This is a genomic window from Pseudoalteromonas sp. TAP-3C, from assembly GCF_059888565.1.
This window is the reverse complement of the sequence record NZ_CM187618.1, coordinates 2,996,353-3,054,023: the sequence shown is the minus strand read 5'-3', so window position 1 is coordinate 3,054,023 and position 57,671 is coordinate 2,996,353. Positions and strand designations below refer to the sequence as shown.

Below are 57,671 nucleotides of genomic sequence, written 5' to 3'. Positions count from 1 at the left end.
TATTACCCCAAAGTGAGATAGTGTTTAAGCCAACTGAATCAAGTGATATGCGGCCCGAAAGCTCAACTCCAGTTGCACTGGCATCCCCTATATTTTGTGGCGAGGCAATAAAGCGTCCGTCGATATTTTCAGTGATAAACTCTATTTTATCGGTAAATTCACGTCTGAATAGGTTTAGTGAAACGTAGCCTTGCTTGTCAAAAAAATAGTAATCAGCACCGATGTCCAGACCCCAAATAGACTCTGGTTGTTGGTTTGGGTTGCCTTGTATATCAGGTTCAACCGCGCTACCGTCTTGCTCGTCAATAGCAGGAGAAAGTGATCGCAGATCAGGTCTACGTAAGGTTCGAGCAACGCCCAAGCGAATTTGGGTATCAGGTGTGACAGTAAAAACGGCGTTCAATGAAGGCAATAAAAATGTGGCATCTTGAGATGACGTGATACCAAAAAAGTCAGTAGTGTTGGTATCTGAATTTTCTATACGCAAACCTGTTGTTACATCAAGACGTTCACTGAGCTGCCAAATATCTTCGGCGAAGGCAAACAGAATATCTTCGTTTATGGCAAAAATGCGATCTTCGCGTGGCGGTCGTAACTTACTATTACGAATTTCTGAATTCGTTTCGTTGTGTTCTCGCAACTCAGCACCTGCACCCATGTTAATGTCATGGGCACCAGTTGATATATTTAGAGCAATTTCAGGGCGGATCAATGCCATATCGATTAGCTCTGTGCGTTGTCTTTCGCGATTAATGCTGCCGTCAGCGTTAAAACGCGTTTCATCTCGTTTAGTATCGGTTTTGCCCTGTTGCCAATCAACACCTACACGCAGTTTTACAGCTGCGTCCAATTTTCGCTGCCAATCGGCGCGAAAGCCATAGCTTTCACGAATTCTCTCTCGCCACTCGTCACTAACTCGGTCAATAGTTATTTGATTATCTTCTAAACGGGTTTCAATATCGTCTCGAAATTCCTTAGTGCGTAAGTAGAAAGGGTCTAATTCAAAGCGGTTTGCAGTGTTAGTTTGCAAAGCAAACCGCGGTACAAGGTTAACTTGGTCAAAACGGCGTTCATTGATCTCAAGTACACCACCATTTGGGATATTATCAGTAGCAAATTCGAATTCATCTTTACTTTCGCTGCGGCGAAATTGTTGTAGCGAGCCGGCCAGCATCGTCTCCAAAGGGCCTATTTGTGTGCCATGTGAAAATGATACTTCGCCCTGTTTACCACTATTTTCTAGGTACCCAGCACCTATTGCTAAATTTGAGTCTGATAAATAATCAACGCCATTTTTCAGTACTATATTAATAGTGCCTGCGCTTCCTTGCCCATTATAAATAGCTCGCGGTGAGCGAATCACTTCTACGCGTTCAACTAGCCCTGTTGGGATCCGGTCAACTTCGAAATTACGCCGAGACTCGCCATCGATCATCGGTCTACCATTAATTAATATTTGCGTATATTCACCGGGTAAGCCTCGCACTCTAACTTCGCGCGCTCTATTAGCACCGTCAAAGCTCACACCCGGAAGTCTGCGCAATGCGTCACCAAGTGCTTGCTCATTAAATTGTAACAGTTGTTCGGCGTCGATCACTTCCATTGCATTAGGTGCATTTGCTTTAAGCTTGCTCGCCTCTAAAGCCGATGTTTCGATGCTACCCACTACTGTTATCGTCTCCATTATACCGGCTCTTTGTTCGGTTGGTGATTTTATAAGCTTTTGTGCCTGAACTGCACTACTTCCAGTTATAAGCGCTGCCCCAAGTACGCCTATTTTAAAACGCCTATAACAATTTAAATAAAGTTTTTTGTACACGAACACTCGACCTGTATTTTTTAAATGAGATGGATTCGCATTATCGTTACTTTTAATTTTTATTCAAGTAGAAACTATTGGGTATAAGTATAATGATTACGTCTTTCATATACGCTTTAGCATATATTTTTTACTAAAGCGCTTTAAAGCGCACAGCCGTGCCACCACTGGTGGCCAATTTTAATGTTAGTTTATCATTGGCAGTCACAACCTGTTTTTCGATTTTTAAATCGTAAGGGTTGTTTTTCCATTCGGCGTTTTTACCGTCTTGGTATATATGCGCTTCAAACCGTTTACCTTTTTCTAAAAAGTCGAGTTTAACCTCTATGGTGCGGGCGTTTTCATCAGTAACCGCCCCTAAGTACCAATCGTTACCCGTATACTGATCGCGTTTACGTTCTTTACGTGCAAATACAATAAAGTCGCCTACTTCTCCATCTAGCGCAATACTTTGCTGCCAATCGGTCGGTACGTCTTGAATAAATTGAAACGCATCGGGTTTAGCTAAATAGTTTTTTGGTAAATCAGCGGCCATTTGAATTGGGCTGTATAACACCACATAAAGCGCTAATTGCTTGGCAAGTGTTGTTTGCGGGCGGTTTGTATCGCCACCTAAGCCATTAAAGCTCATGTCAAAAATACCGGGGGTAAAGTCCATAGGCCCGGCCAGCATGCGGGTAAATGCAAGCATGGGGATATGCTCTGGCGGATTTGGCGGCGTGCCCCATGCGTTAAATTCTTGGCCGCGGGCGCCTTCACGGGTAATCCAGTTAGGGTAAGTACGGCGAAGGCCGGTGTCTTTTATTGGCTCATGAGTATTAATACTTATTTTATGTTTTGCAGCTAGCTTAATGTTGTATAAGTACTCATTAACCATAAATTGGCCGTCATGCCATTCAAAACGGGCAATGCCGTTTTCATCAATGCGCTTAATATTACCACCATCGGCTACATAACCGGTTTTAATTTGGCTTACATTTGATTGCTCGTAAAGCGCAAAAGCATCTTCCATTTGGTTACGATAATTTGTTACGTTACCTGAGGTTTCATGGTGGCCAATTAACTGTACCCCTTTTTGCTTAGCGTAGCGGGTAAGCTCCTCAATATCAAAGCCATCATATGGTTGGGTAAAACTAAATACATCGCCATTAAAAAACCAGTCGCCATCCCAACCGGTGTTCCACCCTTCAACTAATACGCCATCAAAGCCATATTTTGCGGCAAAGTCCATGTAGTGTTTAGTATTTTTTGTGGTGGCACCGTGTTTTTCGCCACTGCCCCACGTATTCTCATTGATGTGCATGCCCCACCAAATACCTACGTATTTGCCTGGTTTAACCCACGATACATCACCGAGCTTATTTGGCTCATTGAGATTTAAAATAATATCTGAATTAATTAAGTCTACCGCACGCTCACCCATTTGAATGGTGCGCCATGGGGTAGTAAATGCACCGTGTTTTTTGACCGCAATACCATCTGACCATGGCGTTAAATCGGCGCTAAACGTGCCTGGGCGACGTTGGTTAAGTACCATGCCCGCATAATCTATCAGGGCTGCTTCATGAATGCTGACATGTACGCCGTTGTTATTTTTAAAAGTAAAAGGGGTATGAGCAAGTGCGGCATCTTGTAAGGCTGTGGTGTTATAGACATATTCGTAACGATTCCAACCGCGAGCGGGTATCCACCATGCGGTGGCTTTATCGGCACCGGCGATGGCAAACTCGGTTAGTTCTTTAGTAATTTCTGTTTTTTCAAAATTGGCTTGCTTAGGGACTTCATAGCGAAATCCCACCCCGTTATCAAAGGCTTTAAATCGCACTGTGTATGTGCCACCGTGGGGGACGGGTTTATTAAAGGTAACGGCAATTTCATTATGTTTGTCGACAACGGTTTGGCGCTCACCCCAAGGTTGTTGCCACTGGCTATCTGTTTGTGAGCGAGTTACGTCACTAATAACAAAGCCTTCATCAAACGGCGCTTGGCGTTTAAATCTAAAACCTAAATGTGACTGCGCAATAACAGGCTTATCATTAAAACTAATAGAGTAGTAAGGAGATGAAGATTGATCAGAAATGGTGATTTTAATCTTTTGGTCAGGCGATTCCAGCATGGCCTCTTTTGCAAAAGCGCTGCTTGAAAGTAAAGCAACTAGCAGTAAAGGTAATCTCATTGTGTGTCCTTTATGTCAAATTGTAGACTATGAGCATAAAGTGAAGGTGGGGTTATTACGAGATGACTGCAAACGTATTCAATGTAATTAAACATATAAAAAAGGGCTCTAGCGAGCCCGGTTTTGTATTTATTATTTTTTATTAAAAGCGCGTTGCATGTAGTTAGGTGTTGCGAGTGCACCGTGATGAATGCCGCCATTGTAGTATTCGCTGTGCTCTGCAATTTGTGTTGCAGCGTCTTCTCTAAAGCCGTTGAAAGCCTCTGATTTACGGGCTAGCGTCACTGACCATAATCCACTTGGGTAAATAGGTTGTGGGAATGGGAGTGTTTGTAAATCGTTAAAACCAACACTTAACATAGCTTCGCGCATTTCAACCAATAATGGCATATGCATTAATGGCGATTCGCTTTGTTGTACTAAAATACCGCCAGGGCGCAATGCGTTTAAACAACTGGTGTAAAATGCATGGTTAAATAAACCCTCACCTGGGCCTACTGGATCAGTCCCATCAACAATTACTACATCAATAGACTCGCTAGCGGCTTGATGCATGTATTTAATGCCATCGTCAAACATCACAGTGGCACGGGCATCGTTATTTGATTCACATAATTCTGGAAAATACTTTAATGACATTTGGGTCACTACTTCGTCAATATCGATTTGTGTAACCGTTTCTACACTTGGGTGCTTGAGCACTTCACGTAATGTACCGCAATCGCCGCCACCAATAATGACCACATTTTTTGGGTTTGGATGCGCTAATAATGCGGGATGGCTGATCATTTCATGATAAAAAAAGTTTTCACGGCTACTGACCATAGTACAACCATCAATGATCATTAAATTACCAAAGTCGGTGGTTTCAAACATTTCTACCTTTTGAAAAGGAGACTGTTTTTCATCTAGCTTTTTGTTAATACGTAATGAAAATGCGCTGCCATCGCGGTCGCTAATTTCAGTAAACCACTTGCTTTGATCTAAATTTGCCATCGTTGTTGTTACACTTTTGGTTGAGTATGAAAAAAGGAAGCAATTCTGCCAGTGCTTGGGCTATTGCTCAATCAAATTTTACCCCCTTGAGTGAATAAAGTTAGTTATAAATAGGGGAAAGTTCAATTTTTGTTAGCTTAGCAGATAGTGACGTATTAAAATGCCCCTTTATACCTAATTTAATAAAGAAGAATTGCCATGACTTGGGGTTTAGAAACAGCACGTGCTACCTATAACGTTGCTCATTGGAGCGATGGTTATTTTGATATTAACGCACAAGGTGAGTTGATAGCCTATCCGGATGGCGATCAAACAAAACCTGCTATTTCTTTAGCGCAACTCACTGAGCAATTTAAACAGCAGGGATTAACGTTGCCTGTATTAGTGCGTTTTACCGATATTTTAAAAAATCGTGTAGATACCCTCACTAATGCATTTACTTTAGCGCGTTCAAACCGTGAATATAACGGAAAATATACCTGTGTTTACCCGATTAAAGTAAATCAGCAGCGCTCTGTGGTAAGTAAGCTATTGGCGCACCCTAGTGGCTTAGTTGGGCTTGAAGCGGGTTCAAAACCTGAGTTAATGGCTATTTTAGGGATAGCAAAAGAGCCTATTACTATTGTATGTAACGGCTACAAAGACAGCGAATTTTTACGTTTAGCCTGTATTGGTCAAGCAATGGGGCATAGTGTAAAAATTGTGGTAGAAAAACTCTCAGAGCTCACCACCTTACTAGAAGAAATTGATAATTTAGGTATAGAGCCCGCCATAGGAATTCGTATTCGCTTGAATTCAGTAGGTAAAGGTAAGTGGCAAAATACCGGTGGTGAAAAAGGCAAGTTTGGTTTAACCGCAGGACAAGTACTCAGTGCAGTGGAAGTGCTTAAGCAACATAACAAGTTGCATTTAATGCAAATGGTGCATTTTCATATTGGTTCTCAAATTGCCAATATTCGCGATATTCATCGGGCGTTACGCGAGTGCGCTCGTCACTTTGCAGAATTAACCCAATATGGTGTGCCACTTAATACCGTTGATGTAGGCGGTGGACTCGGCGTTGATTATGAAGGCTCTGGCTCGCGCAGTGCCTGCTCAATGAATTACACGGTAGAGGAATATGCACGTAATGTAGTGAATGCCTTTGCCGAAGTGTGCGATCAACATAACTTAGCTCACCCTGCAATTATTACTGAATCTGGCCGTGCTCTTACTGCACATCATGCGGTGCTTATTACCGATGTGATTGATGTAGAAAAAGCACCCAATCATTTAAACCCAGAGCCACCGGTTAAAAATAGTGCCTTGGTACTGGATGAAATGTGGCAATGTTTACAGCGTTTAAATCCGCGGATGGCACTAGAGATATATCATGATGCGATGCACTTATTTAGTGAAGCACACGATCAGTACGTACATGGTTTAGTGAGCATGCTAGAGTGGGCAAAAATAGAGCAGCTTTACTTCACTATTTTACATAGGGTACGCGCATCACTCAGCGCGAATGCTCGCGCACATCGAGAAGTGCTGGATGATTTAAATGAAAAGCTGGCTGATAAACTGTTTGTTAATTTCTCATTATTTCAGTCATTACCTGATGTATGGGGCATTCAGCAGTTATTTCCGGTTATGCCCATCGAAAATTTAACGCAGCCGCTTTCTCAGCGCGCTATTATTCAAGATATTACCTGTGACTCCGACGGCCAAATACGCGAGTATGTTGAGGGTGCAGGCATCGAAACAAGCTTGCCTATTCCAGAATATACCCAAGGTCAGCAGTATCATATTGCTATGTTTATGGTGGGAGCTTATCAAGAGATTTTGGGTGATTTACATAATTTATTTGGTGATACTGATTCAGTGCATGTTGAGCTTAATGAGCAAGGGTATGTATTAACCAATGCCATTAAAGGAGACAGTGTTAAGGATGTATTAAAATTCGTTGACTATGATAGTGAGCTATTAGCTGAAAACTTCGCTAACCAAATTAACAAACTTAATGTATCAGCGCACTGTAAAGAAGGATACCTCACCGAACTAAATGCAGGGCTTGAAGGCTACACGTATTTTGAAGATTAATTTAGTTACCAGTTAAGCGCGGTCATTTATGGCTGCGCAATGTATAAAGGAATAGAAGTAATGTCAGTTATTCGCAGTGTATTTAGTATTTTCTTTTACACAATTAACACCCTTTTTTGGTTTGTGCCTATTTTTATTTGTGGCCTTGTTAAGCTTATCCCGATTAAACCGCTACAAAAATTAATGAGTTGGACGGCTAAGCGATGTGCCTCTATTTGGGTGACTTTTAATACTCTAAACCAAAGTGTGTTCACTCCTACACAACTCAATGTGACCGGCCTTGAAAGTCTTAAATTAAAGGATTGGTACTTGGTTATTGCAAACCACCAAAGTTGGGTAGACATTTTAGTATTGCAGCGGGTGTTTAATCGTAAGATACCCTTTTTAAACTTTTTTTTAAAAAAAGAGTTAATTTATGTGCCCGTCTTGGGCTTATGCTGGTGGGCGCTTGATTTCCCATTTATGACTCGCACCAGTAAAAGCCAATTAAAAAAGAACCCTAAATTACGCGGTAAAGATTTAGAAACAACTCGTAAAGCGTGTGAAAAATTTAAAGAAATGCCAGTCAGTGTGGTTAATTTTGTTGAAGGTACGCGTTTTACGCCGCAAAAGCACGCGCGTCAAAATAGCCCTTTTCCTTATTTACTGAAACCTAAAGCGGGTGGTGTGGCTTTTGTAATGCAAGCCATGGGTGAACAAATTTCTAAGGTGGTAAATGTCACTATTCATTATCCCGATGGTATCCCTACCTTTATGGATTTTGCTGCAGGTAAAGTAAAAAATATCAATGTATGCATTGAAGTAAACCAAGTGAGTGAACATTTAATTGGAGATTACACTAATGATGCTGATTTTAGAGTCCGTTTTCAAAGTGAGTTAAACCGTCTCTGGGAAGACAAAAACCAGACGCTGGCCAATCTTGAACAAAAATAATCAAGCAGGTGCTGAATTCACCCTGCAAGGAAATTAAAATACCATGACCAAAACTCATCTACAGCAGCTGATAGCACCTTGGTTTGAAAAAGTCCCTGATGCTTTTTTTCTCAGTGCCATCACCGCTTCATTTATTGGCATTATTTCGCTTTTGCTGGTGTATTTATTTACTCGTCGGCTGATGTTACCAGGCATTCAAAAAATAGTGACTAAGCTTTCTCCTGAGCGCATAGGGGTTTTATCGCCTGTGCTCACGAAACTCAATAAACGAGTTGCTAGCCTGTTATGTTGTGTGCTGTTTTTAGCCACATTCGACAGCATTTATCCAGTTAATGCACTTGCCCAAGAAATTTTAAAAACAATTGGCCAAGCGCTGCTTATCATTTATGCAGGCTTTATAATAAGCAGCTTAGTGAGTATTGCGGGTGCTATTTATAACCAATTAGATTTTGCCCGAGAAGTGCCAATTCAGGGCTTAATTCAAGTGGTTAAGCTAATCACTTTTATTGTGTGTTCAATATTAATAGTCAGTATCGTATTAGAAAAATCACCCACGTATATTTTATCAGGCTTTGGTGCAATTGCAGCGGTCACGTTATTGGTATTTAAAGACACTATTTTAGGTTTTGTGGCCAGTATTCAAATTGCGGCTAATCGTTTAGTTACGTATGGTGATTGGATCCAAGTTGATAATTATGGCGCCGACGGCGAAGTCATTGATTTAGGGCTCAATACTGTAAAAGTGCGTAACTGGGATAATACGATAACCACTATTCCTACTTATATGCTGGTGGCAGGCTCATTTAAAAATTGGCGCGGTATGCAAGAGTCTGGCGGGCGGCGTATTAAAAGAGCATTAAATATTGATATGAATAGCATTTTTTTAGTTGATGATAACTACAAAGCACAAATAGAAGCGGCTATCCCATTGCAAGAATACATTCGAGTAGGGGCGCTGCCTGATCCAGTTTCTAACTTAGGGCTATTTCGTCGCTATGCTGAGGGGTATTTAAAGCAGCACAGTAAAGTTAACACCTCGCTCACACTCATGGTGCGTGAGCTACAACCGCTTAACCATGGTTTACCGATTGAATTTTACTGTTTTAGTAAAGATAAACGTTGGGTATCGTATGAGCATCTACAGGCCGAAATTATGGATCATTTATTGGCTGTTTTGCCAGTATTTGGACTGCGAGCTTACCAAAGTGTCAGTGGGCAATTAAGCCCAGCCGACAGTAATAAAATGTCAGATAAACCTATTATTAAAGTGCCCAATAATATTGCCCAAGGCCAGCGCCAATAAAAAGTAGTAATAGCCACCAAATAGGTGGCTTTTTCATACGTAGCCATATAAACGCCGCAATCACCAACGCAATTTGCCACAGATCGTTTATAGCTGAGCTCCAAATGGGTGAATATAAGGCGGCTGCTAAAAAGCCAACCACAGCTGCATTAAGCGCGGCAATTGAGCTGGCAAAACGCGGCTTGTTTGCTAAATTAATCCAGCTTTTTTGAAAGGCGAGCATCAGTAAAAAACCAGGGGTAAATATCAATAATGTGGCTATGATTGCGCCCATTATTGGTTGCTCGGTGTTTAACTGCGCGCCTAAGTAGGTCGCTATTGTAAACATGGGCCCAGGTATAGCCTGAGCACTGGCGTAAGCCGTTAAAAACTGATCATCGCTTAATGTTGGTACGCCCGCTTGAAGTACTGGCAACACTACATGCCCGCCACCAAACACCATTGCACCGGCTTGGTAAAAGGGGGCAAATAACGCAAACTCTTGCCCTAGTGGAATAAAGCTAATGGCAAGGAGTAGTGCAAATAAGCCAAGAGCAATCCAATTGATGTTATTTTCCCCCCTGCTGACATCTTCTGTAGATTGAGCTAAGTTGAGTAAAGGCCATAAAGCACCGATAATGGCAGCGGTTATTAAAATGGCGATTTGAGTGCCTAACATAGGAAAAAAAACCAGTGCTAGCGTGCTAATAACCGCGATGAATTTAAGTATTAAGTTGCTGCAAAAGCTTTTGGCCATACTAATGGTCGCATCGGCCACAATCACCACAGCAAATAGTTTTAAGCCAGTAATAACGGCAAAATAAACGGCGTCAAATTGATGAGCACTAATCGCAAGCAGCGTCATAATTAAAAACGAAGGCAGAGTAAAGCCAATAAACGCAGCAATACCACCAAGTACACCTGCGCGCTCAACACCAATAGCAAAACTAACTTGGCTCGACCCTGGGCCCGGCAAGGCTTGGCTTAGGCTAATTAGCTGTGCATATCTATTTGTGCTCAACCAGCGAAGCGAATCGACAAAGTGGTGCTTAAAATAACCCAGATGAGCCGCAGGGCCGCCAAAGCTCATGCAGCCAAGTAAAAAAAACTGTCTAAAAATCGCAATTAGCATAGTGGCAATAACCTTTTATTAATGGTGAAATAATCGTAAATAAGTATGCCACTTTTATTATTTATTAGCATTAATTAGTAATTATTAAGCAGCGCGAGCTATTTTGAGGTAGTCTTCACCATCTGTTCATGCATGTATTTGCATACTTCATTAAAAATTCTAGAAGAATAGGAAATTCCCATGACGTTAACTAAATCACTTTTAAGTGTCACTGTTGTTGCTGTATTACTTTCTGGCTGTGAAATGAATAACACAGGTAAAGGCGCCGCTATCGGTGCTGCAGCGGGTGGTATTTTAGGTAAAGCGACAGGTAACCATAAAGATAAGCGTATTTTTATTGGTGCGGCTATTGGTGCACTAGCCGGTGCTGCCGTGGGTGATTACATGGATAAACAAGAAGCGGCTTTTCGCGATGAGCTAGCAGGTTCGGGAGTGGAGGTAGTTCGTGAAGGCGATAACTTACGTTTGGTGATGCCAGCTAATATTACCTTTGCGAGCGATCAATCTTACATTTCATCGGGCTTTCATGACACGCTAAATGCCATTGCAAGCGTGATGAATAAATACGAAAAAACCTATTTAAGTGTTGAAGGCCACACTGATAGTACGGGTAAAGACAGCTATAACATGACTCTTTCAGAGCAGCGTGCACAAAGTGTGAAAAATTACCTAGTAAACCAACAAATTATGGCTGCACGAGTAAGTACGAGCGGCTTTGGTGAATCACGCCCAATTGCTACTAACGATACCGCGAATGGTCGTGCGCAAAACCGCCGCGTAGAAATTCAGATTGTGCCAAATACACAAGGCTAATCTAGATTAAACTGTAATTCACATAGCTTTTTATACAGCGGGTTACTCGCCATTAATTGCTGATGTGTGCCTGTGGCTTTTATTTCGCCATTTTCCATTACCACTATCATATCGGCGTGTTTTACTGTGGCGAGGCGGTGGGCAATAATCAGCGTTGTTCTATTTTGCATTAAGTGCTCAAGCGCGGCCTGAACATGATGCTCACTTTGTGCATCAAGGGCGCTGGTAGCTTCATCGAGTAGCAGTATGTCAGGGTCTTTTAAAATAGCGCGGGCAAGAACAATACGTTGCTTTTGTCCGCCCGAAAGCCTAACACCTTGTTCACCTAAAAAGCTGTTATAGCCTTGTGGTAACTGCTTTATAAATTCATCGGCATGCGCATGTTTGGCGGCTGCATAAACTTGTTCGTCACTGGCGTTTGGGTTGCCATAGCGAATGTTATGCATAACATCAGCACTAAATAAAATCGGGTTTTGTGCCACCATGCCCATTTTGTTGCGCAAGGTGTTTAACGACAACTCTTTAATATTTATAGTATGGAACTTAATTGCTCCGCTGGCTGGATCGTAAAAGCGCTGTAACAATTCAAACAAGGTGGTTTTACCGGCACCGGAAGGGCCAACAATAGCCACGGTTTTACCTGTTTCAATATTTAAGCTGATATTATTTAATGCGCTTACATCTGGACGAGAAGGGTAATTAAAACTAACACCTTCAAGTGAAATGGCACTGTTGCTGGTCGTTGCATGTAAGTACTCATCTTTTGGGATGGCTGGGTTTTGTATTTTACTTTCAACCGCAAGCAGTTCGAGTAGGCGGGCAGCAGCACCTGCGGCGCGTTGTAGTTCGCCATAAACCTCAGCAACGGTGGCAACCGACATAGCCACCATAACCGCATAAAACACAAACGCGCCAAGTTCACCACCTGTCATGGTGCCTGCGAGCACATCGCTACCGCCTACCCAGAGCATGGTACTAATAGCACTAAAGGTCAGAAAGATAACTGCTGCAATTAAAAATGAGCGTTGTTTAATTCGGCTTTTAGCCACGTTAAAGGCTTTTTCGGTTTCAAGTGCAAAAGCGTGTTGTTCACGTTGTTCGTGGCTGTAACTCTGTACCACTTTTATGTTTTGAATGATCTCACCAGCGTAGGTGCTGATATCGGCAATCGCATCTTGGCTGGAGCTTGCCAGTTTGCGCACCTTTTTACCAAACACTATCATAGGCACCAGTACTAAAGGCACACAGGCAACCACCACCAAGGTGAGCTTTAAATTAGTAACCAGCAGCATAATCAAACCACCCATCAGCATAAGCACACTGCGCAGCGCCATCGAAAATGACGAACCTATAATAGATTGTAATAAGGTGGTGTCGGTGGTGAGTCGCGACATCAGCTCGCCACTGCGATTTTCTTCAAAATAACTCGGGTGAAAAGTAACAATACGATTAAATACGGCTTTTCTGATATCGTTACTGACTCGCTCGCCAATCCACGACATTAAATAAAATCGGCTGAATGTACCCACCGCCAATAAACTGATCAAGCCAATTAATACCAAAACAGCTTGTTTTAATTGCGCTTGAGAACCGGCAATAAATCCATGGTCAATCACAAATTTAACGCCTTGGCCCAACGATAAGTTAACCCCTGCGGTGGCAAGTAATGCCACCAGAGCTCCTAAAACCACCCATTTATAAGGTTTAATAAAATTAAATATGGGAAATAAAGCACTAAAAGCAGCTTTATCTGAAGCGGACTTAACTGTTGGCATAGTAGATTCTTATTGATGATTAAGGTATAGATATGGCATCAATAGATAAAAAATCAATAGTATTAAAAATGAAGAGCTTTAAATGACACTTTCAGTATGGTTAAGTCTAGCGGCTATTTGCATGATAGGCGCAATGTCGCCAGGGCCCAGTTTAGCGGTGGTTTTAAAGCACTCACTTAATGGCAGTATGAAAAATGGCATGCTGGCAGCGCTCAGCCATGGTACTGGCGTTGGCTTGTATGCTGGTGCATCGTTATTAGGCTTAGGCGCTTTAATGACGCAGTTTCCAACTGTTTATCAAATACTGGTGCATTTAGGCGCCGCGTATTTAGCGTATTTAGGTTTGAAAATACTATTTTCAAAACCTAACAACAGCGAGCTGCAAGTTCAAAAAAGTGAGGTCAGTGCTGGTAAAGCTTTACAAGATGGCTTTGCGATTGCATTTTTAAACCCTAAGCTGGCAATTTTCTTTCTGGCGTTATTTTCACAATTTATTGACCCAGAGAATCTTACTTTAAGTATTGGCGTTATTATGTGCTTGACGGTTTTTGTGATAGATACCGGCTGGTATTTATTGGTGGCTTTACTTACTGAGGTGTCTAAAAAACGCTTTGGTTTTACTAAACAAAATGTATGGTTAGATAGATTATTAGGTGTGGTGTTTATTACGCTGGCGATCAAAGTGGTTGTGGGATTTTAATGATCTGGGCGGTTAAATTGCGTGCAATTGATAATTGCTGTAATTTAAAGGTCTTTTCGCAAACAATAAAAAACTATGGCTAATATTATTTTAAAAAGTGCGTCGTTTGATCCAAAAGTTAAACAATACTGGATGTGTTTAGCTGCAATATTGAGCTTTTTTCCAGTTGTAACTATTGTGCTTATACCGGTTGTGTTAGTTATTGTTTGGCTGATTGCTGGGCGAGTATTAGCGGCTATGTCGGCCGATTTACTAGCGCGAAAACTAGTGATCAAACGTGGTATTTTGTTTAAAGAAGAAAAATCGATTCCACTTGAAAAAATCACTGATGTTGGATTAAGTCAAGGGCCGCTTATGCGTTTGTTTGGCTTATACCGCTTAAGTTTTGAAACGGCAGGGCAATCTGGTCAAGGAGCTTTGGTTTCGCTATTGGGCGTAATGAATGCAGATGAATTTCGTGAAGCCATCCTAACTCAAAAAGATAACCTCACTGCAGATCAGCCAGCCCAATCTAATAACGATGAACCACAAAGCCAGGTAGAGCTCATCCGCTCGCTTACCTATAGTGTAAAAAATATCGAGCAAATGCTAATTACGTTGATGAATGATAAAAAGTGAGAACAGCTTAACATTATACTGCGTTGCTTAGGTTACTCCTCTTCACCACGCAGCGCTTATAACCTATTTGTTTGTGAATAAATTGCTTAAAAACGTTTGCACAAAGAGAAGGAAATGAGGGGGAAACAACAAATCTATTGAGCTAAATCCATGAGGTACAAAGCCTGATTATTTACCCTGTAGGTCGTCATTTATGGCGAGAATCTATTAGCTATTGGAATTAACGCGCTAAAGCACGACCTACGCCACCCTCGCGCCTAGGATTTCGTTACCTAATCTCTTAACTTAGGTTTTTCCTCTAAAGCGCAGCGCCTCTTAACATCTGTGTGAATAAATCATTTAAAGCTGTTTTATCTGAAAAGGATGCAGTTTCATTAGGGTTCAAAGTGGTTGATTTATAATGGGGTTCTAATTTTGTGGCATATATTTGTGCTACACAAACACAGGGAGAGAAATTAAATGGCTAGCAAAGAGTCAACCGCAGTAATTTGGATGTTGTCAGATTCACTCATTTTAAGTGTGATGTTACTAATCGGTGGTTTTTTAGGTAAAGCTATCAGCCCATTCCAAGTTGTTTTTTTGGTTAATGTAATTGCTGCTTTTGCGGCCATTATATTATTCTCGAAAGGTAAATGGGAAAATATCAAACCCCAAAAAATGAAGCTACATATTTTTAGAGGACTGCTTGGTGTTAGTTCAACAATATGTTTGTTTTATGCTCTGCAATATTTAAGTTTAGCGGAAGTAACCGCGATTAACTTTTTTGTGCCACTTATAACGTCCATTTTGTCGGTGTTTATCTTTAGAGAAAAACCAAAAGCCTATGTCTATATCGCTATTATTTTGAATTTAGCTGGAGTGATGATGTTGCTTTCACCAAAACTAATGGCGAGCCAAGTAGCGCAGCAAAACCTCTATCTAGGATTGGTCTTTGCACTGTCAGCAGTAGCTATTTTAGTCATTTATAATATTAATTTAAAGAAAATAGGCAATGCAGAGAAGGTTGTACCTCAAATGGTTTTTGCTCCCCTCTATTCGGCGATTATCTTGTTACCCGTCGCTATTTATGTGTGGAAACCTTTAGATACAAATAGCACTCTATTAATTGTGCTATATGGTGGACTCCTTATTACTAAACTTGCAGCACGTTTTTTTGCTTTTAATAAAAGTGACTTATCTAAGCTAATGCCGCTTGAATATGCACAAATTCTATTTTCTAGTATTTTGGGCTATATTTTTCTTCAACAAACTCAAACTTTATTGGGTATCGCAGGCATTGTATTGATCGTGCTATCAAGTATCGCTCATGTTTTATTCATGCACTTTGAGAAGAATAGCGATACTAAGAATATGAAAGGAATTACAAATGATTAAACAATATTCATACTGACCCTTTTCAACAACTCGGCGAACAACTGATCGCCGGACTGTTTTAATCTTTTACCTAGAACCTTTTCCCTCGCACCTAGATACTTTATCTAACACCTAGATACTTTACCCTTGTATTACGGGCTGACCTGCTAGCATACGTAATTCTTTACTGCGCTCGGTTTGCATTTCGTATGAAGCGGTTTTAATGCTGCTCACGTAATTCCAGTTAGCGGTGGCTTGCTCTGGGGTAAAGGTCACGGTTAAGTAACCTCTATCGACTAAGTTGTTATAGATAAGATCATTGACTAATAGTGCAATAACTTGCTCCATTTGTGCGGTTGCTTCAGGCCCTTGCATATTCAGTGCTAGGTATTCTTCAAGACCAGGCGAAGACACCGAAGAAGTAGCAAATTCTACACCGGCATTTTGTGACGCGGCGATAGGGTTTGCAGCATCAGTAACTAATTGCCCAGCCCAACCGTTATGAGTATCACCCGCTAAAACCACTAAGTTCTTTTCTGTGGCAATAGCAGTACCAAGCAGCACTTCACGTTCGTAGGCGTAACCATCCCATGCATCTAAATTGTATGGTGCAGTAGAATCAACTCGCGCGCGTTCGGCATCAGTAACACTTGGATCGCCTGCAAGCACGCGGCCTTTGATTTGTGCCAGCTCAGCAAATAATGCCGATGCTTGGGCTAATAATGCATTTATGTCGCCGCCATTTGCTTGACTAATTTGTAAGCTTACTAGTAGTTGCAGTACTTCAAACGGCAGATGCATTTTGGTCATCAGTACTTGTTGGCCAACTACCTGCCATTTTGAGTTTGAGGTGGTCATGCCATCAGTGAGCCATGTTAGCTGCCCATTGCCCAGTAATGCGCGCGTTGGTGAGCTTATTGCGTTTGCAAAATCACTTTTTCCTTGTGCACTGGTTAAGTCAAAATCAGCATAGTTTAGCTGTTCATCACGGGCTAGAACGCGCGTGTCTAGCATGTATAAAGAGACTAAATCGCCAAATTCAAAGCGACGGTAAATACGCTCTTTATCTACCACATTACGAATGGGCATCCATTCAAAATAGGCCTGTAGGGCATGTAGCTTACGTTCGCTAAATTCACCTTCGCCTTCATTATGGTTTTCTGCACCATTTCGCCATGTGTCATTGGTAATTTCGTGGTCATCCCACACAGTAATAAATGCACAGTGACTATGCGCAGCTTGTAAGTTTGCATCAGTACGATAGTGGGCATAGCGGTTGCGGTAATCAGCTAAGCTAATTATTTCGTCGCTGTTATTTTCTGGCAGTAAACGGCCTAAAATACCAGCATCTTCAGTAGCATAGCCATCATTGCCGTATTCATAGATGTAATCACCTAAATGCAATACAGCGTCTATGTCTGTTTGCTTGGCTATTTCACCATACACATGGAAAAAGCCTGCGGGGTAGTTAGCACACGATATAACAGCAAATTTCACTTTATCAATGCTACCCGTTGGTAATGTTTTACCTGCGCCAATAGGCGAGGTTTTGCCATTCGATTCAAAGCGATAATAGTAAGTGGTATTGGCGTTTAAGCCTTGTAAGTCGACTTTTAGGGTGAAGTCTGTGGCTGCACTTATATGTGTTTCACCATTGTGGCTGATATTAGCAAAATCAGGGTCGGTTGCCGCTTGCCATTGTACTTTGATGCTGGTGGTTGCTGGATCTAGAGGGGTTACACGAGTCCATAAAATTAGGCTATCACTGATCGGATCGCCACTTGCTACGCCATGATCAAAGCTAATATCGATACTTTGCTCATCTTCGTCGTCAAACCGACAAGCTGTTAACCCTAATGATAAAACGGCGACACCAAATCCTGCCGCCGAGGCTTTTAAAAAATTTCTTCGTGTAAACGTCATTGCTCAGTACCGTTAATTTAAAAGTAAGAGCTTATCCGACCAGTATGACTTTTATGTGAAGCTGTGATGCCAGTTATATTAAAACGCCTGACAAACAGCTTCTGCTTTACAGGTAATAACTGTGACGTTTTCGTAGCCTACGCGTGTCAGTGCTTCAGCACTTAATGTTGCACGCGCACCGCTGGCACAGTGTAAATAAATAGGACGGGCGGCGTCTTTCTCTATTTCCATTAGCTTCATTTCAAGTAAGCCGCGCGGAATGTTAATTGCGCCGCTTGCTGCTTTGGTGGCATGTTCAGCCGGTTCTCGCACATCAATGAGTAATCCTTTATTTTGCTCAAGCTCTTGTTTAGCTTGTTCGGCATCGATACGGCGTTGATTAGGGGTAATTATTTTTAATAAATCGGGGATAGATGTAAGCATGGTATTTATTCCTTAAAGCCAAGTTTGCGTAATAGGGTGATCATTGGGCACCAGCTAGTAAAGGCTGATTGAATTAAGCTTACAGCGATAAAGGCGGTAAAGTAAATCCACTTAGGATCGTGATAGGTTTGCAAAAGGATTGATACAACAATCATTATGCCAGCGACTAGTCTGAGTGCGTTGTTTAGTTTCATTAGAGTAGGCCAATTATTTTATTGAGTACAGTTACTATATTTAATATAGCTACATTAGTAAAATCTAATATTAGACTTTTCTAATCTAACGCCTTATACTCAATGCTTATTTTAGTATAAGGGCACCGTATGAATATTGACTTTACTGCCATGGCAAAAAATGTAGAACAAGCTGAGCAGCTATTAAAAATTTTAGCCAATAAAAATCGCTTAATGATTTTGTGCTCCTTGCAAGATAGCGAAATGAGTGTGTCGCAGCTTAATGAAGCCGTGCCATTATCGCAGTCAGCGCTATCTCAGCACTTGGCAGCATTGCGTAAAGCAAATGTAGTGGCTACGCGCCGTGAAAGCCAAACCATTTATTATCGGGTGATTGATAAGAACGCTGTTGTTCTGTTAGGTACCTTATATGGGTTATTTTGTAAGGGCTAAGTGTAATGAGCTTAATAGATAACGCGGTAAAAAATAGTTTAAGTGGTCGCATACCGGTTATTATTTTTGTGATGTCCTTACTGCTTGGGGTGTTTGCGCTAAAGCAAACGCCTCGAGAGGAGGAGCCGCAAATTACGGTACCCATGCTCGATATTTATGTATCTGCCCCAAATATTGAGGCGCCTGAAGTAGCTCGATTAGTAACACAACCGCTTGAAAAGTTATTAGCTCAGCTTGTGGGTGTTGAACATATTTATTCAACCACACAAACTAACAGTACTGTGGTTACGCTGCGCTTTGAAGTAGGCCACAACCGCGAACAAGCAATTTTAGATACTTACGCAAAATTAAATAGTTATCAGCATACAATGGCATCGGTGATCAAAGGTTGGCAAGTTCGACCAATAGAAGTCGATGATGTGCCTATTGTAATGTTAGGGCTATACAGTAAAGATCCACAACTTTATGGCGATTATGAACTAACCCGCTTTGCCAACGAAATAGCCAATAGTTTACAACGCATTGAACACACCAGCGAAGTTAAAGTGATTGCTGGGCGAACGCGCACTCTCACCATCAATTTAAATGCCAGCGCACTGGCAGCACATCAAACAACGTTAAACGATGTTTTTTACGCATTAAATGTATCAAACCAGCTAACCCAAGTAGGCAGTATAGTTGACGGCCAGCAGCAAATTGCATTGCAAGCAGGTGATGTTCTACGAAGTAAACCTGCAGTAGAGCAGCTGGTAGTGAATGTTGTTAATGGCAAAAATATTTACTTGATGGATATTGCTACAGTAAGTGATGGTCCAAGCGAAGCTGAGTATTACCAATGGTTAGCGCAATCAACCCATCAGCAGCAGTTGCCTATGGTTACCTTAAGTGTAGCCAAACAAACGGGGACCAATGCGGTTGCGGTGGCTAATGATGTTCATATCATGATGGATGAACTTTCAAATACCCTACTACCCCCAGAAATTAGCTATACAGTATTAAGAGATTATGGCCAAACAGCGAATGAAAAAGTAAATAACCTCACATCAAGTTTGGTATTTGCAGTATTTACTGTGGTGATATTTATAGGGGTGTTTTTAGGTTGGCGCCCTGCGGTTGTGGTGGGGCTGGCTGTGCCTATTTGTTATGGCATTACGCTGACTCTGGATTTTGCATTTGGTTATACCATTAACCGAGTGACGTTGTTTGCGCTTATTTTATCTTTGGGCTTACTGGTAGATGACCCAATCACGGGTATTGATAATATTAGCCGTTTTTTGAATAAAAAAGGCGATAAAAAACAGCAGATTGTTGGCGCAATGAGCGAAATTCGAAGTGCCTTACTTATGTCTACACTCACCATTATGGTGGCGTTTATTCCATTGGCGTTTATTACCGGCATGATGGGGCCGTACATGGCACCTATGGCGTTTAATGTGCCTATTAGTGTAATGGTCTCTACCCTTGTCGCTTTTTTTGTTACGCCTTGGCTGGCAATGAAATTGCTTAAACCAAACACCTTAGAGCAACCCGAACTTGAGCCTAAAGCGGGTTTATACCAAAGATTACTTGCTCCATTACTCGCTTCAAAAGGGCGAGCTAAACTTGTTTTATGGATAACTTTAGGGTTGTTTATTATCAGCGCCATGTTACCTGTCATGCGCTTAGTACCATTAAAATTACTGCCTTTTGATAATAAAAACGAGCTGCAAGTGCTGATAGATATGCCAGAGGGGACTAATTTAGAGCGCACAGCTGCATTTACCAAGCATGTTCAAAACCTCACTTGGCAGCTTAATGAGGTGAGCGAAATAGCGGCCTATGTTGGCCAACCTTCAAGTATGGACTTTAACGGTATGGTGCGGGGTTATTATCGCCGCGAGGCAGCAAATCTTGCAGAGCTAAGGGTATTATTAGTTGATAAATCTGAGCGCGAACATCAATCGCATACGGTGGTTATGCGCCTGCGCGAACAGCTCGCGACTTTAGCAACCGATGGCATTGTAATAAAAGTTGTTGAAGTACCGCCAGGGCCACCGGTATTGAGCACTTTAGTTGCTGAGGTTTACCGAGATGCTTTTGTTGATAAGGCGACTCATATTCAGGCAGCTAAAAATGTTGCTGCACGTTTACGCCAAGAGCCGCATGTTGTTGAAGTTGACACTTCGTTGGTTGCCAAGGCCCCGTTGCAGCGCTTTATTACCGATAAAACCAAAGCGGCACTCAGTGCCATTGCCACTCAAAATATTGCACAAACACTCAGTGTGGCTTCACAAGGACAGCGGGTTGGGGTGTTGTATGTAAACAATGAAACTCAGCCGGTTCCTATACAATTACAACTGTCTTATAGCGAGCGAAATCAGCTTTCACAACTACTTGCACTTCAGGTAAGGGGTGATAGAGATTTAGCTAAAACCAGTAGCGAGTTTGGCTTAAGCAGTGCACCTAGGCCGCTAGTGTCTTTATCAGAGTTAGGTGAATTTAAGCTGTTAGAAGTAGCCGACACTATAGTAAGAAAAGATCAGCGCGATGTGATTTATGTTATGGCTGAGCTTAATGGGCGCACACCCGCTGAGGTGATTGCTGATGTGAACGCGGATTTAAATGCATCACGCGATGAATTTGTTAAAACATCATGGGGAGGTCGTCACTTTTTTAATAACGGCGGCACAGCGCCTTGGCAATTACCGCAAGGCACGCATGTTAGTTTTAGTGGCGAGGGTGAATGGCGTATAACCATTGATGTGTTTAGAGATATGGGGATTGCCTTTGCGTTTGCACTCAGTGCCATATTTATTATTTTACGCGTGCAGACACAGTCGGTGAGTTTATCACTAATTATTATGTCGGCTATTCCGTTAACGGTAATTGGTATTATGCCCGGGTTTTGGTTACTCAATCAGTTTGGTGAGCGCACCATAGCGGGTGCGCCTGAGCCGGTATTATTCACCGCCACAGCGATGATCGGCATGATTGCCTTAGCAGGTATTGTAGTACGTAATTCACTCATTTTAGTCGAATTTATTAATCAAGCTCGCGGCCAAGGTATGGCAATTAAACAAGCACTTATTGCAGCAGGAACGGTGCGGATGCGCCCCGTGCTCCTGACCGCAGGTACCACTTTATTAGGTAATTTAGTGATCACCCTTGATCCGGTATTTAGCGGGCTCGCGATTGCGATTATTTTTGGTATTGTAGCGTCTACCGTGTTTTCGTTATTGGTTGTGCCGCTTGTTTATTATTTAGTGTTTGCAAACTCAGAGGATGAAGCACATGCAGGGTAAGTCAAAAATAGTAGGTGCAATCAGTGCATTGGTTGTGGTTATTGTGGCCGTGTTGTACATGGCCGGTAGCTTTAGTGATAAACAACAAGCAGGGTTAAAAGAGATTCCAGTGACTCAATACCAAGGGGAGGTGGTCACTGTTGAGCTGCAAACTATTTCGCGTACAGAATCTGTGCCGGGAAGTGTAATTGCTAAACAAAACACCCAAATTTCGTCAAATGTAATGGCGCAAGTGGAAAATTTTAATGTGCGTGCTGGTGACAACGTCAATCAAGGTGATTTGCTTATTTCGCTTAAGCAAGACGATTTTAAGGCACTTTTGGCACAAAGTGAGGCGAATATTAATGCAGTGCAAGCCTCGTTAAGCCAAGCCAAAAAGCAACTTACTAGAGCCACTGAGCTACAAGCACAAGGGTTAGTGCCAGTGAGTGAGCTTGATGATGCTAAAGCAAAGTTTGATAATTTAACCGCTAATTTAGCGGTAGCTAAACAACAGCAAGCTCAGGCGCAGGTATCACTTAATTATACGCAAATTAGAGCGCCTATATCGGGCGTGGTTGTTGAACGTTTAGTTGAACCTGGCGATACAGTTACACCAGGTATTCCACTGTTAGCGCTGTATAATCCAAAGCAACTACAGCTTGCTTTTAATGTACGTGAACAACAGGCGGTAAAGCTTAAATTGGCAGATCGTTTAAGAGTAAGCATACCGTCGCTTGCTATAACAACGACTGCAACGGTTAGTGAAATTGTACCGGTGGCAGATCACAGGGCGCGTAGCTTGCTTATTCGTTTAGAAGCCGATGCGCAACTTGGTTTAATGCCCGGCCTTTATGCACAACTACAGTTACCGATAAAAAGTACGCAAGGGATATTAATTGACCCACGCTGGGTGCATGAATTTGGCCAGCTAAATATGGTGTATGTACTTGAAAACGAAATGCTGGTTAAACGTTTCGTGCGTTTAGGCAGTGTTGTAAATAACCAGCAGTATGTTATTGCTGGTCTTAAAGCGGGCGATAAAATAGCGGTTGATCACCGCCCAACCCAAAATCACTAAATAAAACTCGCTATTTCATCAATCGATTTTTTATCTAGGGCATGCAGCGGCACTGTTGCATGTTTATCTGGGTAACCTGCAACAAGCAACATGTAAGGGCGCTCGTTATCTTTATCACGGTCACAAATATCGGTCAAAAAGCTCATTGGTTTTGGGGTATGGGTAAGGGTTGCAAGGCCTGCGCGATGTAATGCTTGAATTAAAAAGCCAGTGGCAAGCCCCACTGACTCATGTACATAATAATTAGTGTTTTTATCGTCCGTATTTACACCTCCCTTTTTTTGACTAAACACCGCGATTAACCAAGGCGCGTGCTCTAAATAGGGTTTGTTAGCATCGGTGCCTAAGGGTTTTAGTGCATCTAACCATTCTTCACCCGCTCGCCCTTCATAAAAAGAGCGTTCTAATTTTTCGGCTGCTTCACGGATTTGCTTTTTAACATCACTACTATTAATGGCCACAAAATGCCAAGGCTGGTGGTTTGCACCGCTAGGGGCTGTACCTGCCGCTTTTATACAGGTTTCAATGATCTCGATCGGCACTGGGCGGTCGCTAAAGCGGCGAATACTATGACGGCGCTGGCTAGTTTGTAAAAACTCTTCTGCGCGCGATAGCATTTCCTCTTGAGAGTATTCTATAAAGTCGGTTAACGGTTGGCTTTGATGCTGTTGCATGGCTTATCGCTTATTATTTTTAGAGAGTGTGGTTTTTATACTCAGAGGCTTATTCTTTGGCAAGTGTTATTAGGCAAATTACGGTTATTTATTGTTACAAAGTTAACCGGTTACTAAATTACGTTCCCGCTTTTAATATGGTATAAAGCAGTTTAAAAATAATATTTATAATTCAAGGAAGTAAAAATGCTCTCAATAACAGGGTTATCAAAAACCTACGACAACGGCGTACATGCACTGCAAGGTGTTGATTTATCAATTGGTAAAGGTATGTTTGGATTACTCGGCCCTAATGGAGCTGGTAAATCTTCACTTATGCGAACCATTGCTACTTTGCAATCTGCAGACACCGGTTTGGTTACTTTTGATGGTATTGATGTATTTAATGACCCACAAGCACTGCGTCAGCGTTTGGGTTACCTGCCACAAGATTTTGGTGTTTATCCGCGTGTAAGTGCCTATGACTTACTGGATCATATGGCTGTTTTAAAAGGTATTCACAACAAAACTGAGCGTAAAGAGTCGGTTGAAGGGTTGCTGGCGCACACTAACTTGTATCAACATCGTTCAAAAGCGGTAAGCGGTTTTTCGGGCGGAATGCGCCAGCGTTTTGGTATTGCACAAGCATTATTGGGCGACCCTGATTTATTAATTGTTGATGAGCCAACGGCAGGTTTAGATCCTGAAGAGCGTAATCGTTTTCACAACTTACTAGTGAGTTTAGGAGAACAAAAAGTAGTTATATTATCAACCCATATTGTTGAAGATGTAGCAGAGCTTTGCCCAAACATGGCCGTTTTAGCTGGCGGTAAAATTTTATTAGAAGGTAATCCAATCGCACTGACCGATAAACTGCAAGGGCAAATTTGGCGCAAGGCCATGAGCCAAGAAGAAGCGCAAGAGCTTGAATCACAGCTGCCTGTTATTTCAAAACGCTTATTTGCTGGGCAAACCATATTACATGTATTAGCAGAGCAAGCACCTGAGGGCTTTGAAGTGAGTAGCGCAAACCTAGAAGATGTGTATTTTTCTACGCTGCTTAATCATCGTAACAGCCAAGTAGCATAAGGGGGCGCTATGTTTTTTAATATGCTCGCGTTTGAGCTGCGCTATTTTGTGCGCCAACCTTCGTTTTATGTGACGTCGTTAATCTTCTTTTTTATGGCGTTTTTTATAAGCTCTAGTAGTAAGCTTCCGCTAGGTGGGGCTAATGTTCATATGAACTCGCCTTATACCATTATGGTTTTAACGGTTACCTTTTGTACGCTTGCTATGTTTTTAGTGGTTAACTTTGTTGCCAGCTCTGCTATTCGCAACAGTGAGAGCAAAATGGATGAGCTGGTGTTTAGTAAGCCCGTTAACCCTCTTGCTTATCAATCTGGGCGTTTTTTTGGTGCTTACTTGGTTGTGCTCGTTGTTTTTTTAACTGTGCCACTGGGTGTGTTTTTAGGATCGCAATTTGGTTTATTGGTTGGCTGGCTCGATAGTGAACTAGTAGGCCCAAACAAGCTAATATACTACGTCGCTCCTTATGTTTATTTGGCAATTCCTAGTTTACTGGTGCTTAGTGCTATTTTTAATAGTGTGGCCGTGTATTTTAAAACCATGATGGCGGTATATATTACAGCTGTAGTGATTTTTATAACCTATCAAATAGCGGGCATCTATTTTGATGATTTAGCATTTAGAAATATTGTTGTATACGCCGACCCATTCGGGTCAGGTTCGTTAATTGACTTAACGCGTTACTGGACTGTAAGTGATAAAAATACCGAAGTGTTAACGCTCTCGGGCGATTTTTTAATTAACCGTATTTTGTGGATAGCAATAAGTTTAGCGATGTTTTTTGGCCTCGGAAAGTTAGGTAATCGCGTCGTGGCTAAAAAACAAAAAAAACAATTTGCTGTATCTACGTTTGTAAAAAATAAACAAGCAGCACTTATTAGCAGCGCTAAAAACCACAAGTCAAAAGGTGTAAATACGCAATCGCAACTAGTAATGCGCAGTTTATTTGAACTTAAGCAAGTTATATTAAGTGCGCCTTTTATGATTTTAACCGGTGTAAGTATTACTATGTTGCTTGTGCCACTCTTTGCGCCTATTGGCGCGTATGGCACAACGGATTGGCCACTTACACAAAACATGGTGAGCATTATTCAAAACACCTCTAGTTTGTTTATGTTTATCATTATTGCTTATTACAGCGCAGAGCTGGTTTGGCGAGAACGCCACAGTGGTATGGGCGACATTGTTGACAGCTTCCCGGTTCATAACAGTGTGTTTTGGGTATCTAAAATTATCGCATTAATTACTGCAGTGTGTGGTCTTTATTTAGTAGGTATGATGTTTACCATTGCGGTGCAATTATTTAAGGGGCAATTTAATCTAGAGCTTGGTCAGTACTTATTTAGGTTAGGTTATCTTACATTACTGCCTTTAATTATGATGGCTATTTTGGCGTTCTTTTTACAAATAATTAGCCCTAATAAATATATAGGTATGGGGTTATTTATTCTGTATTACATTGCCCAAATGGTAATGGGTGCTTACGGATTTGAGCATCATATGTATCACTTTTCGCAAAGTAGTAGCGTACCGTATTCTGATATAAACGGTTACGGACACTTTTTACAAGGCGCGCATTGGTACACCCTATATTGGGGCGCATTAAGTGTATTTTTGACTATTGTTGGATTTGCTTTGTGGCATCGCGGCCCGTCGCAAACATTGCGTACTCGTTTATCTTTAATGCGTTACAACATGTCTTTAAAAGGTCAGATTGCTGCCGCTATCAGTTTATTAGTATTTGTGGGGGCGGGTTATAGCATTTATTACAATACCCGTGTGCTCAACGAATTTGTAACAAGTGATGATAACGAAACTCTACAAGTAAGGTATGAGCAAGAATTTTCACAATACAAAGATTTGCCACTCCCAGTAATAACCGATGTCAATTTACATATTGATATTTACCCTAAAAAGCGTGCATTAACCGCCGTTGCTAAAATTAAGTTTACTAATACCGCTAACGAGCCAATAACTCGTGTGTTAATTAACGAGCCTAACCACGCTAAAAGCTGGGATGTAAAAATGGCCGGCGGGAAAATAGTAGAGCGTTTGTCAGAATTTGACATGGTATGGTTTGAGTTTGAACAACCGCTAATGCCTAATGAAGTACGCGAAGGTGAGCTTTCAGTTTCTCGCGAGCATAACGGTTTTGTTGATAGATATTCAGATACTCAGCTGGTGTATAACGGTACTTTTATAAATAATGGAGAGTTATTACCGAATTTTGGTTATCAAAAGTATTTTCAAATTGCGGATAAGTATGAGCGTCGTAAGCACGATTTACCCGAACTTGAGCGTGCACATAAACTAGAAGATAGCCGCTATTATACGCAAAATGAGTTTGGCCCTGCTAATGGGTTTATAAGCTACAAGGCAACGGTAACCACCGATGAGTCGCAATTTGCTATTACACCTGGTTACTTAAAAAGTGAGAGTGTAAAAGACGGGCGCCGTACTTTTGTTTATGAAATGGATTCCCCTATTTTAAACTTTTATTCTGTGCTTTCGGCTGAGCTTGAAAGCAAAAAGGTTGAGTATAACGGTGTAAACATTGAAGTGTACTACCACAAAGATCATGCATGGAATGTTGACCGCATGATTGAGTCGGTACAAGATTCGATAGATTACTATACGCAAGCATTTGGCCCGTATCAGCATAAACAGCTGCGTATTATTGAGTTTCCTAAATATCGCTCATTTGCACAAAGTTTTGCTAATACAGTGCCTTACTCAGAAAGTATTGGTTTTGTTACAGATTTAAGGGATGAGAGTAAAGTTGACCTACCTTATTATGTAACCGCACATGAAGTGGCGCACCAATGGTGGGGACATCAAGTATCAGGTGCTAATGTAGAGGGCAGTGCCGTTATATCAGAAACGCTCTCTCAATACAGTGCGCTTATGGTGCTAAAAAAACGCTTTGGCGCCGAGAAGCTACGTAAGTTTTTAAAATACGAGCTAGACAAATACTTAATGGGCCGTACAGGGGAGGCGTTTGAAGAAATGCCGCTGTATAAAACGCAGGCTCAGCAGTATCTTCACTATAATAAAGGCTCAGTTGTGATGATGGCGCTATATGATCGCTTAGGTGAAAAACGTTTAAATGCAGCACTTAAAGCATTTTTGAATGAGTTTAAATACCAATCAACGCCATATCCAACCACACTCGATTTATTGAGTTATTTAAAACAAGATGCAACAAAAGCAGAGCAACGCTTTATTGACGATCAGTTTAAATATATAACGCTTTATGAGCTTGAAATGAAACAGGTATCGGTTACAGATAGCACTGATAACCAAGGCTTTTACACGGTAACCCTGAGTGTTGAAGCAACTAAACAGCGGGCCGATGGTCAAGGTGAAGAAACCGAGCAACCACTTGATGAGTTGATTGATATTGCCTTATTTAGTGACAACCCAGAAAACTTACTCGCTAAAGATTTTGTAATTTACTCACAAAAGCATCAAATAGTGTCTGGTACAAATACCATTGAACTCAAAGTAAAAGAAAAACCAATGTACGCAGGAGTAGACCCGTACATTAAGCTTGTAGATAAAGACAATAAAAATAACTTAGCTAAGTTTTAACGTAAGTTATTTATTTAAAGGCCGCCGCATTTAGTGCGGCCTTTTTGTTTTAGCGAATTAGTATAAAAAAGCTTATTTGAAACAGAGAAAATAATACCAATGCGGAAAGATTTAACAGCAACGAGGTAGTTGTTGATCAACCAAGGCGGATAATATAATTGGGCGCTTTAGAAGCTAATCTTAGAGGGAGTTATGAGTATTTAGCCCCCCTAAACGAAAAAGGGCCTTTCGGCCCTTAGTGTTGCAGCAAGTAACACATTCTTTTTATAAGCTAAAGTCTACAGCGTAGGTTACATAAGCTTTAACATCTGAGCCGTCCATGTCGTTATCTGATAAGCCAAAAGTAAAACCATCTTTAGAAACGGATATGCCATAATCAATAATATTGTCATCACCGATGAAATCACCCGAGTAATGACCTATGTGTAGCGTCATTTCAGTGCCATTACTACCAACAGCAAAACTGTAATCGGCGTTTAAATACAGTGAATTACCAAAATCAGTACCGTCGCCACTGGCAGCAGATGTTGCAAGTACGGCTGCACCAAATGTAAAACCGTGCACACTAATGCTGCCGTAAACTTCTGAAAAATCAGCATCGGCACCTGATGCCGCATCTGGGTAAGCGTAATAAATATACCCTACGTCATAACTTACGTTTTCATTAATAGCGCCGCCAAAACCGGCGTATAAGTCTAGTTCGTAGGTCATTTCATCGGCCCAAGACGCATTTGACGCCCACGTACCCGCATAAAAGCCCGATTCATTGGCGTAATCAATACCGCCAGATACTGCGGCATCGCCCCCTGTTTGTTCCTGTCCGCGCCATAAGTAGTTAGAAGTCGCTGCTGCATTTGCTGTTACTTCGGCAAAGGTCGTTGTTGATGTCATTCCTGTTAATGCCAATGCACTGATGAGTATTGTTTTTTGTAGTTTTAGCACTGAGAGATCCCCACGAATTTAGCCTAAATTATCAATTTGTATAGTCAGAAGTGACAACTGGCTATACACATAAATAATGAACTGCCCATCAGGCTCATACCTAGGATCATCAACCACTTCTTTGCCAAGATAAATATAGGACAATACTCGTCGTTTTTTCTCTGTATTCGCTTGTAATGCCGCATCCCCTTGTTGTGCCGACACGGTGTACCCTATGCACCATAAGACAAACAACATTAACGCCGCTATGAGCAATAAATTATCAAACCTTTCTGCGCTTCTTGAATTTGCAAAGGCTAAACTAATGCCAAGTTTTGCATTCTTAGTGTCTCTGAAACTTTCTTCTATTTGCATACGTTGTTTATATAAAGTCACAATCCGTTGAGGCTTATCTGTAAATTGTGTAGGTAAATTAAACACAAGTAGCCAAGGCTCTTTGGCCTTTTGTTGTTGGTATTTAACCGTTGTACATTGAGATTGCCCACCCCGTTTTTTGATTTTTTTACGTCCCTTGTTTTTCCCTCTAAACAAAACACCTTGGCACGCGAAACGAACTGTTTTTCCGTAGTAAATCTGTGTCAGAAGGTGTGGTTTATCTGTTGCTTGCTCAAACCATGATTTACAATTTCGCCATGTCTCAAGGTCGCTAGATAAGGTCACATTGCCTCTGACGCGCCCAAGCCAATACCAGCCTTTATCTTCTATGGCTTTAAACCATGGCGTTCTAAAAATAGCATCAGATAAAATAATAGGCTGACAATCTGCAGGTAAACACTGTGCCAAGCTATCGAGTAAGTGTTGATGAGCCGCTTCGGTATTTAATTCGCTTTCAGGATACACTTTTTCATAGAGCGTTAACGCTCTTCCCCCCATTGGTATGCTTGCCCTGAGCACTTGAAATATTTCGCCGCCATTAATAGGTGACCAGTCAACGATAATAAGTGGGTGTTGTTGCTGGCCTACTAAGCATTCGGTCATATGTTCATAGAAACAAAGACGTTCTTGATGCAGGTTAGCATTACCAATCAAACGGTCTGCGCGTTTAATATCATGTTTTTTATCGGTATTAGAAAATGATTTTAATCCGCGGCCTAGGTAAGTGACAGTAACGCGCTGGTCACGCAAGCCTGAGTTAACAAACGTAAAGACTGTATTTAAACGTGTTTTATGAATTTCAGGGTAGGCAATGGCAATATCTTTGTGTAATATTTCGGTGGCTTTCATGATTATGAGTGAGTTTTTTTATAGTGAAAAAATTTGATCACAAATAATCATGAGAGTCTACCATTAATTTTTATTTTGTGGGGATTCGTCAGGTTTTAGCATGTTTCATTTCCCATTGTATGATTTTGCACGCCAAGGTTTTTATTATAAACGGCTACAACCTTTTGAATGGCGGCGTATTACTGCGTTACTGCAAGGGGAATTGCACTGTATGTGCCAGATTGAATTTATTCGCATATAAATTGTTTTTGTTTTATAAAACAATGCGTTGAAAATAATGTGAGGAAGGTATAAAAAAGTGATTATTTAGAAGGTTCACTTTGCTGGTGCAAAAGGAAGCCCAGCTGCACCATCAAAGCGCTGCTAGGCTAATTGGGTTTGCTTGTTGATTAATCAACCAAAAATGGTGCGCATTAGGGTAATTGTTTCGTTTACGCCGCGGCCCTTTTGTACTTCGCTAATAATAGAGTCACGCTTAGCACGAATATGCTCTGGAATATCATCAGCAGCAAGTGCGCGGTCTACTAATATTTCAGCCGATTCCTTTCCTCTACGCTTTGCTTTACCGGTACTCGACGTGTTACGTGTAGGTTTATTAAGTAATTTAATATAGTTTGAGTTATCAGCAGTATTTGTATCTGCGTAATAAAAAAAGCAAGGTATAAGTGCTTTAATACTTACTAGTTTTTCTTCCAGTTCATTACCAGCACTAGCCATTTTAAACCACGACATAGCGTGAATACTTTGCACTATATCTTGCCAGTAACGCTCAAAGTCGCGGTTATTTAATTTAGTGGTACCTAAAGCAGAACAAAGTGCATCTAAACGACTATTGCTCAGCGGTGTAAATACATCAGGGCGGCGCATTGCAAGTAGTCGAGTTGCAGGCGCCAGTGTTGGTTTTTCATCACTGTCATTAAATGCATCTAAGTAGGCAATTACAAATTGTTGATAATCACTTTGTGCTACATCACCCTCAAGTGGGATATTGCTAAGAGCGTCATCAAATGAACCGGGTAGGTCGGCGAGCATTTGATGAAAGCCTTTGGCACTTTTGGTAGAAGCAAACCATTCCACATCAAAGTTATAGGTACTTGGATTGAGGGATGCCATATGCTTGCCGCTAAAAGCGAGTAAATCTTCAGGGCTCATCTCTTTTAATGGTTGCTCACGTAGGCCTGCAATATAAGCAGTTAAACGTAACTGCTCATCTAGCGCTACAAGTTCTTTATGTTGCTCAACAAACATACTTACTACTGGCCAAGGTGCTACTCGTAATGTTTTTAACTGTAGAAAGCTAATAGCTGAAATGAGCTGATCGTGTAATTTTTTTAATAAGGGAAGTTGTTTCTTTTCAAGTAAATCGTAATTAATGCGATCTTTGCTTGCGCTTAGCAGTTCGTAACACCAACCTAAAAAATCATCTGGGTGGTTTTCTACTTTCACGGCCATTAAGTTTAGGCTTAGCTCTGAAGATTGCTTCAGAATGTTTTGATAAATATGGTTTTCTTGCTCGCCTAATGCCATTTTTGACGGTGAAATTAGCAGTTTTTTCATGCTTTGTAGACTCTCCAATTAGATATATTTTTTAGTCGCTTCATTTTAGCTTATTTAGGCTAAATACAACAGAGGAGCGTATCATACCTAACAATTGAGGGAATGTAATCATGCTCTTCAATTTCAAAAAAGTAGGCTTTTCGTTATTGGGCAATGCTTTTAGTGCTAACTCCCGCTATGATAAGAACATTATTTACCTATTTGAAAGGATGATCATGAAGACCTTATTTAAAGTTATTGGTGTCATATTATTGCTATGTATAGCGTTAATTGTTGCTGCACCATTTCTAATTCCTACCGATACCATTTTTACTAAAGTGTCTGAGCAGGTAGAAAAGACAACCGGGCGGACATTAACGATAAAGGGGGATAAAACCCTCAGTGTATTCCCTGCATTAAAATTAGAGCTAAATGACGTGCATTTTGCCAACATGAAAACGGGCTCTCGCGCTGATATGGCAAGCATGCAGCAACTTGCCGTTCATATTCCTTGGTTGTCATTACTCGGTGGTGAGCTACAGCTAGAAAAGTTTGTTATTAATGAGCCTGATATTCTGCTCGAAACCGATAAAAATGGTAAAGCAAACTGGCAATTATTTGATGCAGTAGCCAAGCAACCTGAGCAACAAACTCAATCGGGCGGGGCGGTCAAATTACCTGAAAACTTTGATATTCAATTAGGTGAGGTTGCCATATATGGCGGGTCATTTACCTATTTAGATGGTCAAACGGGTGCTAAACAGCAAGTTAACGATTTAGAATTAGCTATATTACTGCCTTCATTGCGTAAACGACTCGAAGTCACGGGTGGTATTACTTATATGCAAGAGCGCTTTGAGCTTGATGTAAAACTTGATACACCAGCAAAAATCATTGAAGGTACTGCATTTAATGTAAAGCAAACGCTTGACTCGCGCTTAGTTAATTTAGACTTTGATGGCAGCATAGCCAAACAAGGGCAAGACATTAAAGGATTATTAACGCTTAATGGTGAGTCGGTTAAAAATATCGCTAACTGGCAAGGTATAGAATTAAACGCAAAAGATAATGCGTTTAACGCCTTTAGTATCAATGCCGAAATACACTTGCTCGGTGAAGAGTTTAACCTAACTGAATTAGTTGCAACGCTCGATGCACTCGAGATTAAAGGTAAAAGTAAGTTGAATTTGGGTAATCGTGTAGCGCTCAATGCTGAGATTAACCTAGGGATGCTTGATTTAAACCCTTACTTACCAAAAACCGTAGCAAAAAATGAAGCCCCAGCAAAAGAGGAATCTAAGCCTGCAGAACCCATTGTATGGGATGATACTAACATTGATTTAAGTGGCTTAAATGCATTAGATGCAAATGTGATTGTGCGTTCAAGTGGATTAAAAGTGAACGACATTAAATTAGGCGCTAACCAATTTACCGTGGCACTTAAAAATAGCATAGCTAAAGTAAGCTTAGATAGCTTTGCCGCTTATGAGGGAACAGGTAAAGGAGAAATTACTGTTAATGCCCAAAATAGACCTTATAAAATAGCGACCCGCTTTGACTTAGACAAAATAGATGCACAGCCATTACTTACTGATGCAGCAGGCTTTGATAAATTAATGGGAAAAGGCGCTTTAAACTGGAATTTAACGACAGCAGGGCAAAGCCAAAAAACCTTTATTAATGGTTTAAATGGCAAACTTGGGTTTAACTTTGCTGATGGTGCAGTTAAAGGGGCAAACGTTGCGCAAATGGTACGTAAGGGCAAAGAGCTAATTAAAGGCAACTTAAATGCCGCATCTGAAGGGTTAAATACAGGGTTTGAAGAATCAGAAAAAACCGATTTTTCGGCACTTTCGGGAAGCTTTAATTTTAGCAATGGCGTAGGTAAAAATACCGACTTGTCACTAATCAGCCCGTTGATACGCATATCAGGTGAAGGAGACGTTGATTTACCACAAACGTTAGTTAATTACCGATTAGTAACCGGTGTAGTTGACTCCATTGAAGGCCAAGGCACTACTGATGACAGTACGGGCTTTAAAATTCCTCTACGGATAAAAGGTCCATTCCATGATGTGGGCATAAAATTAGATGTAAGCAGCGCACTTAAAGATGAAGCAAAAGAAAAAGCCAAGGACAAAATTAAGGATAAGTTAAAAGGCTTGTTTGGCTGATTTATATTTTTGATACAAACAAGGCACGGTAAAAAGGCCTTGTTTGTTTTATAAACAGTAGTAACTTAAAGCTAATAGCCCAAATAACCTGATTTTAATTCAGCATCGCTATTTAAATTAATTAAAAAATAACCTACCACTCCCCCCTCAATGCTGATACAATTGCCCGCCCTTAAGAGACATCTAATATGTTTTTTGAGTGGTTTTTAACCTAAATGTCTTGATTTTAAACCAATTTAAGACAGTTGTAATAACTACACCGGAGGTCATTAACATGATCCAAATGCAAACTCAGCTGGAAGTTGCTGATAACAGCGGCGCTCGCAAAGTGCAGTGTATAAAAGTCCTTGGTGGTTCACACCGTCGCTATGCAGCGATTGGCGATATCATTAAAGTTTCTGTAAAAGAAGCGATTCCTCGCGGTAAAGTGAAGAAAGGTGATGTTAAAAACGCGGTAGTTGTGCGTACCAAAAAAGGCGTTCGTCGTCCAGACGGTTCATTAATCCGTTTTGACAGCAATGCGGCTGTTATCTTAAATGATAACTTGCAGCCTATTGGTACTCGTATTTTCGGCCCTGTGACTCGCGAACTTCGTAATGATAAGTTCATGAAAATCGTTTCACTAGCCCCAGAAGTACTGTAAGGAGTCTATCATGGCAGCAAAAATCCGTCGTGATGACGAAGTCATCGTACTAGCAGGTAAAGACAAAGGTAAGCGCGGTAAAGTGCTTTCAGTTGTAACCGAGTCTGGTCGAGTATTTGTCGAAGGCATTAACTTAATCAAGAAACACCAAAAGCCGGTTCCACAAATGAACCAAGCTGGCGGTATTGTTGAGAAAGAAGCGTCTATCGACGTATCAAACGTTGCGATCTACAACTCGGAAACGAGTAAAGCAGATCGTGTAGGTTTCAAGATTGAAGATGGTAAGAAATTACGTATCTTTAAATCTACTGGTAAAACTATCTAATAGTTGGAGTAGAATGATGGCGAAACTGCATGAAGTATATAAAGACAAAGTAGTTGCTGAGCTTCAAGAGAAGTTTGGTTTCAGCTCTGTCATGCAAGTCCCTCAGATCGAAAAGATCACATTGAACATGGGTGTAGGCGAAGCCTTAGCTGATAAGAAAATTTTAGATAACGCTGTTGCGGATCTAGAAGCTATTTCTGGTCAGAAACCTTTAATCACTAAAGCACGCAAATCTGTTGCTGGCTTCAAAGTGCGTGAAGGCTACCCGATTGGTTGTAAAGTAACCCTACGCGGCGAGCGTATGTGGGACTTTTTTGAGCGTTTGGTTTCAATCGCTATCCCACGTATCCGTGACTTCCGTGGTGTAAGTGCTAAGTCTTTTGATGGACGTGGTAACTACAGCATGGGCGTACGTGAACAAATCATCTTCCCAGAAATTGATTATGATAAAGTAGACCGTGTACGCGGTATGGATATCACAATCACTACATCTGCGAAATCAGATGAGGAAGGCCGTGCGTTGTTAGAAGCGTTTAACTTCCCATTCAAGAAATAAGGGTAGGGTTATGGCAAAGAATTCTATGAAAGCGCGCGAAGCAAAGCGCACTAAACTAGTTGCTCAGTACGCTGAAAAGCGTGCAGCACTAAAAGCTATCATCAGTGATGTAAATACATCTGAAGATGATCGTTGGGACGCGGTACTTAAGCTACAAGCTTTACCTCGTGATTCTAGCCCTGCACGTCAACGTAATCGTTGTAACATTACGGGCCGCCCACATGGTTTCCTTCGCAAATTCGGCATGAGCCGTATTAAAGTTCGCGAAGCAGCTATGCGCGGTGAAATTCCTGGCCTTAAAAAGGCTAGCTGGTAATAGAATCATGGGAGTAAGACTATGAGCTTGCAAGATCCTATCGCGGATTTATTTACACGAATCCGTAACGGTCAGTCAGCGAAAAAAGTATCTGTAACGATGCCTAATTCAAAACTGAAAGTAGCAGTAGCTAATGTATTAAAAAATGAAGGTTACATCGCAGACTTTTCAGTAAGTGGTGATGTAAAACCTGAGCTTTCTATCGAGTTGAAGTACTTCGAAGGCAAAGCTGTTATTGAAAATATCCAGCGTGTAAGTCGCCCTGGTCTACGTATCTACAAGAGACGTGACGAATTACCAAAGGTAATGGGTGGTTTAGGTATCGCTATCGTATCAACTTCTAAAGGCCTAATGACAGACCGCGCAGCACGTAGTGCAGGCGTTGGTGGTGAAATCATTGGTTTTGTAGCTTAATCGGAGGGGAACTATGTCTCGCATAGCAAAGGCACCAATAAACGTTCCTGCCGGTGTAGAAGTTACATTAAAAGGCCAGGAAATCACAGTTAAAGGCAAAAACGGTGAACTTACTCGTACCATCAACAACGCAGTTGAAGTACAAGTTAACGACAACGTTATTACAACTTTACCTCGTGAAGGCGTAGCCAATGCATGGGCACAAGCAGGTACTGCTCGCGCTCTAATCAACAATATGATTGTTGGTACGCATGAAGGTTACGAGAAGAAACTTCAGTTAGTAGGTGTTGGTTACCGTGCTGCAGCTAAGGGCAAAGTTTTAGACTTAACTCTTGGTTTCTCGCACCCAGTTAATTTTGCAGTTCCTGAGGGAATTACAATTGAAACTCCAAGCCAAACAGAAGTTCTAGTTAAGGGCGTAGATAAGCAGTTAGTTGGTCAAACAGCTGCTAACATTCGTGCATACCGTAAACCTGAGCCTTATAAAGGTAAAGGTGTTCGTTATTCAGATGAGAATGTACGCCGTAAAGAGGCTAAGAAGAAGTAAGGTAAGACGATGGATAAAAAAACAGCTCGTCTACGTCGTGCTAAACGCACTCGTAGAAATTATATTGAACAAGGCACAACGCGTCTTGTTATCCACCGCACGCCACGTCACATTTACGCTCAAGTTGTAAACGCTGAGGGTAATGTACTGGCTGCTGCTTCTACTGTTGAGAAAGTTATTAGCGAAACAGTTAAAGGCACAGGCAACGTTGCAGCTGCGCAAGCAGTGGGTAAAGCGGTTGCTGAACGTGCGGCTGACAAAGGCATTGAAAAACTTGCTTTTGATCGCAGTGGCTTTAAATATCACGGCCGTGTGAAGGCGCTAGCTGATGCTGCGCGTGAAGCCGGTTTGCAATTCTAGGAGTAGACAATGGCTAACGTAGAAGCAAAGCAACAACAGCCTGATTTAGCTGAAAAGTTAATCGCGGTGAACCGTGTGTCTAAGGTAGTTAAAGGTGGTCGTATCTTTAGCTTTACTGCACTAACTGTAGTTGGTGATGGCGCAGGTAAAGTAGGTTTTGGTTATGGTAAAGCACGTGAAGTTCCAGCTGCTATTCAAAAAGCAATGGAAAAAGCACGTCGTAACATGATCAACGTAGACCTAAATGGCAACACATTACAGCATCCTGTTAAAGGACGTCATGCTGGCTCACAAGTGTTTATGAAACCAGCCTCTGAAGGTACTGGTATCATTGCAGGTGGTGCTATGCGTGCAGTACTTGAAGTGACTGGTGTGCAGAACGTACTTTCTAAATGTTACGGTTCTACTAACCCGATCAACGTTGTACGTGCAACGATCTCAGCTCTTGAGAACATGAATTCTCCTCAGTCGATCGCTGCAAAACGTGGTCTTCGAGTAGATGAGATTTTGGGGTAAACCATGGCTAATAAAACTGTAAAAGTAACACAAGTAAAAAGCTCTATCGGTCGTTTACCGAAGCATAAAGCTACATTACGCGGTCTTGGTTTACGTCGTATCAATCACACTGTTGAGTTAGAAGACACAGCATGTGTGCGTGGTATGATTAACCAGGTTTATTACATGGTTAAGGTAGAGGGGTAATTCGATGCATTTGAATACACTTTCACCTGCTGCAGGTTCAAAAACTGCTCCAAAACGTGTTGGTCGTGGTATCGGTTCTGGTCTTGGTAAGACTGCTGGCCGTGGTCACAAAGGTCAAAAATCACGTTCTGGCGGTAAAGTACGCGTTGGTTTTGAGGGCGGTCAAATGCCTATGCAACGTCGTCTACCTAAGTTTGGTTTCACTTCTCGCAAATCGTTAGTATCTGCAGAAATAAACCTATACGAAATCGCTAAAGTTGAAGGCGATGTGGTAGACCTAAGCGCGTTACAAGCAGCTGGTCTAGTTAAAAAGAACGTTCTGTTCGTTAAAGTTGTTAAATCTGGCGAAGTTTCACGCGCTGTTACCGTTAAAGGCCTTAAGGCTTCTAAAGGTGCACGCGAAGCTATCGAAGCTGCCGGAGGCAAGGTAGAAGACTAAGGAAGTACTAATGGCTAAACCAGGTCAAGATAAACAAAGTGCACAAGGTGGACTTTCGGAATTGAAGCGCCGATTACTCTTCGTATTAGGTGCTATCATAATATACCGTCTAGGTTCATTTGTGCCGATCCCTGGGATTGACGCCGCTGTACTTGCCGATTTCTTCGAGCAACAAAAGGGCACCATTGTTGAGATGTTCAACATGTTTAGCGGTGGTGCGCTTGAGCGAGCTTCAGTGTTAGCACTGGGTATCATGCCGTATATCTCGGCTTCGATTATTACGCAACTATTAACGCATATGTATCCGCCGTTTATAGAGCTTAAGAAAGAAGGTGAGCAAGGGCGTAAAAAGATAAGCCAGTACACACGCTATGGCACGCTTGTGCTTGCTACTATCCAATCAATCGGTATTGCTACTAGCTTACCGGGCATGATGAACGGGTTAGTTGTTAACCCAGGTATGGGTTTCTATTTCACCGCAGTGGTGAGCTTAGTAACGGGTACTATGTTTCTTATGTGGTTGGGCGAACAGATAACAGAACGTGGTATTGGTAACGGTATCTCAGTTCTAATATTTGTTGGTATTGTAGCTAACCTGCCGTCTGCTATTGGTTCGACAGCCGAAATGGCGCGCCAAGGTGATTTGAATGTTTTTGTACTGTTGATGGTTGCGGTTATAGTATTTGCTGTTACTTATCTTGTTGTATTTTTTGAACGTGGTCAACGACGCATCGTTGTTAACTACGCCAAGCGTCAACAAGGTCGTCAGGTCTTTGCTGCTCAAAGCACGCATTTACCTCTGAAAGTAAATATGGCAGGTGTTATTCCACCAATCTTTGCTAGCAGTATAATTCTGTTCCCTGGTACAATTGCAAGCTGGTTCGGCCAGGGTGAAGGTCCGGTTGCTGATGTGCTACAATCAGTTGCTACAGCGTTGACTCCAGGTCAGCCCTTGTATGCGATGGTTTTAGCTGCGGCTATCATCTTCTTCTGCTTTTTCTACACAGCGTTGGTTTTTAACCCACGTGAAACAGCAGACAACCTGAAGAAATCTGGCGCATTTATCCCAGGTATTCGTCCAGGTGAGCAGACATCTAAATACATTGATAAAGTGATGACACGCCTGACATTGGCAGGTGCTTTGTATATAACCTTTATCTGTCTGGTGCCCGAATTCATGACTATGGCATGGCAAACGCCATTCTATTTCGGCGGTACATCAATTTTGATTATCGTTGTTGTAATCATGGACTTTATGGCACAAGTACAGACTCATCTGATGTCTCATCAGTATGATTCTGTGCTGAAAAAAGCGAACCTTAAAGGCTACGGTCGATAAGGTCAGTTTACGGAGTTGAGCAATGAAAGTACGTGCTTCCGTTAAGAAAATATGCCGTAACTGTAAAGTTATTAAACGTGCTGGTGTAGTACGCGTAATTTGCAGTGAGCCTAAGCATAAGCAAAGGCAAGGCTAAGTAAACAGTCGTGCAGGCTGAGGTTTCTCGGCCTGTGTTTTTAGTTGTGATTTGGTCCTCGTTTGAGTATCCTTACGGGCTTTTCAAACAGATGATTACCAAATTCAAATATAGGAGATGTGTTAGTGGCCCGTATCGCTGGCATTAACGTCCCTGATCATAAACATGCAGTTATTGGTTTAACAGCTATTTATGGCATAGGTAAGACTCGCTCTAAGGCTATCTTAGAAGCGACTGGTATCGCCGAGACCACAAAAATCGGTGAACTTTCAGACGAAAAACTTGATGTACTGCGTGAAGCAGTTGGCAAGTACACTGTTGAAGGTGATCTTCGTCGTGAAGTTACTTTAAATATCAAGCGCCTTATGGATCTTGGTTGTTATCGTGGCCTACGTCACCGTCGCTCTTTACCACTTCGTGGTCAAAGAACAAAGACTAACGCGCGTACCCGTAAGGGTCCTCGTAAGCCTATTAAGCGATAAGGGGATAGTAAAATGGCTAAGACACCAATTCGTCGTAAAAAGGTTAAAAAACAAGTTGCTGATGGTATGGCTCATGTTCATGCTTCTTTCAACAACACTATTGTAACAATTACCGACCGTCAAGGTAATGCATTATCATGGGCTACTGCCGGTGGTTCAGGTTTCCGTGGTTCACGTAAATCAACACCATTTGCTGCTCAGGTTGCTGCAGAGCGTGCAGGTACTGCTGCTCAAGAATACGGTTTAAAAAATCTAGAAGTTTTCATTAAAGGTCCAGGTCCAGGTCGTGAATCTGCTGTACGTGCTTTGAATGCTGCTGGTTACCGTATTACCAACATTACTGACGTGACGCCAATACCACACAATGGTTGTCGTCCACCGAAGAAACGTCGCGTTTAACAATAGGTTAGGAGAAATAACATGGCAAGATATTTGGGCCCTAAGCTCAAGCTGAGTCGTCGTGAAGGTACTGACCTGTTCCTTAAGAGCGGCGTAAGAGCTATCGACTCTAAGTGTAAACTTGAGACTGCACCTGGTCAGCATGGCGCTCGTAAAGGTCGCTTATCTGATTACGGTTTACAATTACGTGAAAAGCAAAAAGTACGTCGTATTTACGGTGTATTAGAAAAGCAATTCCGTAACTACTACAAAGAAGCTGCTCGCCTTAAAGGTAATACAGGTGAAAACTTGTTACAGCTTTTAGAGCAACGTTTAGACAATGTTGTGTATCGCATGGGATTTGCTAGCACACGCGCTGAAGCACGTCAGTTAGTAAGTCACAAAGCGGTTCTAGTTAATGGTCGTGTTGTGAATATTCCTTCATACGTAATTGCTCCAGAAGATACTGTGGTAATTCGTGAGAAGTCTAAAACACAAGCACGTATCATCGCTGCTCTAGAGTTGGCTGAGCAACGTGAAAAGCCGACTTGGGTTGAAGTTGACGGTAAAAAACTGGAAGGTAGCTTTAAGCGCCTACCTGAGCGTTCAGACCTGTCTGCGGACATTAATGAACAACTAATCGTCGAACTTTACTCTAAGTAAAGTTAAGAGTTAAGAGAGGATAAAATGCAGGGTTCTGTTACAGAATTTCTAAAACCAAGATTAGTCGATATCGACGCTATCAACCCAACGCGTTCTAAAGTAGTTTTAGAACCACTTGAGCGTGGTTTTGGCCACACTTTGGGTAATGCCTTACGCCGTATACTGTTATCGTCTATGCCTGGATGTGCAGTAACCGAAGTTGAAATCGACGGTGTATTGCATGAGTACAGCGCGAAAGAAGGCGTACAAGAAGACATCATTGAAATACTACTAAACCTTAAAGGTCTAGCGGTAACGTTAGAAGGCAAAGATGAAGTTTTTCTGACCCTGGCTAAATCTGGTGTAGGCCCTGTGACTGCGGCAGATATTCAGCACGATGGCGATGTAACAATTGCTAATCCAGATCACGTTATTTGTAATTTAACTACAAGTAACAGCGAGATCAGCATGCGTATTCGTGTTGAGCGTGGTCGTGGTTATGTGCCAGCATCTAGTCGTTTATCCTCTGATGACGATGAGCGTCCAATTGGTCGATTGCTGCTTGATGCATCATTCAGCCCAGTTGAACGAATTGCGTACTCGGTTGAATCAGCCCGTGTTGAGCAACGTACAGACCTAGACAAGTTAATCATTGATATGGAAACAAACGGCACTATCGATCCTGAAGAGGCGATCCGTCGTGCGTCGACTATCTTAGCTGAGCAATTAGATGCATTCGTAGATTTACGTGATGTAACTGAGCCAGAAGAGAAAGAAGAGAAGCCAGAATTCGATCCTATTCTACTTCGTCCAGTTGATGATCTTGAACTAACAGTACGTTCAGCAAACTGTTTGAAAGCCGAGCAAATTCAATATATCGGTGATTTAGTTCAGCGAACTGAGGTTGAGCTTCTTAAAACACCTAACTTAGGTAAGAAGTCTCTAACTGAAATTAAAGACGTGCTAGCTTCACGTGGTCTTTCTCTAGGTATGCGCCTAGAAAATTGGCCACCTGCAAGCCTAGCTGAATAATCTAAATCACTATATTAGTTTAGTTAGAAGGATAGGGTCATGCGCCATCGTAAGAGTGGTCGTCAATTAAACCGTAACAGTAGCCATCGTAAAGCGATGTTTAGCAATATGGCAGGTTCTTTGGTGAAACATGAAATCATCAAAACTACTTTGCCTAAAGCGAAAGAGTTACGCCGTGTAATTGAACCTTTAATCACACTGGCTAAGACTGACAGCGTAGCAAATCGCCGTTTAGCATTTGCCCGCACGCGTGATAATGAAGTAGTTGGTAAATTGTTCAGTGAAATCGGTCCTCGCAATACAGACCGCCCAGGTGGTTACACTCGTATTCTTAAGTGTGGCTTCCGTTCTGGTGATAATGCACCAATGGCTTATATTGAACTAGTTGGTCGCCCAGCGACTAGCGAAGAAGTTCAAGAAGACGCACAGTCTGCAGAGTAAGTCTTTAAAGAGACACCAAAAAGCCGAGCTTATGCTCGGCTTTTTAATGCCTAAAATTTATTACACAGTAAAAAAGGCATGATAAGTTCTACTCAATTTGCTTTACCATTAAAAAACACCAGCACCCAAATTAATAAAGGTAGCCTACCTTATTAGGCGACAATTAACTTGGCCGGTTCGCGATAACCAGGTTGACTGGTTTTAGTAAGCTTCAGATATATCAATTCAACAGAGATAGATATGTCTGGAAAATCCATAACTAAATAACAGGTTAATTTATATATGTCTTATCGTAAGGATCATAAAAAAATAATTTATGACATGACTTAAAGCTAAATATGCTTGAGTTTAGTTGTCTTTTTAAACGTTTAGTTGTAATTTTGTGCGAACAGTCATTTATTTCAAGTTTTCTTCAAAAAAAGGTTGATCTGTTTTTGGATCTCCCTATAATGCGACCCCACTGAGACGGCAGAGCAGGCAACGCTTAAGCTGCACAAGCTAATCAGTTAGTCGAGTAAAACTTGAGTTTAGAATTTTTCGGAAATTTTAATTTAAGTGTTGACAAAAAAAGTGGAAAGCGTAATATGCGCAGCCCTAGCGAGATAAAGTTTAACGCTTTAATCGCAGCGCTCTTTAACAATATAAAGCAATCATCTGTGTGGGCACTCGTACAGATTGAGTTCTAACAGCCAAACTTAGTTTACTAAGTAAGGCAAAAAATTTAGAGTCTCAATGTGTTTTCTCGAAAGAGAAACTGAGTGACCAACAGAAGTAACTTATTTATAAGTTGCTTCGGCACAGTCAATTCAATATCGAAAGATATTAAATAAATTCAGAATTCATTGAGCAGTCTCATCTCTTAATTGAGTGGGAAGAAAAAACTTTTAATTGAAGAGTTTGATCATGGCTCAGATTGAACGCTGGCGGCAGGCCTAACACATGCAAGTCGAGCGGTAACATTTCTAGCTTGCTAGAAGATGACGAGCGGCGGACGGGTGAGTAATGCTTGGGAACATGCCTTGAGGTGGGGGACAACAGTTGGAAACGACTGCTAATACCGCATAATGTCTACGGACCAAAGGGGGCTTCGGCTCTCGCCTTTAGATTGGCCCAAGTGGGATTAGCTAGTTGGTGAGGTAATGGCTCACCAAGGCGACGATCCCTAGCTGGTTTGAGAGGATGATCAGCCACACTGGGACTGAGACACGGCCCAGACTCCTACGGGAGGCAGCAGTGGGGAATATTGCACAATGGGCGCAAGCCTGATGCAGCCATGCCGCGTGTGTGAAGAAGGCCTTCGGGTTGTAAAGCACTTTCAGTCAGGAGGAAAGGGTGTGAGTTAATACCTCACATCTGTGACGTTACTGACAGAAGAAGCACCGGCTAACTCCGTGCCAGCAGCCGCGGTAATACGGAGGGTGCGAGCGTTAATCGGAATTACTGGGCGTAAAGCGTACGCAGGCGGTTTGTTAAGCGAGATGTGAAAGCCCCGGGCTCAACCTGGGAACTGCATTTCGAACTGGCAAACTAGAGTGTGATAGAGGGTGGTAGAATTTCAGGTGTAGCGGTGAAATGCGTAGAGATCTGAAGGAATACCGATGGCGAAGGCAGCCACCTGGGTCAACACTGACGCTCATGTACGAAAGCGTGGGGAGCAAACAGGATTAGATACCCTGGTAGTCCACGCCGTAAACGATGTCTACTAGAAGCTCGGGTCCTCGGACTTGTTTTTCAAAGCTAACGCATTAAGTAGACCGCCTGGGGAGTACGGCCGCAAGGTTAAAACTCAAATGAATTGACGGGGGCCCGCACAAGCGGTGGAGCATGTGGTTTAATTCGATGCAACGCGAAGAACCTTACCTACACTTGACATACTCAAAAGGCGAAAGAGATTTTGCTGTGCCTTCGGGAATTGAGATACAGGTGCTGCATGGCTGTCGTCAGCTCGTGTTGTGAGATGTTGGGTTAAGTCCCGCAACGAGCGCAACCCCTATCCTTAGTTGCTAGCAGGTAATGCTGAGAACTCTAAGGAGACTGCCGGTGATAAACCGGAGGAAGGTGGGGACGACGTCAAGTCATCATGGCCCTTACGTGTAGGGCTACACACGTGCTACAATGGCGCATACAGAGTGCTGCGAACCTGCGAAGGTAAGCGAATCACTTAAAGTGCGTCGTAGTCCGGATTGGAGTCTGCAACTCGACTCCATGAAGTCGGAATCGCTAGTAATCGCGTATCAGAATGACGCGGTGAATACGTTCCCGGGCCTTGTACACACCGCCCGTCACACCATGGGAGTGGGTTGCTCCAGAAGTAGATAGTCTAACCTTAGGGAGGACGTTTACCACGGAGTGATTCATGACTGGGGTGAAGTCGTAACAAGGTAGCCCTAGGGGAACCTGGGGCTGGATCACCTCCTTATACGATTTAGAACTTATTTGTTCGACGTGTCCACACAGATGAATGTTTATAAATCTCGCTGCGCGATGCGAAGCAGATTTTATTGCTCTTTAAAAATTTGGAAAAGCTGATAATAAAATTCGTATGAATAACATTGTTATTTGTACAGAGTTTTCAAAAGTAAAAAAGAATGATAGCAGTATCATTCAGTGCCATTTAATGAACGTTTCGTTTGTTGATTGGTATCTACTTTAGTATTCAATATTAACTTCTGGCGAAGTTAAACTGTCACACAACAAAGACCCGTTTGGGTTGTATGGTTAAGTGACTAAGCGTACACGGTGGATGCCTTGGCAGTTGGAGGCGATGAAGGACGTATTAACTTGCGATAAGCCTAGTCAAGCTAGTAAAAAGCACTTGAGACTAGGATTTCCGAATGGGGAAACCCACCTGCTTGCAGGTATCGTTAACTGAATACATAGGTTAACGAGGCGAACGCGGAGAACTGAAACATCTAAGTACCCGTAGGAAAAGAAATCAACCGAGATTCCGAGAGTAGCGGCGAGCGAAATCGGAACAGCCCTTAAGCTTATTATGTGTTAATGGAAGGTCGCTGGAAAGCGCCACGATACAGGGTGATAGTCCCGTACATGAAAACGCATTTTAAGTGAAATCGAGTAGGTCGGAGCACGTGAAACTTTGACTGAATATAGGTGGACCATCATCTAAGGCTAAATACTCCCAACTGACCGATAGTGAACCAGTACCGTGAGGGAAAGGCGAAAAGAACCCCTGTGAGGGGAGTGAAATAGAACCTGAAACCGTGTACGTACAAGCAGTAGGAGCCTACTTGTTAGGTGACTGCGTACCTTTTGTATAATGGGTCAGCGACTTATATTTTGTAGCGAGGTTAACCGATTAGGGAAGCCGTAGGGAAACCGAGTCTTAACTGGGCGAATAGTTGCAAGGTATAGACCCGAAACCCGGTGATCTAGCCATGGGCAGGTTGAAGATTGAGTAACATCAATTGGAGGACCGAACCCACTAACGTTGAAAAGTTAGGGGATGACCTGTGGTTAGGAGTGAAAGGCTAATCAAACCGGGAGATAGCTGGTTCTCCCCGAAATCTATTTAGGTAGAGCCTCGGACGAATACTTACGGGGGTAGAGCACTGTTAAGGCTAGGGGGTCATCCCGACTTACCAACCCTTTGCAAACTCCGAATACCGTAAAGTACTATCCGGGAGACACACGGCGGGTGCTAACGTCCGTCGTGAAGAGGGAAACAACCCAGACCGCCAGCTAAGGTCCCCAAGTCATAGTTAAGTGGGAAACGATGTGGAAAGGCCCAGACAGCCAGGAGGTTGGCTTAGAAGCAGCCATCCTTTAAAGAAAGCGTAATAGCTCACTGGTCGAGTCGGTCTGCGCGGAAGATGTAACGGGGCTAAACTATGCACCGAAGCTGCGGATTTGAGCATACCACCCAAGCTATTTTGATTAACGTTGACAGCGCGAAGCGCCCAGCGTTCAAGCGTCACCTAAACGTGAGTCGATGATGATAGAGATAGTTTCGGGGTATGCTCAAGTGGTAGGGGAGCGTTCTGTAAGCGGTTGAAGGTGTGCCGGGAGGCATGCTGGACGTATCAGAAGTGCGAATGCTGACATGAGTAACGATAATGCGGGTGAAAAACCCGCACGCCGGAAGACCAAGGGTTCCTATCCCATGTTAATCAGGGTAGGGTAAGTCGACCCCTAAGGCGAGGCCGAAAGGCGTAGTCGATGGGAAACGGATTAATATTTCCGTACTTGGTATAATTGCGATGGGGGGACGGAGCAGGCTAAGCAAGCATGGCGTTGGTAGTCCATGTGAAAGTGAGTAGGGCGTTTGTTTAGGTAAATCCGGACAAACATTAAACCTGAGACACGAGACGAGTCACTACGGTGATGAAGTTGCTGATGCCATACTTCCAGGAAAAGCCTCTAAGCTTCAGATTATACCGAATCGTACCCCAAACCGACACAGGTGGTCAGGTAGAGAATACTAAGGCGCTTGAGAGAACTCGGGTGAAGGAACTAGGCAAAATCGTACCGTAACTTCGGGAGAAGGTACGCTCCGATGGGTGACGGGACTTGCTCCCTGAGCTAATTGGAGCCGCAGTGACCAGGTGGCTGGGACTGTTTATTAAAAACACAGCACTGTGCAAAATCGCAAGATGACGTATACGGTGTGACACCTGCCCGGTGCCGGAAGGTTAATTGATGGGGTTATCTTCGGAGAAGCTCTTGATCGAAGCCCCGGTAAACGGCGGCCGTAACTATAACGGTCCTAAGGTAGCGAAATTCCTTGTCGGGTAAGTTCCGACCTGCACGAATGGTGTAACCATGGCCACGCTGTCTCCACCCGAGACTCAGTGAAATTGAAATCGCAGTGAAGATGCTGTGTACCCGCGGCTAGACGGAAAGACCCCGTGAACCTTTACTACAGCTTGGCACTGAACATTGAACCTACATGTGTAGGATAGGTGGGAGACTTAGAAGCAGAGACGCTAGTTTTTGTGGAGTCGACCTTGAAATACCACCCTTGTAGTTTTGATGTTCTAACGTTGGCCCCTGAATCGGGGTTACGGACAGTGCCTGGTGGGTAGTTTGACTGGGGCGGTCTCCTCCCAAAGAGTAACGGAGGAGCACGAAGGTTGGCTAAGTACGGTCGGACATCGTACGGTTAGTGTAATGGTAGAAGCCAGCTTAACTGCGAGACAGACACGTCGAGCAGGTACGAAAGTAGGTCATAGTGATCCGGTGGTTCCAAATGGAAGGGCCATCGCTCAACGGATAAAAGGTACTCCGGGGATAACAGGCTGATACCGCCCAAGAGTTCATATCGACGGCGGTGTTTGGCACCTCGATGTCGGCTCATCACATCCTGGGGCTGAAGTCGGTCCCAAGGGTATGGCTGTTCGCCATTTAAAGTGGTACGCGAGCTGGGTTTAGAACGTCGTGAGACAGTTCGGTCCCTATCTGCCGTGGGCGTTTGAGAATTGAGAGGGGTTGCTCCTAGTACGAGAGGACCGGAGTGAACGAACCGCTGGTGTTCGGGTTGTCATGCCAATGGCATTGCCCGGTAGCTACGTTCGGAACTGATAAGCGCTGAAAGCATCTAAGCGCGAAGCAGGCCTCGAGATGAGTTCTCACTAGACTTTTAAAGTCTCTGAAGGGCCGTTGAAGACTACAACGTTGATAGGCAAGGTGTGGAAGCATGGTGACATGTTAAGCTAACTTGTACTAATTACCCGTGAGGCTTAACCATACAACGCCAAACGCGTTTTATGTGATAGTTTAAGCGCAGAAGTTAATATAACTAAAGTAGATTTACGATACTCTTTATTATCAGAATTCCAAATTTTAGTTAGTGCGTATTAGTACGAACTAACACCAAATTTGCTTGGTGACAATAGCGTTTTGGACCCACCTGACCCCATGCCGAACTCAGTAGTGAAACGAAACAGCGCCGATGATAGTGTAGCATTTGCTATGTGAAAGTAGGACATTACCAGGCTCCAAACATGAGAAACCCGTTGCAGCAATGTAGCGGGTTTTTTGTTGTTTGTGATTTAATAAAAATAGCCAAGAGCCCAAGCCGAACTCAGTAGTGGCCGCTCTTGCACATCCTGTGCTCCACGGCATTTGTATTCCTATACATCAAACAAAACAGCGCGAAGGCGATCCCCGCGGAAGGCCGCCCCGACACAATGATAGTTATTAGGCGACAATTAACTTGGCCGGTTCGCGACAACTAGGTTAACCGGTTTTGGTAAGCTTCAGATATATCAATTCAACAGAGATAGATATGTCTGGAAAATCCATAACCAAACAACAGGTTAATTTATATATGTCTTATCGTAAGGATCATAAACAAACAACTGCCGCTGCCAAAGCGGGCATGTCAGAGCGTACCGCTAGGCGTATTGAGTCAGGGCAACATACTGTTACCAGCAATGCAAAAATGATCCACTTCAACAGTTGAAATCTGATCCAGTTAACTTAACACTGGTGCTTTTGGATAAGCACCATGATTTCAAAAGAAGAGTTCATGAAAATAAAAGTCTTAGCCATGCAAGGCATGTCTCAACGAGCCATCGCTAAACAATTGGGCATATCGCGCAACACCGTTAAAAAATACCTTCAAGGTGACTTTGACGAGCCGCATTATGCTACTCGTAAAACGGGTATTTCAAAATTAGAGGCCTTTAAACCGTATTTACATTCTCGATTAGCTAAAGCCGCTCCAATACATTTATCAGCCGTTGTTTTGCTCAGAGAAATTAAAGAGCAAGGCTATACCGGAGAAATATCGTTACTACGCCAGTACTTGTATCAATATCGAGGCAGCGTTGAACCCCAACCCATTATTCGCTTTGAAACAGAAGCGGGCAAACAAATGCAAGTTGATTGGGGCCAAATGCGGGGTGGGAAATCACCACTGCACGCCTTTGTCGCTGTTTTAGGCTTCAGCCGGGCATTGTTTGTCGCAATTACTGATAACATGCGCTATGAAACACTCGAAGCATGTCATCGCCAAGCCTTTGAGTATTTCCAAGGCATTCCACAGCAAGTGTGGTATGACAATATGAAAACAGTGGTAATAGAGCGTGATGCTTACGGTGAAGGCAAACATCGCTTTAATCAATGCTTTTATCAATTTAGTAAAGAAATGGGGTTCATTCCAAAGCTATGTGAACCCTACCGCCCACAAACAAAAGGCAAAGTAGAGCGAATGGTGCGCTATGTACGCGATAACTTTTATCAGCCATTAGCCACTAAATTGTCTGCCCTTGAACTTACTTTGGACGTTGAAACTGCCAATGTTGAAGTCATTAACTGGTTGAACACAGTGGCTAACCAGCGCATTCACGACACAATAAAAGTAAAGCCCGCAGAGAGATTAAAAGAAGAGCAAACGTACCTACAACCTTTACCCCCGCTCCAACCTGTTGCACCACCACAGCCGGCAGAAGTGGCTATGCCTGTATTTGATATGTCCTTCGTAAGCGCTTAATTCTGCGCGTATATTGACAATTATGCTAATTGATCGCTGTTGCTGATATTCCATGGCAGCAGCGCTTCGATTTGCTCTACCGTTTCGGCATAAGGTAACTTGGTTAGCAAGTCATGAAGATACTGATACGGCTCAAGGTTATTAAGCTTGGCACTTTCTACGATGCTGTAACACACCGCGCTGGCATGGGCACCCTGTGGGGTGTCGGCAAACAGCCAGGCTTTACGCCCAACCACGAACGGGCGAATGGCATTTTCGGCTAAGATATTACTGATACGCAGTTCGCCACAGGTGCAGTAAACCGTCAGCTTTTTCCATTGGTTTAACATGTAGTGAATGGCCTTGCCCGTTAGGCTGTCTTTGGGCACTTTGTTCACATTGGTATCGAGGAACGCTTTGATGTCATTTAATATCGGCACGCTATTTTGTTGCCGATACGCTTTGATGTGCTCAGCCGTGAAGTCTGTTTGTTTCTCGCTTAGGTCGTTTATCTGGCGCTCAATATTGTAGAGCTTTTTAATCAAGGCGAGTGCCACGGCAGCCTTGCCGACGTTGTTGGTTTTTTTCTTTGGCGCAGCGTCGAAGGCATCTTTAAATTTGCGCCGTGCATGGTCCATGCAACCCACACTAATGAGACTATATTTTTTACACGCAGGACTGTACCCATCATAACCATCAGTTTGCAGGTAGCCTTTAAAGCCCTCGAGTAATGTCAGCGGCACTTGCCCGCTACGCGACGGGTCGTAGTCATACAGTATGCTTTGTTGCCCCGGCAAACCGCCAAGGGAAACCCACATGTATTTCTTGGAGGTCGCGGCTTTGCCGGGCTCCTTTAATACTTGTAACGGCGTTTCATCCATCGCAATAACGTTGCCTTCATGGTGTTTGTCGCGCATCAGGTTAATGATGGGCTGCAGCACGTTGGCCGATTTCATCACGTAATTGGCCAAGGTGGCGCGGGAGATGTTGCCGCCATAGCGCGCGAGCTGCTTTTCAATCCGATATAACGGTAAACCATCCACGTATTTAGCCGTAATGGCATGGGCGATTAAGCCAATACTGCCCATGGCGCCTTTGATGGGGTGTTTTGGCAGTGCAGCCGCCACCATTTTTTGGCTTTCTTCGCCTTGCCCGAACACCGCTTTTTCCTGCATGTATTCCAATATACGAATTTTAGCGGGGATAATGTCTAATTCTTCTTTAACCTTGGCGAAGAAGGTGCTTTTAGCGCCGGTTTTTTCTTCATCAGTAAGGTATAAGAAGATTTGTTCACGGGGTAAATCAGCCGCGAACGGTTTACGGCCACGTGGTGTAGAGGGGGCTTTTTTATTCGTGTTAGTGGCCAGCGTTTCGTCTTGCTCATGAGCAATCACATCAGGGTCGGTGACTAACTCGGCTTCATCAAACAACAAGAACTGCCCTTGGCCGATTTTTTCACTGCTGGGGGCAAAGCGTTTTAATTTGAGGTGGCGCACCACCTCTTCTAAGATTTTGATGCGCTCAGACTGTTGTGTATTCACACGGACTTGCTCTGCTAACTGAGCACGAAGCAACTCAATTTCAGTCATATTTTTAGAAGAGGAAGTCACGATGCAAATAGCCTTTAACGCCTTATTTTAACTGGGCTTATTGTATCAAAACAGGCTGCTTTTGTCGCTAAAAAACTGACTCAAATTGCAATTTTTTATGGGGTTTCATCAGGTTAATATCATAGCCATCGAGTAACCAATTAAGTTGTTGCCCCGTTAAGTTCACCAGCTCATCAGGGCGCTTGGGCCACTTAAATTTATCCTCAGCTAACGCTTTGTAATACAGTACAAAGCCATTATCTTCCCAGAATACGCATTTGATTTTGTTACGCTGTTTATTGGTGAATGCATACAGCTCACCACTAAACGGGTTGTGGCCTAATTCTGCTTCAATCAAGGTGCTTAAGCCGCGATGAGACTTGCGAAAATCAATCGGCTCACAATATAAATACACGCGCGGTAAATGGACAGCAGGTCGCAGAGTCGGTTGCATCAGCGTAGGTACTCCAACAATTGCGCCGCAACCGGGGCGTTCATGGCATCGATGCCACCCAGTACAACGCCGTTGGGGAGGGTGATACAAAGCGATGATGCGCTCTCAGGCACCGCTGCCAACTGAGCCACGGCAAATCCTGACGGACGAGTAAGCTGTACATCATTGCGCTTAGCTAATTTGCACTTCCAATAACTAAATTGATTTTGGTCGAGCTCGTGAGTACGGCAATAGTGTGCTTGCGAGCCGCCGGTTTGTTGCCATGCATCGATATGATGCTGCCAATGTTGTGTATGTGACATATTAAAACCTCGATAAGTAATGACTGCCGTCATTATCAAGGCTCAGGTTAAATTTGGAATAACGCGGCGTAATGAGCGCTTACTGTCCTTCGAGACTCAACCGTTACATCATGACTTAAACATTTACGCGCAATTCTCGGAGGCACTATGAACTTGCAACTCGCACGTTTACATGAACTAACGGAGGAGCTGCAACTCGCCGGTGTTGAAACAAATGCAACAGCGCTAGCGCAGCAAGCAGCAAAAGAGGAATGGGATTATTTACAGTTCTTAGAGCGCGCACTGCAAAGCGAGCAGGCGTACCGGCACCAACGTAAACAGGTTATGTTTACGCGTATGGCTGGATTTCCGTCATTAAAATCGCTCGAGGAATTTGATTTTACGTTTGCCACCGGTGTGCCCAAAAAACAAGTTAACGAGCTTGCCACACTCTCGTTTATTGAACGAAAAGAAAACGTCGTTCTGCTCGGGCCATCAGGTGTAGGCAAAACACATATTGCCAGTGCGCTAGGTTACAAGGCAGTGCAAGCAGGCTTAAAAACCCGCTTTATTAGCGCGTCTGATTTAATATTGCAATTAACCACAGCACAACGTCAAGATAAGTATAAACAAGTGATGCAGCGCTCAGTTCTGGCACCCAGGCTACTAATAATTGATGAAATAGGCTATTTACCGTTTAGTGCTCAGGAATCTAAATTATTGTTTGATGTCATTGCAAAGCGTTATGAAAAAGGAGCGGTCATACTCACCAGTAATCTCCCATTTGGACAATGGGGGAGCATTTTTGCGAATGACACAGCGTTAACATCAGCAATGTTAGATAGAATTTTACACCACTCACATATTGTTCAAATTAAGGGGGAAAGTTATAGGATCAAAGAAAAGAAACAAGCCGGATTAATGGAAAACCTTAATAAATAGTGGATCATTATTCAAATGGTGGAGTGGATCACTTTTCGGTTGTTGTTGACAAGAATTGTTTTATTGCTGATGACAACGCACAGTTGCACTACTCAACATAGTTATATGGCGTTTAATTTTAGATACACGAAATGGAATATAGTGTTTATACAAACCAATAATTTCTATTTTAAAGTTTAATAGACTCTCGGTGTGTCTTTATCATGAACTGCACAGAGGCACAAGAGAAAACGTCTTTAGGTATTAGGTAACTCATCAGCAATTAGCAAAGAAACCACGTCGCTGGATTAAGATAGATAGGATCAAAAACGCCAACTCAAGGTTGGCGTTTTAATTATCAGGCTAGAGGTGATTATTAAACTTTAGGGCCTGCATTTTTAATTTCGTCAGATACATCGTACTTAGCGAAGTTTTCAGTGAAGTCTGCGGCAAGTTTAGCCGCGTATTCAGCATACTTAGTTTTGTCTTCCCATGTATTGATTGGGTTAAGCAAATTACTATCTACGCCGGGTACTGCAACGGGTACGTCTAGGTTTAGCACGTCAATATGTTGAGTTTCAACACCGGCTAATTTCCCAGATACGATTGCATCAACAACAGCGCGCGTTGTAGGTATATCAAAACGCTTACCAATACCGTAAGGGCCACCTGTCCAACCAGTATTAACTAGGTAAACTTTAGCACCAAATTCACGTACACGTTTCATAAGCAGCTCAGCGTATACACCTGCAGGGCGTGGGAAAAAAGGTGCGCCAAAACAGGTTGAGAACGTGGATTCGATATCACTGGTAGAGCCAATTTCTGTCGAGCCTACTTTTGCTGTATAGCCGCTCAAGAAGTGGAATGCTGCAGCTTCTTCGGTTAGTACAGATACTGGAGGAAGTACGCCACTTACATCACAGGTTAAGAATACAACAGCCTTAGGCTCGCCTGCGCGGTTTTCTACTTTACGTTTTTCAACGTGTTCCAATGGATAAGCTGCACGGCTATTTTCAGTGAGGCTGGTATCGTTAAAGTCTGGCACACGATTTTCATCAAGGACAACATTCTCTAAAATAGTACCAAAGCGAATTGCATCCCAAATAACCGGCTCATTCTTTTGTGAAAGGTCGATACATTTCGCGTAACAGCCGCCTTCAATATTAAATACACTGCCAGGTGCCCAGCCATGCTCATCATCACCGATTAAAAAGCGAGTTGGATCGGCTGATAACGTTGTTTTACCGGTACCGGATAAGCCAAAAAACAATGCGGTATCGCCTGCTTCACCTACGTTAGCGGAGCAGTGCATTGGTAGCACTCCTTTCGCTGGTAGTAGGAAGTTTTGAACAGAAAACATCGATTTTTTCATTTCGCCAGCGTAACGCATACCCGCAAGTAATACTTTACGCTGTGCAAAGTTGATAATGACCGTGCCATCACTATTTGTGCCATCGCGTTCTGGATCACATACAAACGAAGGTACGTTCATTACTTGCCATTGTGGAAAGTTGGCCTTGTTGTATGATTGCGGTTGAATGAACATGTTTTTAGCGAAAATATGGTGCCACGCAGTTTCTGTTGTAACAACCACGGGAAGGTAGTGTTCTGGATCAGCGCCAACTTCAAGGTGAGAGATAAAGTGGTCACTGCTTTGCACGTGTGATTCTACACGTGCCCATAACGCGTCAAACTTATCTGCATCGAATGGGCGATTAACATTACCCCATTGGATTTCATTTTCAGTACTTGATTCTTGAACAATAAAACGATCTTTTGGAGAGCGACCGGTACGACGACCAGTGTTAGCTACAAAAGCACCATTGGCGGCTAAAGTCCCTTCGCCACGGCTGATAGCGTGTTCGACAAGTTCAGCTGCAGTTAGATCGACAAAACGGGTAGCGCTTGAAGTCATGTTTATACCTAAATTGTGTGAGATTGAACGGGATAGCTCTGGATCTTAGTAACCTTTAAGCTACAAATATAGTAACAGATGGATTAAAGATATTCGAGCTTATAAACACCGTAAAAACATATAAATCCGATCTTCCGCACCCATTTTAAGAATAAATCCGCTGATATTTTTCACCCAAGCAATCAACAATGGTTTGATTGCGCGGCTGCATATTCGCCACCATGGGTGGCTTATCAGGCCAATACATTATGATGATATGCTCGAAGCACTGGAACACCCAGCGTGCCGTGGGGCGTTGGCCCGGCTTGTATTTCATTGTGGGGAAGTAGCAGTTTTTCTCGACCAAGGTTTTGCGAATTTGATGCTCTAACCCCGCGTACACCATTAGGCAGCAAGTCATTACCATGAGTAACGCTTCAATGCGCTCAGGCTTTTTCAGGTAAATAGCGCTCGTAAGGAAGTCGGGACTTTTCAAGAATCGAAAGCCTTTTTCTACATTCTGCTGCGCTTTGTAGCTGCTCAGCAAGTTTGCCATGTCAAGATGGTCGCTAACATCATTGGTGGCAATAATGAACAAACCCAGTTGTTGTAAAGCGGCTTTTCTGGATGCCAGTGGTGTGCATAATGCACCCGTAATCTGGTATTCGATACGCTCAGGAGATTGTCCGAGTTTAGGGCGTCCTGCTCCCTTAAAAATGGCTACTTCAACAACATGTGCATCCACATCACAGACCGTTTGTTTGCCACGCCATTTGACAAGGGCTGCTTGAGCATCTTTTTCGCAAGCGAAGCGTTGTTGACACAGTTTTTTAAAGCTTTTGCGGGCAACTTCTCCGGCTTTTAGCATACGCTTGTTCAGGTTATGCTGCTCTCGCTTATACGCCTGCTCACGGCGAATGAGTAGCCATTTTTGTTTCACCCCCCCGTATTCACTGTCATAACTCACGCCTTCATAGCCAGGTGAGATAGGGGTGAAATTCAAGTTAGGCGCTTGCTTAACAAGGGTTTTAGCTTCTTTGAGGGTTTGCGGTACCCGCGTAATGAACAGTTGGCCTTGAGTATGTAAATCTTTAATGGTTTCTTGCACATACAAGGCGGCATCGGCCACAAAGTAGCGGCTGGCTTGCGCGGCTTTTAAACTGCCAATATGTGCCTTTACAATCTGTTTAAAGCCTTCCATATCATTGCTGTTGCCACTGGCAGGCTTCATATAAACCGGAATGCCTGACTGGTTCTCACAGATAAGATTGAGTATCACTTGGTTGAGCTCAGGGCGATGGTCGCGCGAATAACCTTTCGCGATACGGATAGGTTTTGGTTCGTCATCATCAGGCTCGCTTGTCGCTTTGCCATCGTAATGAAAGCTTGTTGAATCAAGGTGTAAAGCTTCGGTTTGTAACCCTAATTTCTCTACCACCGCCTCACCCAATTGCTGATACAGCTTCGATACGCCGTATTCATATAAGGTGTCTAAACAGCGACCGAGCGCATCGTCGTTGATGTGCTCAGGTAATACGCCTTCACCAATTAATCTATCAAGCGGCTTGCCTTGAAAATACTCGCTGTACATATGCAGTGTGCGGCCAGTGAAACCTAGGCCGTTTAGCACCATAGCCAACACTAATTGACCACAACTGATGTTGCGCTCAGGCGCCACGCCACCGAGTGCGTTATCAATAATATCGACAAAACCTAGATCGTGACAAAATCCAGCAACTAAGCCGTGGTGTTCGAGTTTTTGGGCATAAGGGATAGACATAAATACGCGCTCTCAAAAGAGAGTAATAGATCAAATATGGGGATCGCCGTCAAGTATTTTTTAACAAAATTCGATCAACCGCTCATTTAATGAACTAATTTAATTCAGATTTAGGGTGCGGAATGACAGATAAATTAAGGAAAAAACATGAATAATTTCAATGATACCGGTGTCATAAAAAATACATTGTTTGTGATACCGGTGTCATTTTTTAGACAAAAAAAAGCCATAAAAATTATGGCTAAATGTTGGAATGAGTAATATAAAAATTTAGTTAAAAATACTTTTTATATCTTGTTCGTTAAACACATAATCTTTTAAACAATAATGGCAGCTAATTTTAATTTCACCATTTTTTCCGACATCATCCAAA

The 57,671-nt window shown here is 42.7% G+C and carries 51 protein-coding genes and 3 rRNA genes (2 of these 54 only partly in view); 36 read left to right on the top strand and 18 right to left on the bottom strand.

All coding sequences use genetic code 11. From position 1 onward, the window contains the following. From AC6H44_RS14315 to speE, 3 genes are all read right to left on the bottom strand, one after another. Window positions 1-1,684, bottom strand: the 5' portion of a protein-coding gene (locus AC6H44_RS14315; protein WP_500736298.1) for a TonB-dependent receptor plug domain-containing protein. Its footprint begins 404 nt before the window's first position; the window shows 1,684 of its 2,088 coding nt (coding positions 1-1,684); the start codon lies at window positions 1,682-1,684; the stop codon falls past the left edge of the window. Between the two features lie 268 nt (window positions 1,685-1,952). After that, on the bottom strand, window positions 1,953-3,995 hold the full coding sequence (locus AC6H44_RS14310) for a glycoside hydrolase family 97 protein (RefSeq protein ID WP_500736297.1): 2,043 nt from the start codon (window positions 3,993-3,995) through the stop codon (window positions 1,953-1,955). A gap of 132 nt (window positions 3,996-4,127) precedes the next feature. After that, window positions 4,128-4,991 (bottom strand): polyamine aminopropyltransferase, encoded by an 864-nt coding sequence (gene speE / locus AC6H44_RS14305; protein ID WP_500736296.1) that lies wholly within the window; start codon window positions 4,989-4,991, stop codon window positions 4,128-4,130. A 198-nt stretch (window positions 4,992-5,189) separates the two neighbouring features. On the opposite strand from speE, the gene speA reads away from it, so the two are divergent. From speA to AC6H44_RS14290, 3 genes are read left to right on the top strand one after another with little or no spacing between them, the layout of a single operon-like run. Beyond that, window positions 5,190-7,070: a biosynthetic arginine decarboxylase gene (speA, locus tag AC6H44_RS14300; protein WP_500736295.1), complete on the top strand. Its 1,881-nt coding sequence runs from the start codon at window positions 5,190-5,192 to the stop codon at window positions 7,068-7,070. 60 nt (window positions 7,071-7,130) lie between these two features. Then, window positions 7,131-8,003: a 1-acylglycerol-3-phosphate O-acyltransferase, YihG family gene (yihG, locus tag AC6H44_RS14295; RefSeq protein ID WP_500736294.1), complete on the top strand. Its 873-nt coding sequence runs from the start codon at window positions 7,131-7,133 to the stop codon at window positions 8,001-8,003. A 43-nt stretch (window positions 8,004-8,046) separates the two neighbouring features. Continuing rightward, complete coding sequence (locus AC6H44_RS14290) at window positions 8,047-9,306, top strand: mechanosensitive ion channel family protein (protein WP_500736293.1); 1,260 nt, start codon at window positions 8,047-8,049, stop codon at window positions 9,304-9,306. On the opposite strand, the gene chrA is transcribed toward AC6H44_RS14290, so the two are convergent. Further along, window positions 9,266-10,417: a chromate efflux transporter gene (chrA, locus tag AC6H44_RS14285; protein WP_500736291.1), complete on the bottom strand. Its 1,152-nt coding sequence runs from the start codon at window positions 10,415-10,417 to the stop codon at window positions 9,266-9,268. The two genes, AC6H44_RS14290 and chrA, sit on opposite strands and share 41 nt — an antisense overlap. A 180-nt stretch (window positions 10,418-10,597) precedes the next feature. Between chrA and AC6H44_RS14280 the strand changes: the two genes are divergently transcribed. Continuing rightward, window positions 10,598-11,230, top strand: a complete 633-nt coding sequence (locus AC6H44_RS14280) for a YiaD family glycine zipper/OmpA-like lipoprotein (RefSeq protein WP_500736290.1) — start codon at window positions 10,598-10,600, stop codon at window positions 11,228-11,230. On the opposite strand, the gene AC6H44_RS14275 is transcribed toward AC6H44_RS14280, so the two are convergent. Continuing rightward, complete coding sequence (locus AC6H44_RS14275) at window positions 11,227-13,005, bottom strand: ABC transporter transmembrane domain-containing protein (RefSeq protein ID WP_500736289.1); 1,779 nt, start codon at window positions 13,003-13,005, stop codon at window positions 11,227-11,229. The genes AC6H44_RS14280 and AC6H44_RS14275 overlap by 4 nt on opposite strands. Before the next feature lie 82 nt (window positions 13,006-13,087). Here AC6H44_RS14275 and AC6H44_RS14270 point away from each other — a divergent pair, with 82 nt between their 5' ends. From AC6H44_RS14270 to AC6H44_RS14260, 3 genes are all read left to right on the top strand, one after another. After that, a complete protein-coding gene (locus tag AC6H44_RS14270; protein WP_500736288.1) occupies window positions 13,088-13,705 on the top strand; it encodes a LysE family translocator in 618 nt (205 codons plus the stop codon). 75 nt (window positions 13,706-13,780) lie between these two features. Further along, window positions 13,781-14,323, top strand: coding sequence for a PH domain-containing protein (locus AC6H44_RS14265; protein WP_500736287.1), 543 nt, complete (start codon window positions 13,781-13,783; stop codon window positions 14,321-14,323). Between the two features lie 459 nt (window positions 14,324-14,782). Continuing rightward, window positions 14,783-15,697, top strand: coding sequence for a DMT family transporter (locus tag AC6H44_RS14260; RefSeq protein WP_500736286.1), 915 nt, complete (start codon window positions 14,783-14,785; stop codon window positions 15,695-15,697). A gap of 120 nt (window positions 15,698-15,817) precedes the next feature. On the opposite strand, the gene AC6H44_RS14255 is transcribed toward AC6H44_RS14260, so the two are convergent. From AC6H44_RS14255 to AC6H44_RS14245, 3 genes are all read right to left on the bottom strand, one after another. Next, the gene (locus AC6H44_RS14255; protein ID WP_500736285.1) at window positions 15,818-17,599 is read right to left on the bottom strand and encodes an alkaline phosphatase D family protein; all 1,782 of its coding nucleotides are present in this window, start codon (window positions 17,597-17,599) and stop codon (window positions 15,818-15,820) included. Between the two features lie 78 nt (window positions 17,600-17,677). Continuing rightward, on the bottom strand, window positions 17,678-18,022 hold the full coding sequence (locus AC6H44_RS14250; protein ID WP_500736284.1) for a rhodanese-like domain-containing protein: 345 nt from the start codon (window positions 18,020-18,022) through the stop codon (window positions 17,678-17,680). A gap of 5 nt (window positions 18,023-18,027) precedes the next feature. After that, window positions 18,028-18,216: a YgaP family membrane protein gene (locus AC6H44_RS14245; RefSeq protein ID WP_500736283.1), complete on the bottom strand. Its 189-nt coding sequence runs from the start codon at window positions 18,214-18,216 to the stop codon at window positions 18,028-18,030. 129 nt (window positions 18,217-18,345) lie between these two features. Between AC6H44_RS14245 and AC6H44_RS14240 the strand changes: the two genes are divergently transcribed. From AC6H44_RS14240 to AC6H44_RS14230, 3 genes are read left to right on the top strand one after another with little or no spacing between them, the layout of a single operon-like run. Next, window positions 18,346-18,648, top strand: coding sequence for an ArsR/SmtB family transcription factor (locus AC6H44_RS14240; protein WP_500736281.1), 303 nt, complete (start codon window positions 18,346-18,348; stop codon window positions 18,646-18,648). A gap of 5 nt (window positions 18,649-18,653) precedes the next feature. Continuing rightward, complete coding sequence (locus AC6H44_RS14235) at window positions 18,654-21,929, top strand: efflux RND transporter permease subunit (RefSeq protein ID WP_500736280.1); 3,276 nt, start codon at window positions 18,654-18,656, stop codon at window positions 21,927-21,929. Beyond that, window positions 21,919-22,989, top strand: a complete 1,071-nt coding sequence (locus AC6H44_RS14230; RefSeq protein ID WP_500736279.1) for an efflux RND transporter periplasmic adaptor subunit — start codon at window positions 21,919-21,921, stop codon at window positions 22,987-22,989. The genes AC6H44_RS14235 and AC6H44_RS14230 overlap by 11 nt, the downstream gene beginning before the upstream one ends. Here AC6H44_RS14230 and AC6H44_RS14225 read toward each other — a convergent pair. After that, window positions 22,986-23,663 carry a nitroreductase family protein gene (locus AC6H44_RS14225; protein ID WP_500736278.1) on the bottom strand — a complete coding sequence of 226 codons (678 nt, stop codon included), beginning with the start codon at window positions 23,661-23,663 and terminating at the stop codon, window positions 22,986-22,988. The two genes, AC6H44_RS14230 and AC6H44_RS14225, sit on opposite strands and share 4 nt — an antisense overlap. Before the next feature lie 186 nt (window positions 23,664-23,849). Between AC6H44_RS14225 and AC6H44_RS14220 the strand changes: the two genes are divergently transcribed. Beyond that, complete coding sequence (locus AC6H44_RS14220; RefSeq protein ID WP_500736277.1) at window positions 23,850-24,731, top strand: ABC transporter ATP-binding protein; 882 nt, start codon at window positions 23,850-23,852, stop codon at window positions 24,729-24,731. A 9-nt stretch (window positions 24,732-24,740) separates the two neighbouring features. Then, complete coding sequence (locus tag AC6H44_RS14215) at window positions 24,741-28,319, top strand: ABC transporter permease/M1 family aminopeptidase (RefSeq protein ID WP_500736276.1); 3,579 nt, start codon at window positions 24,741-24,743, stop codon at window positions 28,317-28,319. A gap of 264 nt (window positions 28,320-28,583) precedes the next feature. Here the strand turns inward: AC6H44_RS14215 and AC6H44_RS14210 are convergent, their stop codons facing one another. The 3 genes from AC6H44_RS14210 to AC6H44_RS14200 form a co-directional block, all read right to left on the bottom strand. Next, on the bottom strand, window positions 28,584-29,261 hold the full coding sequence (locus tag AC6H44_RS14210; RefSeq protein WP_500736275.1) for a TorF family putative porin: 678 nt from the start codon (window positions 29,259-29,261) through the stop codon (window positions 28,584-28,586). Window positions 29,262-29,279: 18 nt separating this feature from the next. Beyond that, the gene (locus AC6H44_RS14205; protein WP_500735106.1) at window positions 29,280-30,485 is read right to left on the bottom strand and encodes an IS4 family transposase; all 1,206 of its coding nucleotides are present in this window, start codon (window positions 30,483-30,485) and stop codon (window positions 29,280-29,282) included. Window positions 30,486-30,878: 393 nt separating this feature from the next. Then, on the bottom strand, window positions 30,879-32,042 hold the full coding sequence (locus AC6H44_RS14200; RefSeq protein ID WP_500736274.1) for a hypothetical protein: 1,164 nt from the start codon (window positions 32,040-32,042) through the stop codon (window positions 30,879-30,881). Window positions 32,043-32,257: 215 nt separating this feature from the next. Here AC6H44_RS14200 and AC6H44_RS14195 point away from each other — a divergent pair, with 215 nt between their 5' ends. The 23 genes from AC6H44_RS14195 (at window position 32,258) to istA (ending at window position 50,400) form a co-directional block, all read left to right on the top strand. Continuing rightward, complete coding sequence (locus tag AC6H44_RS14195; protein ID WP_500738437.1) at window positions 32,258-34,195, top strand: AsmA family protein; 1,938 nt, start codon at window positions 32,258-32,260, stop codon at window positions 34,193-34,195. Window positions 34,196-34,469: 274 nt separating this feature from the next. Further along, window positions 34,470-34,838 (top strand): 50S ribosomal protein L14, encoded by a 369-nt coding sequence (gene rplN, locus AC6H44_RS14190; protein WP_011329449.1) that lies wholly within the window; start codon window positions 34,470-34,472, stop codon window positions 34,836-34,838. 10 nt (window positions 34,839-34,848) lie between these two features. Further along, window positions 34,849-35,163: a 50S ribosomal protein L24 gene (gene rplX / locus AC6H44_RS14185; RefSeq protein WP_394193988.1), complete on the top strand. Its 315-nt coding sequence runs from the start codon at window positions 34,849-34,851 to the stop codon at window positions 35,161-35,163. Between the two features lie 16 nt (window positions 35,164-35,179). After that, window positions 35,180-35,719: a 50S ribosomal protein L5 gene (gene rplE / locus AC6H44_RS14180; protein ID WP_010392500.1), complete on the top strand. Its 540-nt coding sequence runs from the start codon at window positions 35,180-35,182 to the stop codon at window positions 35,717-35,719. 10 nt (window positions 35,720-35,729) lie between these two features. Continuing rightward, window positions 35,730-36,035, top strand: coding sequence for a 30S ribosomal protein S14 (rpsN, locus tag AC6H44_RS14175; RefSeq protein ID WP_006794245.1), 306 nt, complete (start codon window positions 35,730-35,732; stop codon window positions 36,033-36,035). Window positions 36,036-36,056: 21 nt separating this feature from the next. Continuing rightward, a complete protein-coding gene (gene rpsH / locus AC6H44_RS14170; protein ID WP_016899320.1) occupies window positions 36,057-36,449 on the top strand; it encodes a 30S ribosomal protein S8 in 393 nt (130 codons plus the stop codon). 13 nt (window positions 36,450-36,462) lie between these two features. Further along, window positions 36,463-36,996: a 50S ribosomal protein L6 gene (rplF, locus tag AC6H44_RS14165; RefSeq protein ID WP_500736273.1), complete on the top strand. Its 534-nt coding sequence runs from the start codon at window positions 36,463-36,465 to the stop codon at window positions 36,994-36,996. A 9-nt stretch (window positions 36,997-37,005) separates the two neighbouring features. Then, the gene (gene rplR, locus AC6H44_RS14160) at window positions 37,006-37,356 is read left to right on the top strand and encodes a 50S ribosomal protein L18 (protein ID WP_500736271.1); all 351 of its coding nucleotides are present in this window, start codon (window positions 37,006-37,008) and stop codon (window positions 37,354-37,356) included. A 9-nt stretch (window positions 37,357-37,365) separates the two neighbouring features. Next, entirely contained in the window at window positions 37,366-37,872 is a 507-nt protein-coding gene (gene rpsE / locus AC6H44_RS14155) for a 30S ribosomal protein S5 (protein WP_008115387.1), read from the top strand. Window positions 37,873-37,875: 3 nt separating this feature from the next. After that, on the top strand, window positions 37,876-38,058 hold the full coding sequence (rpmD, locus tag AC6H44_RS14150; protein ID WP_008115384.1) for a 50S ribosomal protein L30: 183 nt from the start codon (window positions 37,876-37,878) through the stop codon (window positions 38,056-38,058). Window positions 38,059-38,062: 4 nt separating this feature from the next. Further along, a complete protein-coding gene (rplO, locus tag AC6H44_RS14145; protein ID WP_500736269.1) occupies window positions 38,063-38,497 on the top strand; it encodes a 50S ribosomal protein L15 in 435 nt (144 codons plus the stop codon). A gap of 10 nt (window positions 38,498-38,507) precedes the next feature. Continuing rightward, window positions 38,508-39,836 carry a preprotein translocase subunit SecY gene (gene secY, locus AC6H44_RS14140; RefSeq protein WP_500736268.1) on the top strand — a complete coding sequence of 443 codons (1,329 nt, stop codon included), beginning with the start codon at window positions 38,508-38,510 and terminating at the stop codon, window positions 39,834-39,836. 22 nt (window positions 39,837-39,858) lie between these two features. After that, window positions 39,859-39,972, top strand: a complete 114-nt coding sequence (gene rpmJ, locus AC6H44_RS14135; RefSeq protein ID WP_002959476.1) for a 50S ribosomal protein L36 — start codon at window positions 39,859-39,861, stop codon at window positions 39,970-39,972. 125 nt (window positions 39,973-40,097) lie between these two features. After that, on the top strand, window positions 40,098-40,454 hold the full coding sequence (gene rpsM / locus AC6H44_RS14130) for a 30S ribosomal protein S13 (RefSeq protein ID WP_500736267.1): 357 nt from the start codon (window positions 40,098-40,100) through the stop codon (window positions 40,452-40,454). A 12-nt stretch (window positions 40,455-40,466) separates the two neighbouring features. Next, complete coding sequence (rpsK, locus tag AC6H44_RS14125) at window positions 40,467-40,853, top strand: 30S ribosomal protein S11 (RefSeq protein ID WP_002959471.1); 387 nt, start codon at window positions 40,467-40,469, stop codon at window positions 40,851-40,853. Between the two features lie 21 nt (window positions 40,854-40,874). Continuing rightward, a complete protein-coding gene (gene rpsD / locus AC6H44_RS14120) occupies window positions 40,875-41,495 on the top strand; it encodes a 30S ribosomal protein S4 (RefSeq protein ID WP_500736265.1) in 621 nt (206 codons plus the stop codon). A gap of 24 nt (window positions 41,496-41,519) precedes the next feature. After that, window positions 41,520-42,506, top strand: coding sequence for a DNA-directed RNA polymerase subunit alpha (locus AC6H44_RS14115; RefSeq protein WP_500736264.1), 987 nt, complete (start codon window positions 41,520-41,522; stop codon window positions 42,504-42,506). Between the two features lie 39 nt (window positions 42,507-42,545). After that, window positions 42,546-42,947 carry a 50S ribosomal protein L17 gene (gene rplQ / locus AC6H44_RS14110; RefSeq protein ID WP_500736262.1) on the top strand — a complete coding sequence of 134 codons (402 nt, stop codon included), beginning with the start codon at window positions 42,546-42,548 and terminating at the stop codon, window positions 42,945-42,947. An 885-nt stretch (window positions 42,948-43,832) separates the two neighbouring features. Continuing rightward, window positions 43,833-45,366 (top strand): 16S ribosomal RNA (locus AC6H44_RS14105). 297 nt (window positions 45,367-45,663) lie between these two features. Beyond that, window positions 45,664-48,651, top strand: a 23S ribosomal RNA gene (locus tag AC6H44_RS14100). 134 nt (window positions 48,652-48,785) lie between these two features. Beyond that, a 5S ribosomal RNA gene (rrf, locus tag AC6H44_RS14095) occupies window positions 48,786-48,900 on the top strand. The 16S, 23S and 5S rRNA genes sit together here, the layout of an rRNA operon. Before the next feature lie 291 nt (window positions 48,901-49,191). Next, window positions 49,192-49,368 (top strand): hypothetical protein, encoded by a 177-nt coding sequence (locus tag AC6H44_RS14090; RefSeq protein WP_500738452.1) that lies wholly within the window; start codon window positions 49,192-49,194, stop codon window positions 49,366-49,368. 45 nt (window positions 49,369-49,413) lie between these two features. Further along, window positions 49,414-50,400 carry an IS21 family transposase gene (istA, locus tag AC6H44_RS14085; protein ID WP_500736261.1) on the top strand — a complete coding sequence of 329 codons (987 nt, stop codon included), beginning with the start codon at window positions 49,414-49,416 and terminating at the stop codon, window positions 50,398-50,400. Window positions 50,401-50,420: 20 nt separating this feature from the next. Here the strand turns inward: istA and tnpC are convergent, their stop codons facing one another. The 3 genes from tnpC to tnpA all read right to left on the bottom strand — a co-directional run bounded on the left by tnpC (window position 50,421) and on the right by tnpA (window position 52,724). After that, window positions 50,421-51,989: an IS66 family transposase gene (gene tnpC, locus AC6H44_RS14080; protein ID WP_500736260.1), complete on the bottom strand. Its 1,569-nt coding sequence runs from the start codon at window positions 51,987-51,989 to the stop codon at window positions 50,421-50,423. A gap of 67 nt (window positions 51,990-52,056) precedes the next feature. Beyond that, a complete protein-coding gene (gene tnpB / locus AC6H44_RS14075; RefSeq protein ID WP_500736258.1) occupies window positions 52,057-52,422 on the bottom strand; it encodes an IS66 family insertion sequence element accessory protein TnpB in 366 nt (121 codons plus the stop codon). Next, the gene (tnpA, locus tag AC6H44_RS14070; RefSeq protein ID WP_500736256.1) at window positions 52,422-52,724 is read right to left on the bottom strand and encodes an IS66 family insertion sequence element accessory protein TnpA; all 303 of its coding nucleotides are present in this window, start codon (window positions 52,722-52,724) and stop codon (window positions 52,422-52,424) included. The genes tnpB and tnpA overlap by 1 nt, the downstream gene beginning before the upstream one ends. A gap of 147 nt (window positions 52,725-52,871) precedes the next feature. Between tnpA and istB the strand changes: the two genes are divergently transcribed. Then, window positions 52,872-53,645: an IS21-like element helper ATPase IstB gene (gene istB / locus AC6H44_RS14065; protein WP_500736254.1), complete on the top strand. Its 774-nt coding sequence runs from the start codon at window positions 52,872-52,874 to the stop codon at window positions 53,643-53,645. A gap of 355 nt (window positions 53,646-54,000) precedes the next feature. Here istB and AC6H44_RS14060 read toward each other — a convergent pair whose 3' ends face one another. The 3 genes from AC6H44_RS14060 to hslO form a co-directional block, all read right to left on the bottom strand. Beyond that, window positions 54,001-55,539 carry a phosphoenolpyruvate carboxykinase gene (locus AC6H44_RS14060; protein ID WP_500736253.1) on the bottom strand — a complete coding sequence of 513 codons (1,539 nt, stop codon included), beginning with the start codon at window positions 55,537-55,539 and terminating at the stop codon, window positions 54,001-54,003. 145 nt (window positions 55,540-55,684) lie between these two features. Further along, on the bottom strand, window positions 55,685-57,298 hold the full coding sequence (locus AC6H44_RS14055; RefSeq protein ID WP_500736251.1) for an IS1634 family transposase: 1,614 nt from the start codon (window positions 57,296-57,298) through the stop codon (window positions 55,685-55,687). A 270-nt stretch (window positions 57,299-57,568) separates the two neighbouring features. Continuing rightward, window positions 57,569-57,671, bottom strand: the final stretch of a protein-coding gene (gene hslO / locus AC6H44_RS14050; protein ID WP_500736249.1) for an Hsp33 family molecular chaperone HslO. Its footprint extends 743 nt past the window's final position; the window shows 103 of its 846 coding nt (coding positions 744-846); its start codon lies beyond the right edge, outside the window; it ends in the stop codon at window positions 57,569-57,571.

Coding starts and splice junctions, on each gene's coding strand:
- rplN (WP_011329449.1), top strand. CDS start 34,470: ATGATCCAAATGCAAACTCAGCTGGAAGTTGCTGATAACAGCGGCGCT.
- tnpA (WP_500736256.1), bottom strand. CDS start 52,724: ATGTCACATACACAACATTGGCAGCATCATATCGATGCATGGCAACAA.
- AC6H44_RS14255 (WP_500736285.1), bottom strand. CDS start 17,599: ATGACGTTTACACGAAGAAATTTTTTAAAAGCCTCGGCGGCAGGATTT.
- AC6H44_RS14215 (WP_500736276.1), top strand. CDS start 24,741: ATGTTTTTTAATATGCTCGCGTTTGAGCTGCGCTATTTTGTGCGCCAA.
- AC6H44_RS14115 (WP_500736264.1), top strand. CDS start 41,520: ATGCAGGGTTCTGTTACAGAATTTCTAAAACCAAGATTAGTCGATATC.
- AC6H44_RS14280 (WP_500736290.1), top strand. CDS start 10,598: ATGACGTTAACTAAATCACTTTTAAGTGTCACTGTTGTTGCTGTATTA.
- rplQ (WP_500736262.1), top strand. CDS start 42,546: ATGCGCCATCGTAAGAGTGGTCGTCAATTAAACCGTAACAGTAGCCAT.
- AC6H44_RS14260 (WP_500736286.1), top strand. CDS start 14,783: ATGGCTAGCAAAGAGTCAACCGCAGTAATTTGGATGTTGTCAGATTCA.
- speE (WP_500736296.1), bottom strand. CDS start 4,991: ATGGCAAATTTAGATCAAAGCAAGTGGTTTACTGAAATTAGCGACCGC.
- speA (WP_500736295.1), top strand. CDS start 5,190: ATGACTTGGGGTTTAGAAACAGCACGTGCTACCTATAACGTTGCTCAT.
- rplF (WP_500736273.1), top strand. CDS start 36,463: ATGTCTCGCATAGCAAAGGCACCAATAAACGTTCCTGCCGGTGTAGAA.
- yihG (WP_500736294.1), top strand. CDS start 7,131: ATGTCAGTTATTCGCAGTGTATTTAGTATTTTCTTTTACACAATTAAC.
- secY (WP_500736268.1), top strand. CDS start 38,508: ATGGCTAAACCAGGTCAAGATAAACAAAGTGCACAAGGTGGACTTTCG.
- AC6H44_RS14055 (WP_500736251.1), bottom strand. CDS start 57,298: ATGTCTATCCCTTATGCCCAAAAACTCGAACACCACGGCTTAGTTGCT.
- AC6H44_RS14250 (WP_500736284.1), bottom strand. CDS start 18,022: ATGCTTACATCTATCCCCGATTTATTAAAAATAATTACCCCTAATCAA.
- AC6H44_RS14270 (WP_500736288.1), top strand. CDS start 13,088: ATGACACTTTCAGTATGGTTAAGTCTAGCGGCTATTTGCATGATAGGC.
- rpmD (WP_008115384.1), top strand. CDS start 37,876: ATGGCTAATAAAACTGTAAAAGTAACACAAGTAAAAAGCTCTATCGGT.
- AC6H44_RS14265 (WP_500736287.1), top strand. CDS start 13,781: ATGGCTAATATTATTTTAAAAAGTGCGTCGTTTGATCCAAAAGTTAAA.
- AC6H44_RS14225 (WP_500736278.1), bottom strand. CDS start 23,663: ATGCAACAGCATCAAAGCCAACCGTTAACCGACTTTATAGAATACTCT.
- rplO (WP_500736269.1), top strand. CDS start 38,063: ATGCATTTGAATACACTTTCACCTGCTGCAGGTTCAAAAACTGCTCCA.
- AC6H44_RS14195 (WP_500738437.1), top strand. CDS start 32,258: ATGAAGACCTTATTTAAAGTTATTGGTGTCATATTATTGCTATGTATA.
- AC6H44_RS14200 (WP_500736274.1), bottom strand. CDS start 32,042: ATGAAAAAACTGCTAATTTCACCGTCAAAAATGGCATTAGGCGAGCAA.
- rpsK (WP_002959471.1), top strand. CDS start 40,467: ATGGCTAAGACACCAATTCGTCGTAAAAAGGTTAAAAAACAAGTTGCT.
- rplE (WP_010392500.1), top strand. CDS start 35,180: ATGGCGAAACTGCATGAAGTATATAAAGACAAAGTAGTTGCTGAGCTT.
- rpsE (WP_008115387.1), top strand. CDS start 37,366: ATGGCTAACGTAGAAGCAAAGCAACAACAGCCTGATTTAGCTGAAAAG.
- tnpB (WP_500736258.1), bottom strand. CDS start 52,422: ATGCAACCGACTCTGCGACCTGCTGTCCATTTACCGCGCGTGTATTTA.
- AC6H44_RS14240 (WP_500736281.1), top strand. CDS start 18,346: ATGAATATTGACTTTACTGCCATGGCAAAAAATGTAGAACAAGCTGAG.
- AC6H44_RS14090 (WP_500738452.1), top strand. CDS start 49,192: ATGTCTGGAAAATCCATAACCAAACAACAGGTTAATTTATATATGTCT.
- rpsH (WP_016899320.1), top strand. CDS start 36,057: ATGAGCTTGCAAGATCCTATCGCGGATTTATTTACACGAATCCGTAAC.
- AC6H44_RS14220 (WP_500736277.1), top strand. CDS start 23,850: ATGCTCTCAATAACAGGGTTATCAAAAACCTACGACAACGGCGTACAT.
- rpsD (WP_500736265.1), top strand. CDS start 40,875: ATGGCAAGATATTTGGGCCCTAAGCTCAAGCTGAGTCGTCGTGAAGGT.
- rpsN (WP_006794245.1), top strand. CDS start 35,730: ATGGCAAAGAATTCTATGAAAGCGCGCGAAGCAAAGCGCACTAAACTA.
- AC6H44_RS14205 (WP_500735106.1), bottom strand. CDS start 30,485: ATGAAAGCCACCGAAATATTACACAAAGATATTGCCATTGCCTACCCT.
- AC6H44_RS14060 (WP_500736253.1), bottom strand. CDS start 55,539: ATGACTTCAAGCGCTACCCGTTTTGTCGATCTAACTGCAGCTGAACTT.
- istB (WP_500736254.1), top strand. CDS start 52,872: ATGAACTTGCAACTCGCACGTTTACATGAACTAACGGAGGAGCTGCAA.
- chrA (WP_500736291.1), bottom strand. CDS start 10,417: ATGCTAATTGCGATTTTTAGACAGTTTTTTTTACTTGGCTGCATGAGC.
- AC6H44_RS14275 (WP_500736289.1), bottom strand. CDS start 13,005: ATGCCAACAGTTAAGTCCGCTTCAGATAAAGCTGCTTTTAGTGCTTTA.
- AC6H44_RS14235 (WP_500736280.1), top strand. CDS start 18,654: ATGAGCTTAATAGATAACGCGGTAAAAAATAGTTTAAGTGGTCGCATA.
- rplX (WP_394193988.1), top strand. CDS start 34,849: ATGGCAGCAAAAATCCGTCGTGATGACGAAGTCATCGTACTAGCAGGT.
- AC6H44_RS14310 (WP_500736297.1), bottom strand. CDS start 3,995: ATGAGATTACCTTTACTGCTAGTTGCTTTACTTTCAAGCAGCGCTTTT.
- rplR (WP_500736271.1), top strand. CDS start 37,006: ATGGATAAAAAAACAGCTCGTCTACGTCGTGCTAAACGCACTCGTAGA.
- AC6H44_RS14290 (WP_500736293.1), top strand. CDS start 8,047: ATGACCAAAACTCATCTACAGCAGCTGATAGCACCTTGGTTTGAAAAA.
- istA (WP_500736261.1), top strand. CDS start 49,414: ATGATTTCAAAAGAAGAGTTCATGAAAATAAAAGTCTTAGCCATGCAA.
- AC6H44_RS14230 (WP_500736279.1), top strand. CDS start 21,919: ATGCAGGGTAAGTCAAAAATAGTAGGTGCAATCAGTGCATTGGTTGTG.
- AC6H44_RS14245 (WP_500736283.1), bottom strand. CDS start 18,216: ATGAAACTAAACAACGCACTCAGACTAGTCGCTGGCATAATGATTGTT.
- rpmJ (WP_002959476.1), top strand. CDS start 39,859: ATGAAAGTACGTGCTTCCGTTAAGAAAATATGCCGTAACTGTAAAGTT.